The sequence below is a fragment of the Streptomyces sp. NPDC002499 genome, from assembly GCF_053595415.1.
Map to the genome: position 1 here is coordinate 1 of NZ_JBSFXO010000012.1, position 55735 is coordinate 55735.

Annotated in this window: 56 protein-coding genes, 1 rRNA gene and 1 riboswitch (1 of these 58 cut by a window edge); of the genes, 36 read left to right on the top strand and 21 right to left on the bottom strand. The window is 70.0% G+C overall.

What is annotated here, in order from left to right:
- The 11 genes from rrf to ACWD5F_RS31570 all read left to right on the top strand — a co-directional run.
- Positions 1–95 (top strand): 5S ribosomal RNA (gene rrf, locus ACWD5F_RS31520); the annotation flags it as partial.
- Between the two features lie 107 nt (positions 96–202).
- Positions 203–811: a CDP-alcohol phosphatidyltransferase family protein gene (locus tag ACWD5F_RS31525; protein ID WP_451259555.1), complete on the top strand. Its 609-nt coding sequence runs from the start codon at positions 203–205 to the stop codon at positions 809–811.
- 112 nt (positions 812–923) lie between these two features.
- On the top strand, positions 924–3419 hold the full coding sequence (locus ACWD5F_RS31530; RefSeq protein ID WP_124000478.1) for a sugar phosphate nucleotidyltransferase: 2496 nt from the start codon (positions 924–926) through the stop codon (positions 3417–3419).
- Positions 3420–3517: 98 nt separating this feature from the next.
- Positions 3518–4432, top strand: a complete 915-nt coding sequence (locus ACWD5F_RS31535; protein WP_451259558.1) for a DUF881 domain-containing protein — start codon at positions 3518–3520, stop codon at positions 4430–4432.
- Positions 4429–4761 (top strand): small basic family protein, encoded by a 333-nt coding sequence (locus tag ACWD5F_RS31540; protein WP_003988855.1) that lies wholly within the window; start codon positions 4429–4431, stop codon positions 4759–4761. Before ACWD5F_RS31535 ends, ACWD5F_RS31540 begins: the two co-directional genes overlap by 4 nt.
- 5 nt (positions 4762–4766) lie before the next feature.
- Complete coding sequence (locus ACWD5F_RS31545) at positions 4767–5630, top strand: DUF881 domain-containing protein (protein ID WP_451259560.1); 864 nt, start codon at positions 4767–4769, stop codon at positions 5628–5630.
- A gap of 61 nt (positions 5631–5691) precedes the next feature.
- Positions 5692–6597 (top strand): FHA domain-containing protein, encoded by a 906-nt coding sequence (locus ACWD5F_RS31550; RefSeq protein WP_124000481.1) that lies wholly within the window; start codon positions 5692–5694, stop codon positions 6595–6597.
- A gap of 19 nt (positions 6598–6616) precedes the next feature.
- Complete coding sequence (ftsR, locus tag ACWD5F_RS31555; RefSeq protein WP_401725643.1) at positions 6617–7354, top strand: transcriptional regulator FtsR; 738 nt, start codon at positions 6617–6619, stop codon at positions 7352–7354.
- An 84-nt stretch (positions 7355–7438) separates the two neighbouring features.
- On the top strand, positions 7439–7912 hold the full coding sequence (locus ACWD5F_RS31560) for a bifunctional nuclease family protein (protein WP_004002801.1): 474 nt from the start codon (positions 7439–7441) through the stop codon (positions 7910–7912).
- Between the two features lie 215 nt (positions 7913–8127).
- Positions 8128–8811, top strand: a complete 684-nt coding sequence (locus tag ACWD5F_RS31565) for a MerR family transcriptional regulator (RefSeq protein WP_401725645.1) — start codon at positions 8128–8130, stop codon at positions 8809–8811.
- Positions 8812–8878: 67 nt separating this feature from the next.
- The gene (locus tag ACWD5F_RS31570; protein WP_451259562.1) at positions 8879–10303 is read left to right on the top strand and encodes a DNA polymerase IV; all 1425 of its coding nucleotides are present in this window, start codon (positions 8879–8881) and stop codon (positions 10301–10303) included.
- A gap of 289 nt (positions 10304–10592) precedes the next feature.
- On the opposite strand, the gene ACWD5F_RS31575 is transcribed toward ACWD5F_RS31570, so the two are convergent.
- A complete protein-coding gene (locus tag ACWD5F_RS31575) occupies positions 10593–10970 on the bottom strand; it encodes a PRC-barrel domain-containing protein (RefSeq protein WP_451259564.1) in 378 nt (125 codons plus the stop codon).
- Positions 10971–11083: 113 nt separating this feature from the next.
- Positions 11084–11179, top strand: a riboswitch (glycine riboswitch).
- Between the two features lie 176 nt (positions 11180–11355).
- On the opposite strand from ACWD5F_RS31575, the gene gcvP reads away from it, so the two are divergent.
- A complete protein-coding gene (gcvP, locus tag ACWD5F_RS31580) occupies positions 11356–14241 on the top strand; it encodes an aminomethyl-transferring glycine dehydrogenase (RefSeq protein WP_451259566.1) in 2886 nt (961 codons plus the stop codon).
- Between the two features lie 65 nt (positions 14242–14306).
- Here gcvP and ACWD5F_RS31585 read toward each other — a convergent pair whose 3' ends face one another.
- The 5 genes from ACWD5F_RS31585 to ACWD5F_RS31605 form a co-directional block, all read right to left on the bottom strand.
- Entirely contained in the window at positions 14307–14726 is a 420-nt protein-coding gene (locus tag ACWD5F_RS31585) for a TOBE domain-containing protein (RefSeq protein WP_451259568.1), read from the bottom strand.
- Positions 14727–14763: 37 nt separating this feature from the next.
- The gene (locus tag ACWD5F_RS31590; protein WP_451259570.1) at positions 14764–15948 is read right to left on the bottom strand and encodes an ABC transporter ATP-binding protein; all 1185 of its coding nucleotides are present in this window, start codon (positions 15946–15948) and stop codon (positions 14764–14766) included.
- Between the two features lie 91 nt (positions 15949–16039).
- Entirely contained in the window at positions 16040–16900 is an 861-nt protein-coding gene (gene modB / locus ACWD5F_RS31595; RefSeq protein ID WP_451259572.1) for a molybdate ABC transporter permease subunit, read from the bottom strand.
- Positions 16897–17724, bottom strand: a complete 828-nt coding sequence (gene modA, locus ACWD5F_RS31600) for a molybdate ABC transporter substrate-binding protein (protein WP_401725665.1) — start codon at positions 17722–17724, stop codon at positions 16897–16899. Before modA ends, modB begins: the two co-directional genes overlap by 4 nt.
- A gap of 180 nt (positions 17725–17904) precedes the next feature.
- Entirely contained in the window at positions 17905–18300 is a 396-nt protein-coding gene (locus ACWD5F_RS31605) for a TOBE domain-containing protein (protein ID WP_124000491.1), read from the bottom strand.
- A gap of 108 nt (positions 18301–18408) precedes the next feature.
- On the opposite strand from ACWD5F_RS31605, the gene ACWD5F_RS31610 reads away from it, so the two are divergent.
- Entirely contained in the window at positions 18409–18984 is a 576-nt protein-coding gene (locus ACWD5F_RS31610) for a DUF1707 SHOCT-like domain-containing protein (RefSeq protein WP_451260111.1), read from the top strand.
- Between the two features lie 31 nt (positions 18985–19015).
- On the opposite strand, the gene ACWD5F_RS31615 is transcribed toward ACWD5F_RS31610, so the two are convergent.
- On the bottom strand, positions 19016–20965 hold the full coding sequence (locus tag ACWD5F_RS31615) for an APC family permease (protein WP_451259575.1): 1950 nt from the start codon (positions 20963–20965) through the stop codon (positions 19016–19018).
- Positions 20966–21334: 369 nt separating this feature from the next.
- Between ACWD5F_RS31615 and ACWD5F_RS31620 the strand changes: the two genes are divergently transcribed.
- The 4 genes from ACWD5F_RS31620 (at position 21335) to ACWD5F_RS31635 (ending at position 25584) form a co-directional block, all read left to right on the top strand.
- The gene (locus ACWD5F_RS31620; protein WP_451260112.1) at positions 21335–22630 is read left to right on the top strand and encodes an extracellular solute-binding protein; all 1296 of its coding nucleotides are present in this window, start codon (positions 21335–21337) and stop codon (positions 22628–22630) included.
- A gap of 35 nt (positions 22631–22665) precedes the next feature.
- Positions 22666–23664, top strand: coding sequence for a carbohydrate ABC transporter permease (locus tag ACWD5F_RS31625; RefSeq protein ID WP_451259577.1), 999 nt, complete (start codon positions 22666–22668; stop codon positions 23662–23664).
- A 65-nt stretch (positions 23665–23729) separates the two neighbouring features.
- Positions 23730–24494: a carbohydrate ABC transporter permease gene (locus tag ACWD5F_RS31630; RefSeq protein WP_401726175.1), complete on the top strand. Its 765-nt coding sequence runs from the start codon at positions 23730–23732 to the stop codon at positions 24492–24494.
- 55 nt (positions 24495–24549) lie between these two features.
- Positions 24550–25584 (top strand): endo-1,4-beta-xylanase, encoded by a 1035-nt coding sequence (locus ACWD5F_RS31635; protein ID WP_451259579.1) that lies wholly within the window; start codon positions 24550–24552, stop codon positions 25582–25584.
- A 124-nt stretch (positions 25585–25708) separates the two neighbouring features.
- Here ACWD5F_RS31635 and ACWD5F_RS31640 read toward each other — a convergent pair whose 3' ends face one another.
- The gene (locus ACWD5F_RS31640) at positions 25709–25915 is read right to left on the bottom strand and encodes a DUF5999 family protein (protein ID WP_124000496.1); all 207 of its coding nucleotides are present in this window, start codon (positions 25913–25915) and stop codon (positions 25709–25711) included.
- 388 nt (positions 25916–26303) lie between these two features.
- Complete coding sequence (locus ACWD5F_RS31645; protein WP_451259581.1) at positions 26304–26888, bottom strand: hypothetical protein; 585 nt, start codon at positions 26886–26888, stop codon at positions 26304–26306.
- Between the two features lie 551 nt (positions 26889–27439).
- Here ACWD5F_RS31645 and ACWD5F_RS31650 point away from each other — a divergent pair.
- Entirely contained in the window at positions 27440–28954 is a 1515-nt protein-coding gene (locus ACWD5F_RS31650; protein WP_401725681.1) for a glutamate-cysteine ligase family protein, read from the top strand.
- Positions 28955–28962: 8 nt separating this feature from the next.
- Here ACWD5F_RS31650 and ACWD5F_RS31655 read toward each other — a convergent pair whose 3' ends face one another.
- Entirely contained in the window at positions 28963–30732 is a 1770-nt protein-coding gene (locus ACWD5F_RS31655; protein WP_451259583.1) for a substrate-binding and VWA domain-containing protein, read from the bottom strand.
- A 186-nt stretch (positions 30733–30918) separates the two neighbouring features.
- Between ACWD5F_RS31655 and ACWD5F_RS31660 the strand changes: the two genes are divergently transcribed.
- On the top strand, positions 30919–31719 hold the full coding sequence (locus ACWD5F_RS31660; RefSeq protein WP_451259585.1) for a CPBP family intramembrane glutamic endopeptidase: 801 nt from the start codon (positions 30919–30921) through the stop codon (positions 31717–31719).
- 51 nt (positions 31720–31770) lie between these two features.
- Here the strand turns inward: ACWD5F_RS31660 and ACWD5F_RS31665 are convergent, their stop codons facing one another.
- Positions 31771–32580 (bottom strand): PhzF family phenazine biosynthesis protein, encoded by an 810-nt coding sequence (locus ACWD5F_RS31665; RefSeq protein ID WP_451259587.1) that lies wholly within the window; start codon positions 32578–32580, stop codon positions 31771–31773.
- Positions 32581–32757: 177 nt separating this feature from the next.
- On the opposite strand from ACWD5F_RS31665, the gene ACWD5F_RS31670 reads away from it, so the two are divergent.
- Complete coding sequence (locus ACWD5F_RS31670; protein ID WP_451259589.1) at positions 32758–33543, top strand: cyclase family protein; 786 nt, start codon at positions 32758–32760, stop codon at positions 33541–33543.
- The gene (locus ACWD5F_RS31675) at positions 33540–35219 is read left to right on the top strand and encodes a thiamine pyrophosphate-binding protein (protein WP_451259591.1); all 1680 of its coding nucleotides are present in this window, start codon (positions 33540–33542) and stop codon (positions 35217–35219) included. Before ACWD5F_RS31670 ends, ACWD5F_RS31675 begins: the two co-directional genes overlap by 4 nt.
- A gap of 32 nt (positions 35220–35251) precedes the next feature.
- Here ACWD5F_RS31675 and ACWD5F_RS31680 read toward each other — a convergent pair whose 3' ends face one another.
- The gene (locus ACWD5F_RS31680) at positions 35252–36136 is read right to left on the bottom strand and encodes a helix-turn-helix transcriptional regulator (RefSeq protein WP_451259593.1); all 885 of its coding nucleotides are present in this window, start codon (positions 36134–36136) and stop codon (positions 35252–35254) included.
- 142 nt (positions 36137–36278) lie between these two features.
- On the opposite strand from ACWD5F_RS31680, the gene ACWD5F_RS31685 reads away from it, so the two are divergent.
- Positions 36279–37295: an aldo/keto reductase gene (locus ACWD5F_RS31685; protein ID WP_451259595.1), complete on the top strand. Its 1017-nt coding sequence runs from the start codon at positions 36279–36281 to the stop codon at positions 37293–37295.
- Positions 37296–37324: 29 nt separating this feature from the next.
- On the opposite strand, the gene ACWD5F_RS31690 is transcribed toward ACWD5F_RS31685, so the two are convergent.
- Entirely contained in the window at positions 37325–38215 is an 891-nt protein-coding gene (locus ACWD5F_RS31690; RefSeq protein WP_451259597.1) for an aminoglycoside phosphotransferase family protein, read from the bottom strand.
- 126 nt (positions 38216–38341) lie between these two features.
- On the opposite strand from ACWD5F_RS31690, the gene ACWD5F_RS31695 reads away from it, so the two are divergent.
- A complete protein-coding gene (locus ACWD5F_RS31695) occupies positions 38342–38983 on the top strand; it encodes a PadR family transcriptional regulator (protein WP_451259599.1) in 642 nt (213 codons plus the stop codon).
- Positions 38984–39135: 152 nt separating this feature from the next.
- On the opposite strand, the gene ACWD5F_RS31700 is transcribed toward ACWD5F_RS31695, so the two are convergent.
- Together ACWD5F_RS31700 and ACWD5F_RS31705 are read right to left on the bottom strand one after the other, a co-directional pair.
- On the bottom strand, positions 39136–39564 hold the full coding sequence (locus ACWD5F_RS31700) for a type II toxin-antitoxin system Rv0910 family toxin (RefSeq protein WP_401725708.1): 429 nt from the start codon (positions 39562–39564) through the stop codon (positions 39136–39138).
- 88 nt (positions 39565–39652) lie between these two features.
- The gene (locus ACWD5F_RS31705) at positions 39653–39841 is read right to left on the bottom strand and encodes a hypothetical protein (protein WP_451259601.1); all 189 of its coding nucleotides are present in this window, start codon (positions 39839–39841) and stop codon (positions 39653–39655) included.
- 198 nt (positions 39842–40039) lie between these two features.
- Here ACWD5F_RS31705 and ACWD5F_RS31710 point away from each other — a divergent pair, with 198 nt between their 5' ends.
- Complete coding sequence (locus ACWD5F_RS31710) at positions 40040–40585, top strand: Clp protease N-terminal domain-containing protein (RefSeq protein WP_451259603.1); 546 nt, start codon at positions 40040–40042, stop codon at positions 40583–40585.
- A 105-nt stretch (positions 40586–40690) separates the two neighbouring features.
- On the top strand, positions 40691–41689 hold the full coding sequence (locus ACWD5F_RS31715; RefSeq protein WP_451259605.1) for an EamA family transporter: 999 nt from the start codon (positions 40691–40693) through the stop codon (positions 41687–41689).
- Between the two features lie 120 nt (positions 41690–41809).
- Here ACWD5F_RS31715 and ACWD5F_RS31720 read toward each other — a convergent pair whose 3' ends face one another.
- Positions 41810–42502, bottom strand: a complete 693-nt coding sequence (locus ACWD5F_RS31720) for a pyridoxamine 5'-phosphate oxidase family protein (protein WP_451259607.1) — start codon at positions 42500–42502, stop codon at positions 41810–41812.
- 64 nt (positions 42503–42566) lie between these two features.
- Between ACWD5F_RS31720 and ACWD5F_RS31725 the strand changes: the two genes are divergently transcribed.
- Positions 42567–43907, top strand: coding sequence for an aminotransferase class I/II-fold pyridoxal phosphate-dependent enzyme (locus ACWD5F_RS31725; RefSeq protein WP_451259609.1), 1341 nt, complete (start codon positions 42567–42569; stop codon positions 43905–43907).
- Between the two features lie 27 nt (positions 43908–43934).
- Here ACWD5F_RS31725 and ACWD5F_RS31730 read toward each other — a convergent pair whose 3' ends face one another.
- The gene (locus tag ACWD5F_RS31730) at positions 43935–44975 is read right to left on the bottom strand and encodes a DMT family transporter (RefSeq protein WP_451259611.1); all 1041 of its coding nucleotides are present in this window, start codon (positions 44973–44975) and stop codon (positions 43935–43937) included.
- Between the two features lie 74 nt (positions 44976–45049).
- Between ACWD5F_RS31730 and ACWD5F_RS31735 the strand changes: the two genes are divergently transcribed.
- Positions 45050–45952, top strand: a complete 903-nt coding sequence (locus ACWD5F_RS31735) for a LysR family transcriptional regulator (protein WP_451259613.1) — start codon at positions 45050–45052, stop codon at positions 45950–45952.
- Between the two features lie 43 nt (positions 45953–45995).
- Here the strand turns inward: ACWD5F_RS31735 and ACWD5F_RS31740 are convergent, their stop codons facing one another.
- Positions 45996–46463 carry a pyridoxamine 5'-phosphate oxidase family protein gene (locus ACWD5F_RS31740; RefSeq protein ID WP_401725730.1) on the bottom strand — a complete coding sequence of 156 codons (468 nt, stop codon included), beginning with the start codon at positions 46461–46463 and terminating at the stop codon, positions 45996–45998.
- Between the two features lie 160 nt (positions 46464–46623).
- On the opposite strand from ACWD5F_RS31740, the gene ACWD5F_RS31745 reads away from it, so the two are divergent.
- On the top strand, positions 46624–47280 hold the full coding sequence (locus tag ACWD5F_RS31745) for a cysteine hydrolase (protein WP_451259615.1): 657 nt from the start codon (positions 46624–46626) through the stop codon (positions 47278–47280).
- Here ACWD5F_RS31745 and ACWD5F_RS31750 read toward each other — a convergent pair.
- Positions 47267–47758: a Rieske (2Fe-2S) protein gene (locus ACWD5F_RS31750; RefSeq protein WP_451259617.1), complete on the bottom strand. Its 492-nt coding sequence runs from the start codon at positions 47756–47758 to the stop codon at positions 47267–47269. The genes ACWD5F_RS31745 and ACWD5F_RS31750 overlap by 14 nt on opposite strands.
- A 203-nt stretch (positions 47759–47961) precedes the next feature.
- Here ACWD5F_RS31750 and ACWD5F_RS31755 point away from each other — a divergent pair, with 203 nt between their 5' ends.
- From ACWD5F_RS31755 to ACWD5F_RS31785, 7 genes are all read left to right on the top strand, one after another.
- Entirely contained in the window at positions 47962–48741 is a 780-nt protein-coding gene (locus ACWD5F_RS31755; RefSeq protein WP_451259619.1) for a HipA family kinase, read from the top strand.
- Positions 48738–49187, top strand: a complete 450-nt coding sequence (locus ACWD5F_RS31760) for a DUF3037 domain-containing protein (RefSeq protein WP_451259621.1) — start codon at positions 48738–48740, stop codon at positions 49185–49187. Before ACWD5F_RS31755 ends, ACWD5F_RS31760 begins: the two co-directional genes overlap by 4 nt.
- A 147-nt stretch (positions 49188–49334) precedes the next feature.
- Positions 49335–50096 (top strand): 3-oxoacyl-ACP reductase FabG, encoded by a 762-nt coding sequence (gene fabG / locus ACWD5F_RS31765; RefSeq protein ID WP_124000521.1) that lies wholly within the window; start codon positions 49335–49337, stop codon positions 50094–50096.
- A gap of 11 nt (positions 50097–50107) precedes the next feature.
- Positions 50108–50878 carry an SDR family oxidoreductase gene (locus ACWD5F_RS31770; protein ID WP_451259623.1) on the top strand — a complete coding sequence of 257 codons (771 nt, stop codon included), beginning with the start codon at positions 50108–50110 and terminating at the stop codon, positions 50876–50878.
- 201 nt (positions 50879–51079) lie between these two features.
- The gene (locus tag ACWD5F_RS31775) at positions 51080–52663 is read left to right on the top strand and encodes an ABC transporter substrate-binding protein (RefSeq protein ID WP_451259625.1); all 1584 of its coding nucleotides are present in this window, start codon (positions 51080–51082) and stop codon (positions 52661–52663) included.
- 118 nt (positions 52664–52781) lie between these two features.
- Positions 52782–53465: a uracil-DNA glycosylase gene (ung, locus tag ACWD5F_RS31780; protein ID WP_401725748.1), complete on the top strand. Its 684-nt coding sequence runs from the start codon at positions 52782–52784 to the stop codon at positions 53463–53465.
- Between the two features lie 136 nt (positions 53466–53601).
- A complete protein-coding gene (locus ACWD5F_RS31785; RefSeq protein WP_451260113.1) occupies positions 53602–54219 on the top strand; it encodes a hypothetical protein in 618 nt (205 codons plus the stop codon).
- Between the two features lie 28 nt (positions 54220–54247).
- On the opposite strand, the gene ACWD5F_RS31790 is transcribed toward ACWD5F_RS31785, so the two are convergent.
- Positions 54248–54715: a hypothetical protein gene (locus ACWD5F_RS31790; protein WP_451259627.1), complete on the bottom strand. Its 468-nt coding sequence runs from the start codon at positions 54713–54715 to the stop codon at positions 54248–54250.
- A gap of 151 nt (positions 54716–54866) precedes the next feature.
- On the bottom strand, positions 54867–55382 hold the full coding sequence (locus ACWD5F_RS31795; protein ID WP_451259629.1) for a DinB family protein: 516 nt from the start codon (positions 55380–55382) through the stop codon (positions 54867–54869).
- 108 nt (positions 55383–55490) lie between these two features.
- Here ACWD5F_RS31795 and ACWD5F_RS31800 point away from each other — a divergent pair, with 108 nt between their 5' ends.
- A protein-coding gene (locus ACWD5F_RS31800) for a Gfo/Idh/MocA family protein (RefSeq protein ID WP_451259631.1) crosses the window boundary here: on the top strand, positions 55491–55735 show its 5' portion. The gene runs 661 nt beyond the window's last position; the window shows 245 of its 906 coding nt (coding positions 1–245); it begins with the start codon at positions 55491–55493; the stop codon falls past the right edge of the window.

Below are 55735 nucleotides of genomic sequence, written 5' to 3' on the forward strand. Positions count from 1 at the left end.
AAACGCCCGGTTACATTCCGAACCCGGAAGCTAAGCCTTACAGCGCCGATGGTACTGCAGGGGGGACCCTGTGGGAGAGTAGGACACCGCCGAACTCCTTTTATAGCTCCGGTTCTTGGGCACTAGCCCAAGAACCGGAGCTTTTTTGTGTTGAGGTAGGGTCAGGGGGCATCGTTGGAACGTTCCCACAGGAGGCCCCCGGGTGGAGGTCCAGGAGACCCGTGTCCAGACGGAACGGGTGCTCACCATCCCCAACATCCTCAGCATGGCGCGGCTCGCCGGTGTGCCGCTCTTCCTGTGGCTGATCCTGAGGCCCGAGTTCGGTGGTCCGCAGAGCGACGCCTGGGCCCTGCTGGTCCTGATGCTGAGCGGGATCAGCGACTATCTGGACGGCAAGCTGGCACGGCGTTGGAACCAGATCAGCAGCCTTGGCCGGCTGCTCGATCCCGCGGCCGACCGGCTCTACATTCTCTCGACTCTGGTCGGTCTCACCTGGCGTGAGATTCTGCCAATCTGGTTGACCGCCGCACTGCTGGCGCGCGAGTTGGTTCTCCTGGTGATGGTGGGCGTCCTCAGGCGGCACGGCTATCCGCCGCCGCAGGTGAACTTCCTGGGGAAGGCCGCCACCTTCAACCTGATGTACGCCTTCCCGTTGCTCCTGCTCAGTGACGGAAGTGGATGGATCTCGTCACTCGGTGCTATTTTCGGATGGGCGTTCGCAGGATGGGGTACAACGCTGTATTGGTGGGCAGGAGTCCTCTACGTGGTACAAGTCCGCCGTCTGATCCGTGCGGACACCATGGCCGACTGACCCCGTCGTTTGGTGCTGCTCGTCGCTCGATGGCCCCCGGCGGAAAAGTGCGGGACAATCTGACGGGTGAAGTCGGCTAGACCGTCGTCTCTTCGAGGAGGACGCTTCCGACATGAAGGCCGTCGTGATGGCCGGAGGTGAAGGCACACGCCTTCGCCCCATGACCTCAAGCATGCCCAAGCCACTCCTGCCAGTGGTCAACCGCCCGATCATGGAGCATGTGCTGAGGCTGCTCAAAAGGCACGGGCTGAACGAGACCGTCGTGACTGTCCAGTTCCTGGCGTCCCTGGTCAAGAACTACTTCGGTGACGGCGAAGAGCTCGGAATGGAGCTCTCCTATGCCAACGAGGAGAAGCCACTCGGTACCGCCGGAAGCGTCAAGAACGCGGAAGAAGCGTTGAAGGACGACGCCTTCGTCGTCATCTCCGGTGATGCCCTGACCGACTTCGACCTCACCGAGCTCATCAATTTCCACAAGGAAAAGGGTGCGCTCGTCACCGTGTGTCTGACTCGCGTGCCGAATCCACTGGAATTCGGAATCACGATCGTCGACGAAGAAGGCAAGGTCGAGCGCTTCCTGGAGAAGCCGACCTGGGGACAGGTCTTCTCCGACACCGTGAACACGGGCATCTACGTGATGGAGCCCGAAGTCTTCGACTATGTCGAGCCCGATGTCTCCGTCGACTGGTCCGGCGATGTCTTCCCGCAGTTGATGAAGGAAGGCAAGCCGATCTACGGCTATATCGCCGAGGGCTACTGGGAGGACGTGGGCACGCACGAGAGCTATGTGAAGGCCCAGGCCGATGTCCTTGAGGGCAAGGTCGACGTCGAGATCGACGGGTTCGAACTCTCCCCGGGCGTCTGGGTGGCCGAGGGTGCCGAGGTGCATCCCGATGCCGTTCTCCGCGGGCCGCTCTACATCGGTGACTACGCCAAGGTCGAGGCCGGTGCCGAAATCCGTGAGCACAGCGTCGTCGGCTCCAACGTCGTCGTGAAATCCGGGGCCTTTCTGCACAAGGCCGTCGTGCACGACAACGTCTACGTCGGGCAGCACAGCAATCTGCGTGGCTGTGTCATCGGAAAGAACACCGACATCATGCGGGCCGCGCGGATCGAGGACGGCGCGGTCATCGGTGACGAGTGCCTGATCGGCGAAGAATCGATCATTCAGGGGAATGTACGAGTCTACCCGTTCAAGACCATTGAGGCCGGCGCCTTCGTCAACACCTCCGTCATCTGGGAGTCCAGAGGACAGGCGCATCTCTTCGGGGCGCGCGGTGTCTCCGGAATCCTGAACGTGGAGATCACGCCCGAACTCGCCGTGCGTCTCGCCGGCGCCTACGCGACGACGTTGAAGAAGGGTTCGACCGTCACCACAGCACGCGATCACTCACGTGGTGCTCGTGCGCTCAAGCGGGCGGTCATTTCCGCGCTGCAGGCCAGCGCCATCGACGTACGCGACCTGGAGAACGTACCGCTGCCCGTGGCTCGGCAGCAGACCGCTCGGGGTAGCGCCGGCGGGATCATGATCCGGACCACTCCTGGAGTGCCGGATTCCGTGGACATCATGTTCTTCGACGGGCGGGGAGCCGACCTGTCGCAGGGCAGTCAGCGGAAGCTGGATCGGGTGTTCGCGCGGCAGGAGTACCGGCGCGCGTTCCCCGGTGAGATCGGGGACCTGTACTTTCCGGGCAGCGTCTTCGACTCGTACACGGGTTCGTTGCTGCGGAACGTCGACACCACCGGGGTCGCCGATTCCGGGCTGAAGGTCGTGGTCGACGCGTCGAACGGCAGCGCCGGGCTTGTACTGCCCAGCCTGCTCGGCAAGTTGGGTGTCGACTCGCTGACCATCAACCCAGGTCTGGATGAGTCCAGGCCCACGGAGACCGGTGATGTGCGGCGGTCGGGGCTGGTGCGGCTCGGTGAGATCGTCGCGTCCTCGCGGGCCGCGTTCGGGGTGCGCTTCGACCCCGTCGGTGAGCGGCTTTCGCTGGTCGACGAGAAGGGCCGGATCGTCGAGGACGACCGCGCGCTGCTCGTCATGCTCGACCTGGTGGCCGCGGAGCGGCGCAGTGGGCGGGTGGCGCTGCCGGTCACCACGACGAGGATCGCCGAGCAGGTGGGGGCGTACCACGGCACTCAGGTGGAGTGGACGACGACCTCGCCCGACGACCTGACCCGGGTGGGTCGTGACGAGACGACCATCTTCGGCGGCGACGGCAAGGGCGGCTTCATCGTCCCGGAGTTCAGCAGCGTCTTCGACGGTACGGCGGCTTTCGTACGGTTGATCGGGCTGGTGGCTCGGACGCAGCTCACGCTCAGCCAGATCGACGCGCGGATTCCGCGGGCGCATGTCCTGAAGCGGGATCTGGCGACTCCGTGGGCGGTCAAGGGACTTGTGATGCGCCGGGTCGTCGAGGCGGCCGGAGAGCGCTTCGTGGACACCACCGACGGCGTGCGTGTGGTGGAGACCGACGGGCGCTGGGTGATGGTGCTGCCGGACCCGGCCGAGGCGGTCACCCACCTGTGGGCCGAGGGGCCGGACGACGCGTCCGCCCAGGCCCTGCTCGACGAGTGGTCGGCGGTCGTGGACAGCGCCGGTCGCTGAAAGACGAAGCACGCGTGCGTGCCGGACAAGTGTCCTCAAGGGGGCCTGTCCGGCACGCCGGTGGGGCCATTCGGAGGTAGTGGCCACGACGTGCGACGATGTGCGGCATGCCGCAGCAGCCCCCCATTCGGAGGACACCCACGCGCCCTTCCCGGCCGGACGCGTCCATGTCGCTGCTCACCAACGTCATGGATCACAGCCTCGACGACGGCTATGCCGAGGCGGCCGACCGGAAGAAGGCCGCGGGGGCCGGCGGTATGCCCAAGACCCTCCGCGCCAGGCTCGGTCTCGCCGCCGGGCTGGTGCTCGCGGCGCTCGTCGTCACCGTGGGTGCGGCGCAGGCGCGCGTGGCGGCTCCCGTCGTCGCCAAGGAGCGCGAGGAACTGATCGACCGTATCGACCGTGAGACCGACGCGGCCGACAAGCTGGAGGGCTCCGTCGACAAGCTGCGCGACGACGTGGGCGACCGGCAGCGCGAGGCTCTCAAGAAGAGCGGCGGCGAGGACCAGTCGGAGCTCGTGGGCATCCTGTCGGGGGCCGTCGCCGTCCACGGCCCGGGTGTGAAGCTCGTCGTGAACGACGCCAAGGAAGCGACCACCGGTGGTGACGGCAACCCGCGGGAGACCAACGGTTTCTCCGACACCGGTCGGGTGCGCGACCGGGACATGCAGCGCGTGATCAACGGGCTGTGGGAGTCCGGGGCCGAGGCCGTCTCCATCAACGGACAGCGGCTGACGGCACTGTCGGCGATCAGGGCCGCGGGTGACGCGATACTGGTCGACAACAAGCCATTGGTTCCGCCGTATACGGTGCTCGCCGTGGGGGACGGAAAGCGGTTGAGCACCAGGTTCCAGAACAGTGCCGACGGGCTGTATCTGCATGCCCTTCAGGAGAACTACGGCATCAGGACCGCCATCTCCACCGAGGACGACGTCCGGTTGGCCGCCGCACCGAGCGTGATCGTACGTACCGCACAGCCGAACACCGAGAAAAATGAGAAGGGCACATCGTGATCGCCGTACTGGGCCTCGTCGTGGGAGTCGTGGCCGGCCTCTTGGTCCGGCCCGAGGTTCCGGCGGTCGTCGAGCCTTATCTGCCGATCGCCGTCGTGGCGGCGCTGGACGCCGTCTTCGGCGGTCTGCGGGCCATGCTCGACGGCATCTTCGACGACAAGGTCTTCGTGGTGTCGTTCCTGTCCAACGTGGTCGTGGCAGCGCTGATCGTGTTCCTGGGCGACAAGTTGGGCGTGGGAGCCCAGCTGTCGACCGGTGTCGTCGTCGTCCTGGGGATCCGCATCTTCTCGAACGCCGCGGCGATCCGTCGGCACGTCTTCCGGGCGTGAGGCCGATGAGCGAGAACGAAGAGACACCCGAGACAACGCCTGAGCACAGGTTGCGCAAGGAACTGCCCGAAGAGGTGCCCGCGACGGCCTCCGAGGCCGCGGAGTCCTCGAAGGCCGCGGAGACGCCCCCCGAGCCGGCGCCCGGCCTCACCGGGCGGCAGCGACTGGCGAAGGGCGTCTGGCCGCCGCGCGTCACCCGGGCCCAACTCATCGTCGCCGTCCTGCTGTTCGGGCTCGGCTTCGGGTTGGCCGTGCAGGTCGCCTCGAACAGCGACAGCGACAGTGCCCTGCGCGGAGCACGCCAGGAGGATCTCGTTCGCATCCTGGATGAACTGGACGACCGTACACAGCGTCTTGAGGACGAGAAGCAAGGACTGGAGAAGCAGCGCGACGAGCTGGAGAACAGCTCCGACCAGGCCGAGGAGGCCCGCAAGCAGACCGTCGAGAAAGAGGGGCAACTCGGCATTCTGGCGGGCACCGTGGCCGCGCAGGGTCCTGGCATCACGATGACCATCGACGACACGAAGGGAACGGTCGAGGCGGACATGCTGCTCGACGCGATCCAGGAGCTGCGCGCGGCCGGCGCGGAGGCGATCCAGGTGAACGGCGTACGAGTCGTCGCGGGCACCTACCTCACGGACTCCGACAAGAGCGTGAGCGTCGACGGGAACAAGATCAACGCGCCCTATCGTTTCAAGGTCATCGGCAAGCCGGAGGACCTGGAGCCGGCGCTCAACATCCCTGGAGGCGTGGTGCAGACTCTCGAGAAGGAGCAGGCCACCGTTACCGTCGAGCGGTCGACCAAGATCGTCGTGGACGCCTTGCGAGCGGCGAAGCAGCCTGACTACGCTCGGTCGTCCTCTCAGTGAACCGGCGGTGCATGGCGGCCGTCCGGCAGGGGCATGAGGTTGCGGGGGGTCGGCGCACCGAATGGGTGGTGCGTGGTGGAAACTGTCTGGTGGATACGGACGTTGTGAGGATGTCCGGGTCGGCCGGTGTATGCAATCAGGGTTCGTCCTGCCCCACGGGCGGGTCTGTTTCGGTCAAGGGGAATCGCCCGTGAAGTTGTTTGCGAAGTTGTTCGGCAAGAGCGCGCGAGAGGGTAGCGACAATGCGAACGCGACCGCTCGTCATCGCGCACAGCCAGACGCGGAAGGCGAGCGTCCGCTGTTCCGGGACCAGGTGGGCGGTCAGGGTGGTGACGTTCCCGGAGGTCAGGGCGCGCCGTCTGTTGACCCTGCGCAGTCCGGCGGCATAGGTTTCGGGCAGCCGTCAACCTCAAGTACGGGTGGAGGGTTTTCCCCTATGTCGGCCCTGGTGTGTACGAGGTGCGGCAACCGCAACGCGGAGAACAGTCGCTTCTGTTCCAACTGCGGCGCGCCGTTGCGGGGCGGTGCCGAGCGGCCGTCCGAGACGACTTCGACGATCTCCATCTCCGGTCTTGAGGCGTACGACGCCGAGGTGACCGGACAGACCCAGATCCCGGCGCTCTCTCCCGAGGCACAGGCCGCGGTGGACGCGCTGCCGCTGGGTTCCGCGCTCCTCGTGGTGCGCAGGGGGCCCAACTCGGGCAGTCGCTTCCTGCTGGACGGCGACCTGACCACGGCCGGGCGTCACCCGCAGAGCGACATCTTCCTGGACGACGTGACGGTCTCGCGTCGGCACGTGGAGTTCCGCCGCGCCGCGGACGGTTCGTTCACGGTGGCCGACGTGGGCAGTCTGAACGGCACGTACGTCAACCGCGAGCGGATCGACTCGGTCGCGCTGAACAACGGCGACGAGGTGCAGATCGGCAAGTACCGGCTGGTGTTCTACGCGAGCCAGCGAGGCTACTGACCCTCCACGGAGAAGGTCCATGCTTCATACACCGAGCGGCGGGGCCGGACACGGCGCCGCCGCCGCGGACAGTGGACTGATGAGCATCGGCACGGTGCTGAACGTGCTGCGCGACGAGTTCCCCGAAGTCACCATCTCCAAGATCCGTTTCCTGGAGTCGGAGGGGCTCATCGAGCCGCAGCGGACCCCCTCGGGGTATCGCAAGTTCAGCCCCGGTGACGTCGAGCGCCTCGGTCACGTCCTGAGGATGCAGCGGGACCACTATCTGCCGCTCAAGGTCATCCGGGAGCACCTGGACGCCATGGAGCGCGGTGAGGCCGTACTGCTGCCCGCGGTGGGGCGTCAGCGGGACGGCGAGACCGCCCTGGAGGTCCCCGAGGGCCCCACGGCGGCTCGGATCGGCCGGGACGAGCTGCTGGCGGCGGCCGGCATCGGGGAGCAGGAGCTCGAGGAGTGGGAGTCGTACGGGCTCGTCGGGCCGTTGCCGGACGGGGCGTACGACGCGGAGGCGGCCACCGTGGCCGTGCTCGTCGTGGAGCTGGGCCGGTTCGGGATCGAGCCGCGCCACCTTCGGGTGATGAAGGCGGCGGCCGATCGCGAGGCCGGGCTCGTGGACCAGGTGGTCGCCCCGCTGAAACGCCATCGCAATCCGCAGACCAGGGCCCACGCGGAGGCCCGTACGAAGGAGCTGGCGGCGCTCACCGTACGGCTGCACGCCGCGCTCGTGCAGACCGCGCTGGGCGTGCGCCTGCCCTGAGCCGGGCGCCACGCGGCGGCCGGATCATCCCCCCGTTCCCTGCCCGACTACCCAAACGTCCCGGGCACGTCCTAGGGTTGCTGTGTGAACGAGCTCGATGTCGTAGGTGTCCGGGTCGAAATGCCCTCCAACCAACCGATCGTGCTCCTGCGTGAAGTGGGAGGCGACCGTTACCTCCCCATCTGGATCGGGCCGGGCGAGGCTACGGCGATCGCCTTCGCCCAGCAGGGCATGGCCCCCGCACGACCGCTGACCCACGACCTGTTCAAGGACGTGCTGGAGGCCGTCGGCCAGGAGCTCACCGAAGTGCGCATCACCGACCTGCGCGAGGGCGTCTTCTACGCCGAACTGGTCTTCGCCAGCGGGGTCGAGGTGAGCGCGCGCCCGTCCGACGCCATAGCGCTGGCGCTGCGCACGGGCACGCCGATCTACGGCAGCGACGGGGTGCTGGACGACGCCGGCATCGCGATCCCGGACGAGCAGGAGGACGAGGTGGAGAAGTTCCGCGAGTTCCTCGACCAGATCTCACCCGAGGATTTCGGCACCAGCAGCCAGTGAGGCGCGGGGCGCGGAGAAAATGCCGGCATTTGCCGGAGGCCACTGCGAGCGTCCTGGGCCTTGCTCCGGGCACATTCGGCTAGCCTTTCCCCGCGGTTGGGTGCGGGAAACCACTCCTAGGGTGATTATCACCCGGCGTGCCGAGTGTGGCGATCGTTGACGCACCCCTGGTGACTGCCTACCGTCGTGAAGGCAGGTCAAGGACGGAGGTCGGCGTGAGAAGCAGCGGCGACGGTACGGCTGGGGGTGCCCCGGGACACGGTCTCGGGGAGAGCGGTCCGTACCCTCCCCCAAGCTCTCAACTGCGTTCGGGTTGGGGGGATCCCCATCACAGCAGCGCGCCCGGTCACGTCCCGCAGCGGCCGGCGGCCGTGCCGAGCAGCGGAGGGGCGGCGTCCATGGCGTCCGAGCAGATCGGCTACCGAGGTCCTACGGCCTGTGCGGCCGCCGGGATCACCTACCGCCAACTGGACTACTGGGCGCGCACCGGGCTCGTGGAGCCGAGCGTGCGGCCCGCGCACGGATCGGGCACGCAGCGGCTGTACAGCTTCCGGGACGTAGTCGTCCTGAAGATCGTCAAGCGGTTCCTGGACACCGGTGTGTCCCTTCAGAACATCCGCACCGCGGTCCAGCATCTGCGCGCGTGCGGGTTCCGCGATCTGGAGCGCATGACGCTGATGAGCGACGGCGCCACGGTCTACGAGTGCACCTCGCCGGACGAGGTCCACGCGCTGCTCCAGGGCGGCCAGGGCATCTTCGGGATCGCCGTCGGAGTGGTGTGGCGGGACGTCGAGAGCGCGCTCTCGCAGCTGCACGGCGAGCGCGTCGACACGGGCGAGACGCTGGTCGGCAACAATCCCGCGGACGAGCTGGCGCGGCGCCGGAACCGGGCCGTCTGAGCGGCTCGGGGCGGCACCCGGCGGTCGTACGGGTGCGTTGTCAGTGGCGTAGTGCAGCATCGGAGATGTGAGAAACGCGCCCACGATCCTGCATCTCGACATGGATGCCTTCTACGCCTCGGCGGAGCAGGCGTCCAAGCCGAGTCTGCGCGGGAAAGCCGTCGTGGTGGGCGGGCTCGGGCCGCGTGGGGTGGTCGCGACCGCCTCGTACGAGGCCCGGGTGTTCGGGGTCAGGTCGGCGATGCCGATGGCCCAGGCGCGGCGGCTCGCGCCGAACGCCGCGTATCTGGTGCCGCGCTTCGGGTTCTACCGGGCGATCAGTGAACAGGTGATGGGGCTCCTGCACCTGTTGTCGCCGCTGGTGGAGCCGCTGAGCCTGGACGAGGCGTTCGTGGACCTGGAGACCGACGGGGCGGCCTGGGACAGGGCGTCGGCGCGGCTGGTCGGGGAGAAGCTGCGCGCGGACATACGGGCGGTCACGGGGCTGACCGGGTCCGTGGGCCTGGCCGCGTCCAAGATGCTCGCCAAGATCGCCTCCGAGGAGGCCAAGCCGGACGGGCTGGTGCTCATCGAGCCGGGGACCGAGCGGGCGATGCTCGGGCCGATGCCGGTGCGGATCCTGCCGGGGGTGGGGCCGGCGACGGGGGACCATCTGCGGCGGGCCGGGATCACCACGGTCGATGATCTGGCCGAGGCCGGGGAGGACGAGTTGGTGCGGCTGTTGGGGAAGGCGCACGGGCACGGGCTCTACGCGATGGCGTTGGCGCGTGATGATCGGCCTGTCGTCGCTGAGCGGGAGACCAAGTCGGTGTCGGTCGAGGACACGTATGACGTGGACATTCATGACCGGGTGCGGGTGGGGTTGGAGGTGCAGCGGCTGGCGGATCGGTGTGTGGGGCGGTTGCGGTCGGCGGGGTTGTCCGGGCGGACCATCGTGTTGAAGGTGCGGCGGTACGACTTCTCGACGTTGACTCGGTCCGAGACCTTGCGGGGGCCTACGGATGATCCTGGGGTGGTGCGGGAGGCTGCCTTGCGGTTGTTGGAGGCCGTGGATACGACGGGTGGGGTGCGGTTGTTGGGGGTGGGGGTGAGTGGGCTTGCCGACTTCACGCAGGAGGATCTTTTTGCGCAGGCGGCGGAAGCGGGGACGGGGGCGGCGGTTGTTGGGGGTGGGATGGGTGCGGAGTACTCGGATGTGGAGGTTGAGGTGGGGGAGCGGGTGGGGGCGGATGCGGAGGCGGTTGAGGAGCAGGTGATTGTTGCTGCTGAGCGGCGGTGGCCTTCGGGGCATGATGTGCGGCATGCCGAATTTGGGCATGGGTGGGTGCAGGGGAGTGGGCTTGGGCGGGTGACTGTGCGGTTTGAGACGCCGGGGTCTGAGCCGGGGCGGGTGCGGACGTTTCGGGTCGATGACCTGGAGTTGGAGCCGGCGGATCCGTTGCCGTTGGTTTCGGGAGGTCCCGGGGTTTCCGTGGACGGCGTTCGGATGTGACTGTCAGTCGGAGCTGAGGCGGGTGGGTCGCGCGGCCCGGCGCTGGCGGGGTGCCGCCTGCGCCCACCCGTGCCGCCCCAGCGGCACGACTGCCCGCAGGCTGAGCGGGTTTGAGGGCGGGGCGCCGCGCGCCGCCGCCTGGCGCGAGGCTGGTGGGTGGGGCCGTCTGGCTGTGGGGTGGGTGGCGCCTCAGCGGCACGACTGCCCGCAGGCTAGGCGGGTGGGGGTGGATGGTGGCGTGGGACTGCTCGCGGGCTGAGCAAGTAGTGGGTAGGTGTCGGCAGACGGTTCAGGCGTCTGCGTCCTCTGTGCCTGCCAGCTTGCCGAAGTCTCTGTCTGGGAACTCTGGTGGGGGTGCTGTGTCGAGGCCGTAGTGGTGGTAGAGCTGGAGTTCTTGTTGGGGGGAGAGGTGGCGGCCCACGCCGAAGTCGGGGGCGTCTTTGATGAGGGCGCGTTCGAAGGGGACGTGGAGGGTGCCTTCGACCAGTTCGCTGGGTTCCAGGGGGACGAAGGCGTCGCGGGAGAAGAGGCCGGTGCGTATGGCGGCCCACTCCGGCACGCCGGTCGCGTCGTCGAGGTAGATCTCGTCGATCGTGCCGATCTTGGTGCCGTTGCGGTCGAACGCCTTGCGGCCGATCAGGTTGCGTGGATCGATGTCGGTCTGCACGGGGCCTCCACGTGGTCGCGACGCACTCGTAAACACTACAAAAGAGCACATTGGTGATGGTGGCCACTCGAAGGCCCGTGCGGTGTGCCCGCTGGTAGGCTGGCAGCGGCTGCTGACCCCGTGCGGGAGAGTCCTCCAGACATCATCGGAGGCGCCGAAGGAGCAAATCCTCCCCGGAATCTCTCAGGCCCACGTACCGCACGGACGAGGTCACTCTGGAAAGCAGGGCGGGTGTCGAAGGCCTCCGCTCTCACCGACGGTGAAAGTCGGGCCCCTTCGGGATGCCCGGTGAAGCTCTCAGGTTGAGATGACAGAGGGGGAGGCCGTCGGGGTACCCGTGCCGTGGTGCCCCTCGAAGGTCGTGACCGACCAGGAGGCCTCCGCAATGACCGCCCATCGCACTCCGCTCTCCGAGCTCGAAGCGGGAATCCCGTTCGAGCAGCGCCACATCGGGCCCGACCAGGAGGCGCGGGCCAAGATGCTCGCGCAGGTCGGCTACGGCTCGCTGGACGAGCTCACCGCCGCCGCGGTGCCGGATGTGATCAAGAACGCCGATGACCTGGACCTGCCCGGTGCGCGCACCGAGGCCGAGGTGCTGGCCGAGCTGCGGTCGCTCGCCGATCAGAACCAGGTTCTCGACTCCATGGTCGGCCTCGGGTACTACGGGACCTTCACGCCGCCCGTCATCCTGCGCAACGTGATGGAGAACCCGGCCTGGTACACGGCCTACACGCCGTACCAGCCGGAGATCTCACAGGGTCGGCTGGAAGCTCTGCTCAACTTCCAGACCATGGTTGCCGACTTGACCGGGCTGCCGACCTCCGGTGCCTCGCTGCTCGACGAGGGCACGGCCGCCGCCGAGGCCGTGGCGCTGTCCCGGCGGATGGGCAAGAACAAGAAGGGTCTGTTCCTGGTCGACGCGGACGCGTTGCCGCAGACCATCGCCGTGATCCAGACGCGGGCCGAGCCGGCCGGCGTGGAGGTCGTGGTCGCCGACCTCGCCGACGGCATCCCGGCCGAGGTCGCGGAGCGGGAGATCAACGGCGTTCTCGTCCAGTACCCCGGAGCCTCCGGTGTCGTACGGGACATCAAGCCGTTGATCGAGCAGGCGCACGGGCTCGGTGCGCTCGTCACCGTCGCCGCCGATCTGCTGGCGCTGACGCTGCTGAAGTCGCCCGGTGAGCTGGGGGCGGACATCGCCGTCGGTACGACGCAGCGGTTCGGTGTGCCGATGGGCTTCGGCGGGCCGCACGCGGGCTACATGGCCGTGCACGAGAGGTTCGCGCGCAGCCTGCCCGGGCGGCTCGTGGGTGTGTCCGTGGACGCCGACGGGCACAAGGCCTACCGGCTTGCGCTGCAGACGCGTGAGCAGCACATCCGGCGGGAGAAGGCCACCAGCAACATCTGTACCGCGCAGGTGCTGCTCGCCGTCATGGCCGGTATGTACGCCGTCTACCACGGGCCCGAGGGGCTGCGGGTGATCGCGCGGCGCACCCACCGGTACGCGACGATCTTGGCCGAGGGGCTCAGGGCCGGCGGGGTCGAGGTCGTGCACGGCACCTACTTCGACACGCTCACCGTGCGCGTGGAAGGGCGGGCCGCCGAGGTCGTCGCCGCCGCGCGGGACAACGGGGTCAACCTGTACCCGGTCGACGCCGATCACGTGTCGATCGCCTGTGACGAGACGACCGCGCGGGCCCAACTGCGTGCCGTGTGGGCCGCGTTCGGGGTCGCGGGGGACGTGGACGCGCTGGACGCGGTCGCCGGGGAGACGATTCCGCAGGCGCTGTTGCGGAGCGACGAGTTCCTGGTCCACCCCGTCTTCCAGGAGCACCGTTCCGAGACGGCGATGCTGCGCTACCTGCGCAAGCTGGCCGACCGTGACTACGCGCTCGACCGCGGCATGATCCCGCTGGGCTCCTGCACGATGAAGCTCAACGCCACCACGGAGATGGAGCCGGTCACCTGGCCCGAGTTCGGGCAGCTGCACCCCTTCGCGCCCGCCGAGCAGGCGCAGGGCTATCTGACGCTCATCCGTGAGCTGGAGGAGCGGCTCGCCGAGGTCACCGGGTACGACAAGGTGTCGCTGCAGCCCAACGCCGGGTCGCAGGGGGAGCTGGCCGGTCTGCTCGCCGTACGCGGATATCACCGTGCCAACGGGGACGAGCAGCGGACCGTGTGTCTGATTCCGTCGTCCGCGCACGGCACCAACGCCGCGAGTGCCGTGATGGCGGGCATGAAGGTCGTCGTCGTGAAGACCGCCGGGGACGGCGAGATCGACGTCGAGGATCTGCGGGCGAAGATCGAGCAGTACCGGGACGAGCTGTCGGTGCTGATGATCACGTACCCGTCCACGCACGGTGTGTTCGAGGAGCATGTCGCGGACATCTGTGCGCAGGTCCACGAGGTCGGTGGGCAGGTGTACGTCGATGGCGCCAACCTCAACGCCCTTGTGGGGCTTGCCAAGCCGGGGCACTTCGGCGGGGACGTCTCGCACCTGAATCTGCACAAGACGTTCTGCATTCCGCACGGTGGCGGCGGTCCGGGTGTCGGGCCGGTCGGTGTGCGCGAGCACCTCGCGCCGTACCTGCCGAACCACCCGTTGCAGCCGGCGGCCGGGCCCGAGACGGGTGTGGGGCCGATCTCGGCCGCGCCCTGGGGGTCGGCCGGCATTCTGCCGATCTCGTGGGCGTACGTCCGGCTCATGGGCGGCGAGGGGCTGAAGCGGGCCACGCAGGTGGCGGTGCTCAGCGCCAACTACATCGCCAAGCGCCTGGAGCCGCACTTCCCCGTGCTCTACACCGGGCCCGGCGGGCTGGTCGCGCACGAGTGCATCATCGATCTGCGGCCGCTGACCAAGGCGACCGGCGTGAGCGTCGACGATGTCGCCAAGCGGCTGATCGACTACGGGTTCCACGCGCCGACGATGTCCTTCCCGGTGGCCGGCACGCTGATGATCGAGCCGACGGAGTCCGAGGACCTGATCGAACTGGATCGGTTCTGCGAGGCGATGATCGCCATTCGCGCGGAGATCGAGAAGGTGGGGGCGGGGGAGTGGCCCGCCGACGACAACCCGCTGCGGAACGCTCCGCACACGGCGCGCGCGCTGGGCGGTGCGTGGGAGCACGCGTACACGCGCGAGGAGGCCGTGTTCCCGGGCGGGGTCTCGGTGGCCGACAAGTACTGGCCGCCGGTGCGGCGGATCGACCAGGCCTTCGGTGACCGCAACCTGGTGTGCTCCTGCCCGCCGTTGGACGCGTACGAGGACTGACAGCGCTGATCGGACGGAAGGGCTCCTGCCGGATGGATGTCGGCGGGAGCCCTTCTGTTTCCGCGTCAGGTCGTCGACAGGGAGACTTCCGTCGACTTGATCAACGCGACGGCCGGGTCGCCGGTCTTGAGGGCGAGGTCGTCCACGGCTTCGCGGGTGATGGCGGCGGTCAGGGCGCCGCCCTCGACGTCGAGCTTGACCGAGGCCATCGCCTCGCCGGTGGTGATCTCCGTGATCGTGCCGGGGAGTTGGTTGCGGATCGACAAGCCCTTGACCGGGCCGGTGGAGAGGGAGACCTCGGTCGATTTCACCAGGGCGCGGACGGGGGTGCCCGGGGCGAGGGAGAGGTCGGTGACGGCTTCGCGGGTGATCGCTGCGGTGAGGTTCTGGCCGCCGGTGAGGCGGATGCCAACGGTCGCCATCACCTCGCCGGGGGTGACGGTGGTGACGGTGCCGGGGAGCTGGTTGCGGATGCTGAGGGTCATGGCCATCACCGTAGGCCTTGTGGGGCCTTGTGGGGCTTTATGCCGGGTACGCGTGCGTCTGCGTCGCCTTGACCGTCGCCCAGACCGAGGCGCCGGGGTGCAGGTCGAGTTCGGCCGCGGCGACCGTGGTGAGGTCGGCGGCGAGGGGGAGTTCACCGGTGAGGTCCGCGCGGATCTGGTCGCCGTGGGTCTCCAGGCCGGCGACCTCGCAGTGCCAGAGGTTGCGGGCGCTGGTGGAGGTGGGGCGGGTGCGGTGGAGGGTGACGGCGCTGGGTGGGAAGGCGACGAAGGCCTCGCCGGTGAGGTGTTCCGCGGTGGTGATCTCCGGGCCCGTGGTGAGGGTGACCGTGTGGCCTTCGGCCTCGCCCTTGTAGAGGTTGAGGCCTACGAGTTGGGCGATGTAGTCCGTGCGGGGGTGGCGGGCGATGTCTGTGGGGGTGCCTTCCTGGACTACGCGGCCGTCCTCGATTACCACCAAGCGGTCGGCCAGGACCATGGCGTCCAAGGGGTCGTGGGTGACGAGGACCGCTACTGCCTCGAAGTCGGCCAGGTGGTGGCGGAGTTGGGTGCGGATGTCGAGGCGGGTGCGGGCGTCCAGGGCGGCGAGGGGTTCGTCCAGGAGGAGTAGGCGGGGGTTGGTGGCGAGGGCTCTTGCGAGGGCTACGCGTTGGGCCTGGCCGCCGGAGAGGTGGCGGGGTTTGGTGGTGGTGTGGGCCTTCAGACCCATGCGGGTCAGCCAGGTTGCTGCTTGGGCTCTGGCTTCTTTTTTTGTTGCGCCGTGGCAGCGGGGGCCGAAGGCGACGTTGTCCAGGGCCGTGAGGTGGGGGAAGAGGAGGTAGTCCTGGAATACGACGCCTACGGGGCGGGATTCGGGGGGTGTGCGGTGTAGGGGGGTGCCGTCGAGGTGGAGGTGGCCGGAGGTGAGGGGGGTGAGGCCGGCGAGGGTGCGTAGGGCGGTTGTTTTGCCTGCGCCGTTTGGGCCTAGGAGGGCTACTACGTCGCCGGGGGCGGCGGTGAGTTTGATGTCCAGGCGGAAGGTGTTGAGGTCTACGACGAGGTGGGCGTGCAGGCCGGGGGGCTGGTGCGGGTGCGTGGAGGGTGCCCGGCCTTCGGCCGGGAAAGAGTTCCCACCCGCACCACCCGTGCTGGTTTCGTTGTTGGGTGCGGGTGGCCCCTGTGGGGGCTTCGCGCCGTCGGCGGCTGCGGGAGGAGTGTTCGTCATCAGGCGGTCATCCAGCGGGTGTTCGTAGACGAGCCGTCATTCCAGTGAGCCTTCGCCTTCGACAGGCCGTCGCCGCTCCAACCCATCCCCCTCACGCCGGGCTCACCCACCGCTCCCGAAGTGCCGCCAGGACTGTGATCGAGACGGCGAGGAGGACCAGGCTCAGGGCGATGGCGGCTTCTGGGTTGTTCTGGAGGGCCAAGTAGACCGCCAGGGGCATCGTTTGGGTGCGGCCGGGGAAGTTGCCGGCGAAAGTGATCGTCGCTCCGAATTCGCCCAGCGCTCGGGCCCAGGCCAGGACCGCGCCGGCCGCGATGCCCGGGGCGATCAAGGGGAGGGTTACTCGGCGGAACGCCGTGAAGCGGGAGGCGCCCAAAGTCGTCGCCGCCTCCTCGTAGCGGGGGTCCGCCGCGCGCAACGTGCCTTCCACGCTGATCACCAGGAACGGCATCGCCACGAAAGTCTCCGCCACGATGACGCCCGTCGTCGTGAACGGGAGCGTGATGCCGAACCAGGAGTCGAGCCACTGGCCGACGATGCCGTTGCGGCCGAGGGCCAGGAGGAGGGCTACGCCGCCGACGACGGGGGGCAGGACCAGGGGGAGGGTCACCAAGGCTCGTACCAAGCCGCGGCCCGGGAACTCCGTGCGGGCCAGCAGCCAGGCCAGGGGGACGCCGATCACCAGGCTTGCCGCCGTCGCCGCTGTGGCGCAGAGGAGGGACAGGCGGAGTGCCTGCCATACCTCCGTGCTCGTGAGTTGGGTGGGGAGGGTGCTCCACGGGGCTCGGACCAGCAACGCGACCAGGGGGAGCAGGAGGAAGGCCAGGCCCAGGAGGGCGGGCAAGAGCAACGGGAGGGGGACGCCTCTGTTCATGCCCTTGCGGACACGCCTTCGCCGCGGGCCGGACTCCAGGGTCTCGGCCGCGGCGTCGGGCGTGTCGCTCGGGGTCACGGCTTGAGGAATCCGGCCTCGGTCAGCACCTTCTGGCCCTCGGCGGACTGCACCAGGGCGATGAAGGCCTTGGCCGCCGCCGCGTTGGGCGCGTCCTTGAGGAGGGTGATCGGGTAGTCGTTGATGGCGTCGGCCGACTCGGGGAAGTCCACGCCCTCCACCTTGTCACCCGCCGCCTTCACGTCCGTCTTGTAGACGACCGCGGCGTCGGCCTCCTTCAGGACCACCTTGTTGAGGGCGGACTTGACGTCCTCCTCGTAGGAGACCGGGGTGAGCTTCAACTTGCTGGCGTCCAGGGCCTTCTGGGCGGCCGCGCCGCAGGGCACCGTCTTGTCGCACAGGACGACCTTGAGGCCCGACTTGGTGAGGTCCTTGAGGGAGGCGACCTTGTCGGGGTTGCCCGGCAGGGTGGCGATCTCCAGCTGGTTGCGGACGAAGGTGGCGGGCGTGCCGACCCCGTCGCCCTTGTCCGTCACGATCGCCATCGTCTTGGGGCTGGCCGAGGCGAACACGTCGGCCGGGGCACCGCCCGTGATGCTCGCGGCGAGCGAGTCGCTGCCGCCGAAGCTGAAGGTGACCTTGGTGCCCGGGTGCTGCTTCTCGAACTCCTTGCCCAGGGCCGAGAAGCTCTCCTGCAGCGAGGCGGCGGCGAACACGGTGACCGTGCCGGACAGCTTCGGCGACGAGGACGTCGACGCCGAGGAGTCGGACTTGGCGGAGTCGGAGTCCGAGTCGGAGGAGCACGCGCTCAGGGCCAGCAGTGCGGCGGCTCCGGCACCTGCCACTTGCAGGGTCCGGCGGGTCCTGCGCGCGGAACGGGTCATCACGGGTCCACTCCCTCTGTCTTCTCGTGGAGGAACCCGTCGGGTGCCTCCCGTGCGCCGATCATACTGGCGCATTTGCGAGGCGTAAGTCTCCTGTCGCATCGCATGAGCTGGAGCGATGTCGGTGTGGGGTGGCATGTGCGTTCGTACGGGAACGATGTGCCGGGTGGGTCCGCTGTGTCACGTACGGTCGATGTGGACGTTTGTCGACTTGACCCGGGCCGTGGCCTCCATGCCCACCTCCAGGCCGAGGTCCTCGACGGCCTCGCGGGTCAGCAGCGAGACGAGGCGGTGCGGGCCGGCCTGGATCTCCACCTGGGCCGCCACGTCCCCGAGCTTGATCGCGGTGACGATCCCGGGGAAGGCGTTGCGCACGGAGGTGTGGGACGGGGCCTCCTCCTCGCCGTCCGCCTTCGCGAGTTCGACCGAGAAGGCCGCCAGGTCGCGCCCCTCGATGAGCCGGCGTCCGCTGTCGTCGCGGTGGGTGGTCACCCGGCCGGCGTCCGCCCAGCGGCGCGCGGTGTCGGGGCTCACGCCGAGCAGCCGCGCTGCCTGGCCGATTGTGTAGGACTGCATGCGGATCACGATAGGGCCGTGAACGCGCTTTGGCGGACGTGGGGTTGAGCGTCAGGTGTATCGCGATATAGCGTTAGTGGGGTGACTGTGATCGGAGCGGGTGAGGGTATGGGGGACGAGCTGCGGGCCTCGCACATGGACCGGGACCGGGTCGTGGACGTGCTGCGCGTCGCCGCCGGCGACGGTCGGCTGACCTCGGAGGAGCTCGACGAGCGCGTGGAGGCCGCCCTGACCGCCCGCACGCTGGGCGAGCTCGCCGTCCTGACGACGGATCTGCCGGCCGAGGCCCGGGCGGTCGTGCCCGAGGTGAAGGACGTCGTACGCATCGAGCAGCAGGGCGGATCCGTCCGGCGTGGGGACCGGTGGCTGGTTCCCCGGATGCTGGAGATCGAGTCCGCCTGGGGCGACGTGACGCTCGACTTCACCCAGGCCGTGATCACGCACGAGACCCTGCGCGTAGACCTCGACATGCGGGGCGGCACGCTGCGGCTGGTGACCCGGCCGGGGGTCGTGGTGGACACCGATTCCCTGGTGACCGAGTTCGCCAAGATCAAGGTGCGCGCGGCGGGGGACGCGGAGACTCCGGTCGAACTGCGGGTCGAGATCGGCGGGCGCAAGAGCTATGGCCGGGTGGTGGTAAGGCCGCAGCGGCGTGGGTTCGCCAGGCGGACTCCGGGGCCCTGACCGGCGTAGCGGAGCGGCATGAGGGGAGCCCTCAGCCCGTGTGCACCCGCGGTCGCCGGTCGCGGTTCGGTTCCGCCTCGCGGAGGACCTCTCGGGTGACCGGGGCGACCTCGCCCTGGCCGAAGAGGAAGAAGCGCAGGAAGTTGGCGAAGGGGCTGCCCTCGGTCCACTCGAAGTAGATGTGCGGGGTGCAGCCGGTCTCGTCGCGGACGTGCAGGAGCAGGGCGGCCAGGGCGTTGGAGACGGACGACGACTCCAGGGTCAGGACCCGGTAGCGGTTGTGCAGGACCTCGCCGCGGACCGTCAGGCCCGACTCGAACTCGGACGGGTCCGTCACCGTGACCTCGACGAAGACGAAGTCCTCCTGCTCCGGCATGTCGTTGTCGTTGCGGATCTGCTCGATCTTGTCGCGGTACTCGGCCTTGTCGCGCTGGTCGGGCTCGTTGGCGATGAAGCGGATCTTGCGGCTGGCCATGTCCCGGATGAATCGTTCCGCCATCACGTCCAGCTCGACATGGGTGACGCGCAGTTCGAAGGCGCGGGCCAGTCGGGACAGCAGGGAGACGAGGATGATGCCGGCGATGAAGCAGGCGCCGATCTTGACGCCGTCGGGCCGCTCGATGACGTTCACGACGGTGACGTAGAGCATGACCGCCGAGACGGCCGCGAAGGCGATGGTCCAGTTGCGCTGGCCGGCGCGGCGGGCGGCGATGGTCACGGCGATCGCCGCCGAGGACATCAGGACCAGTACGCCGGTGGCGTAGGCGCCGCCCTGGGCGTCGACGCTCGCGTCGAAGATCCAGGTGACCAGGAAGGCGACCAGGGTGAAGACGATGACCATGGGCCGCACGGCGCGGGCCCAGTGCGGTGCCATGCCGTAGCGGGGCAGATAGCGCGGCATCAGGTTGAGCAGGCCCGCCATCGCGGAGGCGCCGGCGAACCAGAGGATGGCGATGGTCGAGACGTCGTAGACCGTGCCGAAGGCGTTGCCCAGGTACTCGTGGGCCAGGAAGGCGAGGGCGCGCCCGTTGGCCTGGCCGCCGGCCTCGAACTCCTTCTCCGGGATCAGCACCGTGGTGATGAAGCTGGTCGCGATCAGGAAGACGCTCATGATCAGGGCGGCGGCCGTGAGGAGCTTCTTCGTGTCGCGGATGCGGCCCTTGGGGTTCTCCTCGGTGTCCTCCGGGTCGCCCTGGACGTGCGGCATGACCGCGACGCCGGTCTCGAAGCCGGACAGGCCGAGCGCGAGCTTGGGGAAGACCACCAGGGACACACCGATCATGGCGAAGACGTTGCCGTGCTCGGCGGTCAGGGCGCTGGACCAGTCGGTGACCACGTGACCGGCCGTGGCGACGTGCCAGATGCCGACGATCACCACGACGACGTTCAGCCCGAGATAGATCACGACGAGCGCGACCGCGACGCCGATCGCCTCCAGGAAGCCCTTGAGGAACACCGCGCCGAGCAGGGCGACCAGGACGAGGGTGATCAGCATCCGGTGGTCGTGCAGGGCGTCGGTGAGGTGCGGGTTCTCCACCAGGTGGGTGGAGGCGTCCGCCGCCGAGAGCGTGATGGTGATCAGGAAGTCGGTCGCGGCGAAGCCCAGCAGGGTCAGGACGAACAGCTTGCCCTTCCAGAAGGACAGCAGCCGCTCCAGCATGGCGATCGAGCCCTCGCCGTGCGGGCTCTCCTCGGCCACGCGCCGGTAGACGGGCAGGGCGCCGGCGAGCGTGACGACGACCAGCACGATGGTCGCCACCGGAGAGAGCAGACCGGCGGCCAGGGCGGCGATGCCGGGCTGGTACCCGAGCGTGGAGAAGTAGTCGACGCCGGTCAGGCACATCACGCGGTACCAGCGTTGTCCCTGATGGGCGGGGGTGGCCTCGGCGGCCGGACGTTGGCGGCCGGCCTTCCCCATGTCGGACAGTCCCTCCAGCATCCACTCGCGCAGGCGACTGGGAGGGTGCTCGGTGGTGGCCATGGGGGTGCTCCTGATGCGTCTCAGCGTGTGGGTTCTGGCCATCACGCGGACGGCCGAACCAGCGTAAGCGGAGAGTGACGTCAGGGCCCGTGCAGGACCGGGGCACAGGCGTCAAGCTTCCGTTAAGACTGGCTGCGCCGCGGGCCGAGCCGTCTGAGCTGCCGAAACATTCGCCACGTCGCGCGAATATTACGAAGCGCTGCCACCAGATCCAGGGCGCATATGGATTCCCCATGTCCAAGGGGTTGCCACCCTTTGGGAGCTGTCTCTAGGGTGCGGCAACAACGCATCTTTCTGGATCTTCTTCGAAACTTTCGGTCACGATGGACGGTCGTGGACGCGCCGTCCCGTACCCCCAAGGAGCGCATGATGGGCGACCGGGCACTGTCCCGCCGCGGCTTTCTCGCGGCCTCCGCCGCGGCCGGTCTGGGCGTGACGGCACTGAGCGGATGCGGCGGGGACTCGGACGGAGGGTCGTCCTCGGGGACGACCACCGTCGAGTGGTGGAACATCTCCACCACCCAGCCGACCAAGAGCGTCTGGGCCGCCCTGGCCAAGAAGTTCGAGGCGCAGAACCCCAAGGTGAAGCTGAAGATCGTCCAGCTGGAGAACGACGCCTACAAGTCGAAGATGACGGCCCTCACCGCCTCGGGGAAGCTCCCGGACGTCTTCCACACCTGGGGCGGCGGTGTCCTCAAGCAGCAGATCGACGCCGGGCTCGTCGAGGACCTCACCGACCGGACCAAGCCGTGGGCCGACGGCCTGCTGCCGGTGGCGAAGCAGCCGTATCTCATTGACGACAAGGTGTACGGGATCCCGTTCGACATCGGCATGATCGGGTTCTGGTACAACAAGGCGCTGTTCAAGCAGGCCGGCATCGGCGAACCCCCCACCACCTGGGGCGGTTTCCTCGACGCCGTGAACAAGCTCAAGGCCAAGAACATCACCCCCCTCGCCCTCGCGGGCAAGGAGACGTGGACCGGCATGTACTACTGGGCCTACCTCGCCATGCGCACCGCCGGCATCGACGCCCTGCAAAAGGCCGACGAGGACAAGGACTTCACCGGAGCCGGGTTCGTCGAGGCCGGGCAGCACTTCAAGGACCTCATCCAACTCCAGCCGTTCCAGAAGGGGTTCCTCGGGGCCGCGTACTCCACACCGACCGGCCAGGCCGCCACTGTCGGTAACGGCAAGGCGGCCATGGAACTCATGGGCCAGTGGGCCCCGGTGGTCGAGGCGGACGCCGGCAAGGGGCTCGGCGCGAACCTCGGGTTCTTCCCGTTCCCCGCGGTCGAGGGCGGAAAGGGCGTCATCACCGAGGTGTTCGGCGGAGGCGGCGGACATGCCCTGCGCAAGGGCGCCCCACAGGCGGCCGTCGACTTCCTGAAGTTCTTCGCCTCCGAGGCCACCGACCTCGAACTCGTCAAGAAGACCGGCGCCCTGCCCGTGGTGCAGGCCGCCGCGAGCGCCCTCTCCGACCCCAACACCAAGGCCGTACAAGCCCAGTTGACGAGCGCGACCGGCTTCCAGCTCTACCTCGACCAGGCCTACGCCCCCGCCGTCGGCCAAGAGGTCAACGACAGCGTCGGCGCGCTCATCGCCGGCTCCAAGTCCCCCGAGCAGGTCGCGCAGTCGATCACCAAGGTCGCGAAGGAAGAGCAGTAGCCGACGATGACCTCCACACCCCTCCCGGACCGCCGATGACCTCCACTTTCCTCCGGGACAAGCGGACCGGTCCCGATCTCGCCCTCCCGCCCCCGACCAAGGCCTCGGCCCGGGGGCGGGCCCGGCGGCGCACGCTGAACTGGCTCACCGCGGTCGGCTTCCAACTGCCCGCGCTGGTCCTGTTCGTGGGCCTGGTGCTGCTGCCGATGCTGTTCGCGGTGTACGCGGCCTTCTTCCGCTGGGGCGGCTTCGGCATGCCCTCCGACTACACCGGCGCGGACAACTTCACCCGGCTCTTCCAGGACCCGGTCTTCCTGGGCGACCTGTGGCGCTGCCTGGTCCTGGTGGTCCTGTCGCTCGTGCTCCAGCTGCCGTTCGCGCTCGCCATGGCGGTGCTGCTCAACCAGCGGCTGCGCGGACGGGCCGTGTACCGGATGCTGTTCTTCGCGCCGTACGTCCTGTCCGAGGCCATCACCGGCGTGCTGTTCAGCATGGTCTTCGCGCCGGACGCAGGGCTCGCCGACCATGTCCTCGGCGGGATCGGCCTGGATGGTCTGGGCGGGGAGTGGTTCGCCGACCCTTCCTACGTCATGGCGACCCTCTTCCTGGTCATGACGTGGAAGTACTTCGGCTTCCACATGATGCTCTACCTGGCCGGACTCCAGTCCATCCCGGCCGAGTTGACCGAGGCGGCGCTGATCGACGGCGCCAACGCGTGGCAGCGGTTCCGCAACGTCACCCTGCCGCTGCTCGCGCCCACCCTGCGCATCAGCGTCTTCCTGTCCGTCATCGGGTCGATCCAACTCTTCGACCTGGTCTGGGTGGTGACCCAGGGCGGCCCCGACCACCACTCCGAGACGATGGCCGTGACCATGTTCCAGTACGGCTTCAAGCGCTACCAGGTCGGCTACGCCAGCGCGATCAGCGTGGTCATGTTCGGCATCTGTCTCGTCTTCGCCCTCGCCTACCAGCGGTTCGTGCTCCGCCGCGACCTCGAAGGGGCGACCACCACGATGAGGGGAGACGGCAAGTGACCCGCAAAGCAGGCGCGGTACGGACCCTGCCGCTGCACGTGATCCTCCTCGCCGTCGGCGCGGTGATGGTCGTCCCCCTGGTCTACGCGGCCCTGTCCGGCTTCAAGTCCACCGACGAGCTCTCCCGCAACCCCTTCGGACTGCCCGAGCACTGGCTGACCGGCAACTACACCGACATCCTCGGCTCGGGCGACTTCTGGCGGCTGGTCGGCAACAGCACGCTGATCGCGGTGGGTACGACCGTGCTGGTGGTCGCCGTGTCGGCGCTCGCCGCGTTCTCCTTCGCCCGATTCGCCTTCCGTGGGCGGGAGGTGCTGTTCACCGTGTTCACGATGGGGCTGATGTTCCCCTTCGCGGTGGCGGTCCTGCCGCTGTTCCTGCTGCTGCGCTCGCTCGGTCTGCTCGACAACCCGCTCGGTGTGATCCTCCCGCAGGCCGCCTTCGCGCTGCCGATGACGATCATCATCCTGCGCGCCTTCTTCCGGCAGATCCCGGGCGAGTTGGAGGAGGCGGCCACGCTCGACGGGTGCAGCGCCTTCGGGTTCTTCTGGCGGATCCTGCTGCCCATGGCGCGGCCCGCGCTCGGCACGGTCTCGGTGCTGGCCGTCGTCACCAGCTGGAACAACTTCTTCCTGCCGCTGCTGGTGTTCACCGACGCCAAGTGGTGGACCCTGCCGATCGGCGTCCAGCAGTTCCAGGGCCAGTACTCGGCGGAGTACGCCCGCGTCTTCGCCTATCTGGTCCTCGCGATGGTCCCCGCCCTCGCCTTCTACTCGGTCGCCGAGCGCCAGCTCGTCGGCGGCCTCACCGCCGGCGCGACGAAGGGATGACCCGCGCCGACGGACGTACGGCTCACCCACACCCCCGCACGTGAGGAGTCGCACCATGCGCAAGAACCGGCTCAGACTGGCCGTAGCCCTCACGGCCGCGCTGATCGCGGTCACGGCCCCGGGCGTTCAGGCTCACGAGAAGCCTCCCACCCTCGCCGACCTGGCCCAGCGCCACGGCCGCTACTTCGGCAGCGCCACCGACAACCCCGAACTCACCGACACCGCCTACAAGGCCGTGCTCGGCCGCGAGTTCGACATGATCACCCCCGGCAACGGCATGAAGTGGTACGCCACCGAACCCCGACAGGGCGTCTTCGACTGGACCAACGGGGACGAGATCGTCGACCTCGCCCGCAGCAGGCACCAGCGGGTCCGCGCCCACACCCTGGTCTGGCACAGCCAGTTGCCGAGCTGGCTCACCGACCGCGAGTGGAGCGCCGACGAGCTGCGGGCCGTGCTGAAGAAGCACATTCAGACGGAGGTACGGCACTACCGCGGCAAGGTCTACGCGTGGGACGTCGTCAACGAGGCGTTCAACGAGGACGGCACCTACCGCGAGACCCTCTGGTACAAGACGCTCGGGCCGGGTTACATCGCGGACGCGCTGCGCTGGGCCCACCAGGCGGACCCGCACGCCAAGTTGTACCTCAACGACTACAATATCGAGGCGGTCGGCCCGAAGAGCGATGCCTACTACGCCCTCGCCAAGGAGCTGAAGGCCCGGCACGTCCCGCTCGACGGCATCGGTCTCCAAGCCCATCTCGCGCTCCAGTACGGCTATCCCGCCACCCTGGAGGACAACCTCCGCCGCTTCTCCCGGCTCGGTCTCGACACCGCGCTCACCGAGGTCGACGTACGGATGATCCTCCCCGCGACCGACGCGAAGCTCGCCCAACAGGCCGACTGGTACCGGGATCTCACCGAGGCGTGCCTCGCGGTGCGCCGGTGTGTCGGAATCACTGTTTGGGATTTCACAGACAAGTACTCGTGGATCCCGGCGTTCTTCCCCGGTGAGGGCGCGGCGCTGCCGTGGGACGAGCAACTTCAGCCCAAGCCCGCGTACTTCGCGATCAGGGACGCGTTGAGGTAGCACCCACGCGCACGCGTCGCTACCCGGAGTGATCGACCCCGGACATGCGTCGGGGCCGGCTCGCAGTGTTCCTGCGACCGGCCCCTCAAGTCTCCGGGCGATGCGCCATACCGCCCGGTGGCGCTCAGGCGGCGGTCATCACCGGGTTGGTGCCCTCAGGGCGGTGCGGGGCGATGATCTGCCCGTCCGGCAGGAGCTCACCGGTGTCCTCGAAGAGCAGGACACCGTTGCACAGCAGGCTCCAGCCCTGTTCCGGGTGGTGCGCCATGAGGCGGGCGGACTCCCGGTCGGCTGAGTCGGCTGAGGGGCACGGTGACTGGTGCTGGCACATTGGTGGGATCTTTCGCTGTGTCGTGAGGTGTGTGGTGGCTGTCGTGTCTGTCTCGCGGCTGGATGTCTCGTCCATGGCCGCCCCCCGTTGTGATAAGTCGGTCAGAACCCAGTGTTGCCCCACGGGCGTCAATCCGCAGGGATTTAGCGGCACCGCTTCCTCACAGGTTGATGACGCATCACCCGGCCGGACGGTTCATTCCAACTGCACTGTCATTTCGGATGGTTCCGGGTGGCCGGATGGGGCTAGTCCGTCCAGGTCAGACGGTACTTCAGGCTCGTACGAGCGATGAATTGCTCGTACGAGCAGAATGTGGTCCGGAAATGCGACGTACCCCGCTACCGGGAATTCCGGGGCGGGGTACGGGCGCCGTCGCGAAAGAGGAACGTCAGGCGGGCGAGCCCAGGAGAGGTGCGGGAGTCACCCGATGGGTCAGCACCGGGAGCAGTTCGGCGACCCGGTGCGGACGGTGGGCCGCGATACCGGGCGGGGCGGGCGCCAGCGGGACGAGCAGGTCGGTGGCCGCGGGGTGGCCGGTGGCGCCGTCCGCGCCGCAGTCGCCGTGCAGCCACAGGGTGAGCATGTACAGGGCGGGCACGGAGAGCAGGCGGGGCTGGTAGTGCTGGCTCATCGTGTCGGCCTGGCGCAGGGCGCGCTCGGTGGCGGCGATGTAGGGCCCCTCGAAGAAGTGCGAGAAGGCCCAGCCGTCCGCGGTCAGCCGGGTCTCGGCCGCGGCCACCGCGCGATCGCCGCAGCGGATCAGAAACCGCCACCCGGCCAGCCGGGTGGCGGACGCGCCTGCCGGGGTGATGTCGTCCAACACGTGTACGGGCAGAGGGAGTTCGGGTGTGGCGGGCCCCTGGGAGCACAGCAGGGCAGGGGTCCTGGCCTCGCGGACCGCGGTGGGCGAGGCGAGTGCGGTGAGAACGGTGCGAAGGGCGGGCGCGGGAGCCGGGGGGACATGCAGCGGCATGGTGGGTCGCCTCTCATTCGACAGGCACGGTGGCGCGAGGGCGGGGGCGGACGGCGCTGTCTGCTCGCGGGGGCAGAGGGGCGAGGCCGGGTCTGGGAACGAGGAGTGTGGGTGAGGCCTGCCGCACGTCACCTCGACGGCAGGTTCCAGGACCGCGGGCGCCACCCCTCTGCCTTGTTCGCGGAGTTTATACGAGGTGTGTTCTGACGATGTTTCGTCTAGCCGCTTCCGGTGTACCCGGCAAGAGTGCATTCGGCCGGAGATTCGCGGGAAACCTCCCGTTTCCGATCGAGCCCTACGGCGGTGACCTCGGAAAATGCGGGAGAAGCGGTCGGCCCATTCTCGTCGGCGTTTTTCACGAGTCTGTCGGGAACTCGAAACTGCGGGCTGCCCCATGCCCGGTGAATGTGCCGCCGGTCACATCTGGCCAGAGTAGCGGGCGGCGGGCCGGTACGGGGACGTTATCGATCGGCTCGGCTGGGCATCATCCCACGTGACCCGGCACGCCGGCGGCCGATCTTCGGCCCGTCCGTGAGAGGAGGGATGCTCCGATGGGGGAGAAGGTCGTCGCAGGTGGGTTCGATCTGTCCGATCGGCAGCGTTACCGCGCCAAGCTCCGACGGTGTCTGACGGGGCTGGAGCGATTGCTGGAACAGAAGCTGTTCGACCGACCCCAGAACCTCATGGGGGTCGAGATCGAATTGAATCTGGCCGGCCCGGACGGCATGCCGAGAATGCTCAATGCGCAGGTGCTCGAACGGATCGCGAGCCGAGATTTCCAAACAGAACTCGCCATGTTCAATCTGGAAGTCAACATAGCCCCACACAGGCTGGGCGGCCGGGTATTCGACCAGCTCGCCGAGGAACTCCGTACGTCACTGGCATATGCTCACCGTAAAGCGGGGGAACTCGACGCCGGAATCATCATGATCGGTATTCTGCCGACCCTCGACCGGGACGATCTGATCTCCTCCAATCTCTCCGACGTCGACCGCTACACCCTGCTCAACGACCAGATCGTGGCCGCCCGGGGCGAGGACTTCGTCCTCGACATCGACGGCGTGGAACGCCTCACCTGCACCTCGAAGTCCATCGCCCCGGAGGCGGCCTGCACCTCCGTGCAACTGCACCTCCAGGTCACTCCCGGCCGCTTCGCCGACGTGTGGAACGCCGCACAGGCCGTCGCCGCCGTGCAGGTCGCCGTCGGCGCCAACTCGCCCTTCCTGTTCGGCCGTGAGCTGTGGCGCGAGTCCCGGCCGCCGCTCTTCCAGCAGTCCACCGACACCCGGCCGCCCGAACTGCAGGCCCAGGGGGTGCGCCCGCGCACGTGGTTCGGGGAGCGGTGGATCGACTCCGCCTACGACCTCTTCGAGGAGAACCTGCGCTTCTTCCCCGCGCTGCTGCCGATCCACGACGACGAGGAGCCCCTCGACGTCCTCGACGCCGGCGGTATCCCGAGCCTGGCCGAACTCGTCCTGCACAACGGCACGGTGTACCGCTGGAACCGCCCGGTCTACGGCATCGCGGACGGCGTCCCGCACCTGCGCGTCGAGAACCGCGTACTGCCCGCGGGCCCCACCGTCACCGACATCATCGCCAACGCGGCCTTCTACTACGGCGTCGTCCGCGCCCTCGCCGAGGAGTCCCGGCCGGTGTGGAGCAGGCTGCCCTTCGAGGCCGCCGCCGCCAACTTCGACGAGGCGTGCCGGCACGGCATCGACGCCCGCCTGGAGTGGCCCCGCGGCCGCTACGGCGGCACCGCGCAGATCGACGCGGTGACCCTCGTACGCGACGAACTGCTGCCGCTGGCCGAGGTCGGGCTGGACGCGTGGGGAGTGGAGCCGGCCGACCGGGATCTGTATCTGGGGGTCATCGAGGAGCGCTGCCGGCGCCGGGTCAACGGCGCGTCCTGGCAGGCGGCGACCTTCCACGAGGCGCTGGAGGCGGGGCTCGCGCGGGATGCCGCGTTCGCCGCGACGACCCGGCGCTACAGCGAGCTCATGCATCAGGGAGAGCCCGTGCACACCTGGCCGGTGGGTCTTCCGGAGCCCGTGCCGCTGGGGTGAGGGGCAGGTCAGTCGCCGGTGTCGCCCTGGGCGCCCGCCGCCACGATCGCCTTGAGGATGACCGTGTGGATCTGGGCCGGGTTGCTGACCGACTGGCCCGAGCCTCCGGTGGCCTCGGCGATCTCCTGGGCCTCCTCCTTGTCGGCGTCGGGGCCCACGGCGATCACGATGAGCGGCACCGGGCGCTCGGGGTTGGTGAGCTTCTGCAACTCCGCGATCAGGCTGGTGCGGGAGATGCTGCCGGGGTCCTGGTTGACGCCGTCGGTGAGGATGACCAGGGCGTTGAACTTCCCGGGGGAGTACGACTCGGTGGCCGCCCTGTACGCGGCGAGCGTGGTGTCGTAGAGACCCGTGGCCCCGTCCGGGACCGGCTTCAGGGCGCTGAACGCGGCCGACAGCTTGTCGCGCTGGGTGCCCGCGGCCTTCTGGTCGCCGAGCCGCTCGGTCGGCACCAGGATGCGGTAGTCCTTCTTGCCGTCCAGCTTGGTGGAGAACTCCCACAGGCCGATCTCGTCCTCCGGGGTGAAGGTGGCGAGGGCCTGGAGCAGCGACGCCTTGGTCACGTCCATGCGCGACTGGCCGGTCTTCGGCACCGGCTCCGACATCGACGAGGAGGCGTCCACGACCGTGGTGATCCGCGCGCTCTGCACGGTGATCGTCCAGGTGCCGAGCGCCTCCTGGAGCGCCGCGTCCTCGGCCGGCTGCGGCGCGGCCTGCGCGTACGGCTGCGGGCTGGTACCGCCGGCCTTGGCGACCACGGTCGCCGGCGCCTGGTCGTCGTCCGTGCGGAAGCCGTACTTCTCCAGCAGCCGCAACTGCTCTGGCTGGCGCAGGTAGTTCATGAACCGCAGCGCGGCCCGGCTCTGGTCCGTGGTGAGCTGGTCGACCATCGCGTACGGGTAGTCGAGCCGGGGCGAGCCGTCCTTCGGGTAGAACATGTCCAGGCTGCCGTCGGTGTCGTTCGACGTGTTGTACGCGTACGCCGCCTGCTCGGTGAGGATCAGCGCCTGGTTGCGCTTGGGGTTGCCCTGTTCGGTGCCCGAGGAGTCCCGGGGCAGCGTGTCCAGGACCTGGCCGTCGGTGTCCGAGGTGCGCTGCGACAGCGTCTTCATCATCGCCGCCGCCTGGGTGTCGCCGTCCTTGAGACCCGAGGCGGCCGTCCCGATCTGGGTCAGCGCGAGCAGCCCGGTCGCACTGCGCGAGGGGTCGGCCGCGCCCAGCTTGAGCGAGTCGCTCTGCAGGGTGGCACCGGCCAGTTCGATCCAGCTGTACGTCTTCTTCGGCCACCCCAGCGACTTGGCCGCGGCCGGCACCATGGCCACGCCGACCGGGGTGGAGGCCACGGCGCCCGACGGGGTCACGTCGGTCGCGCCGCTGTCGGCGGTGATCCGCTGGATCCAGAGGTCGGCGTCCGGCACCCACACCTGCTCGTCGATCTTCTTGCCGGCGCCCAGCGTGTCGGCGACCTTGTACGACTCGCGGGCGTTCACCGTGACGGCGACACAGCGGCCGTCGGAGGTGATGTCCTCGGTGCGGGCCCGCTTCGCGGCGGCCGTCAGGGCGGGGGCGATGTCGGGGGAGGCGGCGAGCGAGATCCGTACCGGGTCGTCCTGGCAGGAGGTGCCGAAGGAGAGCAGGCCGCTCTTGGCGGCGGCCGCGGTGCCGCCGGCGACGGTGAGGACGAGGGCCGTGGCGACGGCCACCGTGCGACGGCGGGCGCGGGGGCGGGGGTCGCTGACGCCCGCCCCATACTGAGTGGGCAAGCTGTGACGTCCCATGACGGTGGTGCCCCTCCCTGTTGAACCTCGTGCCGGATTACAGCCGTACGGCATGGAACGGGGGAGGCACGCCCGTACGGCGTCCGTCCCCCCGACGGCCTGTCACGCACGATCTTCGTATGTTCTTTCGAGACCCTAGCGGGGCGAAGATAGGCGTGAGGCGGGATTGAACAACTGGAGGCAGGTGTGCAGGCAGAGGCGGGTCCGGTGGCCGATTCTTTTCCTCAGGAGCGGCCCACGCGACGGATTCTGCGGGACGAGACACTGCTCGTTCTGGGGCTTTCGCTCGGTGCGAGTGGAGTGTCCGCCCTGATCAGTTTTGTCGGATCGGTCACGAAACCAGGAGGTCTCAAGGACCAGGCGGCGACGCTCAACGCGTCGGCCGCGCCGGGCCGGCCCTGGCTCGATCTCGCCTGGCAGCTGTTCGGGATCACCTCGGCCCTGGTGCCGGTCCTGCTCGTCGCGCACTTCCTGCTGCGGGAGGGGCAGAGCCTGCGCACGCTCGGCTTCGACCGCACCCGGCCGTGGCCCGACCTCGGCCGGGGCGCGGGGGTCGCCGCGGTGATCGGCAGCACCGGAATCGCCTTCTATCTGGCGGCCCGCGGGCTCGGCTTCAACCTCACGGTGGTGCCGGAGGCGCTGCCCGACGTGTGGTGGAAGTACCCGGTGCTGATTCTGTCGGCGATGCAGAACGCGATCCTCGAAGAGGTGATCGTCGTCGGGTATCTGCTGCGCCGGCTGGGGCAGTTGGGCTGGACGCCCGGGGCCGCGCTGGTGGCCAGTTCCGTACTGCGCGGTAGCTACCACCTCTACCAGGGCATCGGCGGCTTCCTCGGCAACATGGTGATGGGCCTGGTGTTCGTCTTCCTGTACCGCCGGTGGGGTCGGGTGGGTCCCCTGGTGGTGGCGCATTCCCTGCTCGACATCGGGGCGTTCGTGGGCTACGCGCTGCTGGCGGGGAAGGTGGGGTGGCTGCCGACGGCGTGACCGTCGGCAGCGGGTCCCGGTGGGCGTCTCGGGCGGGGTTCTCGAAAGCCTCTAGACGAGCAGCTCGCCCTCGATGACGACGACCGCGCGACCGTTCAGGAGCGTGCGGTCGCCGCGCAGTCGGGTGCGGACGCGGCCGGAGCGGGGCGAGGCCTGGAGACCGGTCAGGTCGGGGCGGCCCAGACGCTCGGACCAGAAGGGCGCGAGGGCCGTGTGGGCGCTGCCGGTGACCGGGTCCTCGTCGATGCCGATGCGCGGGAAGAAGCAGCGGGAGACGAAGTCGTAGCCGCGGGCAGGGTCCTCGGCGCGCGCGGTGGCGATGATCCCGCGCTCGGAGAAGGCGGCCAGGGCCCGATGGTCCGGCGCGAGAGCGCGCACCGTCTTCTCGTCCGCCAGCTCCAGCACCAGGTCGCCGACGTTCGGGCCGGTGTCGAAGGCGACGAGCGGCTCGGCGCCCAGCGCCTCGGCGACACCGGCCGGGACCTCGACCGGAGTGAGCGGGGCCGTCGGGAAGTCCAGGGTGATCGAGCCGTCCGCCTCCGGCGTCGCGCCCAGGACACCACTGCGGGTGGCGAACCGCACCGGGCCCTCGTGGGCACCGGTGACGTGCAGGACGTGCGCCGTGGCGAGCGTCGCGTGACCGCACATGTCGACCTCGGTGGCCGGCGTGAACCACCGCAGCGCCCAGTCGGCGGCGCCGCCCTCGGGCAGCGGATGCGCGAACGCGGTCTCGGCGTGGTTCACCTCCAGGGCCACCCGCTGGAGCCGTTCGTCGTCCGGGAACGCGTCGAGGAGCAGGACCCCGGCCGGGTTGCCGGTGAAGGGACGGTCGGTGAAGGCATCGACGATTCGGATAGGCATGCGCCCGACGGTAGGAGGCCGGGGGACGGGACGGCCAAGGCCAATTCGGGGATGCTGGACCGATTTTGGGGCGGGCGGCGCAGGTGGCGGGTCGTGTTCGGCTCTACCGTGGAGGCGCAGGCGCGCGTCAGCGTGTCGTGCGCGGTCGTGAGTTCAGCACCGTCCCAGGAGGCCGTCATGTCCCAGCCGTCCGTTCTCGCCGCGCTGCTCGCCGGGTTGCGCGGGGGTTCGATCGAGGTCGTCGATCTCACGTCGCCGCTGTCGTCGTCCACACCGGTGATCCAGTTGCCGCCGGAGTTCGGGCAGACCCAGGTGTTCGAGCTGGAGGAGATCAGCCGGTACGACGACCGGGGCCCGGCCTGGTACTGGAACAACTTCCGCAGCGGCGAGCACACCGGGACCCACTTCGACGCGCCGGTCCACTGGGTCACCGGGAAGGACCTCACGGACGTGGCGTCGGTGCCGACGGGCCGGCTGATCGCGCCGGCGGCCGTGCTGGACTTCTCCGAGCAGGCGGCCAAGGACCCCGACTTCCTCGTCGAGGTGGACCACATCAAGTCCTGGGAGGCGGAGCACGGGCCGCTGCCCGACGGGGGCTGGCTGCTGCTGCGCACCGGCTGGGACGCCCGTTCGCAGTCGCAGGAGGCGTTCCTCAACGCCGACGAGAACGGCCCGCACACGCCCGGTCTGTCGCCGGAGTGCGCGCGCTGGGTGGCCGAGGAGGCGCCGGTCATCGGCCTGGGCGTGGAGACGGTGGGCACGGACGCGGGCCGGGCGCATTCGTTCGAACCGGCGTTCCCCTGCCACTCGTATCTCCTGGGCAGTGACAAGTACGGGTTGACCCAGTTGCAGAACCTCGGCGCGCTGCCGCCCACCGGTGCCGTCGTCCTCGCCGGGCCGCTGCCCATCGTCAGCGGATCCGGTGCCCCCGCGCGCGTGCTCGCCCTGGTGGAGCGGTCGTGAAGGTCGCCGAGGCCGTCGGGCGGGCGCTGACCGCGGCCGGGGTCGGCCACGTCTTCGGCGTGGTCGGTTCGGGCAACTTCCACCTCACCAACGCCATGGTCGCGGCGGGCGCCCGGTTCGTCGCCGCCCGGCACGAGGGCGGCGCCGCCACCATGGCCGACGCGTACGCCCGCACGAGCGGCACCGTCGCCGCCGTGAGCGTGCACCAGGGGCCCGGGCTGACCAACGCCGTCACCGGCATCGCCGAGGCCGCCAAGAGCCGTACACCGCTCCTTGTGCTGGCCGCCGAGGCGACGCAGCCGACCTCCAACTTCCGGATCGACCAGGCGGTGATCGCGCACTCGGTCGGCGCCGTCACCGCGCGCCTGACGACGGCCCACGACGCGGTCGCACAGGCCCTCGCCGCACTGCACCGGGCCCGGCACGAGCGGCGCACGGTCCTGCTGGACCTGCCCCTGGAGGTGCAGGCCCTGGACGTGCCGGACGAAGTGGCGCGGACCCTGGGTGGGGCGCGGGGCGTGGACGCGGTAAGGGCCTTCGCCCCCGAGCCCGAACCGGTGCCCGTCGAGCCCTCGGCGGCCGAACTGGCGGAGCTGGTACGGCTGTTGGACCGCTCGAGCCGCCCGGTCTTCGTGGCCGGGCGAGGCGCGCGCACGCCGGACGGCCGGGACGCCCTCGCGGCGCTCGCCGACCGGTACGGCGCTCTGCTGGCCACCTCCGCGGTCGCCCGGGGACTCTTCCAGGGCGACGACTGGTCCCTCGACGTGTCCGGCGGCTTCGCCTCACCCCTGGTCGCGGAACTGATCCGGGGCGCCGACCTGATCGTCGGCTGGGGCTGCGCCCTGAACATGTGGACCATGCGGTACGGCGGCCTCATCGGCGCCGGCGCCGGTGTCGTACAGATCGACGACGATCCGGCCGCGCTCGGCGTGCACCGCGAGATCGACCTCGGTGTCACCGGTGACGTGGCACGGACCGCGCGGCGGGCGCTGGAGTCGGGCGGCGGCGAACGGCGCGAGGGGTACCGGACGCCCGAGGTCGGGACCGCCCTGGCCGCGCGGGCACGGTGGCGGGACGTGCCGTACGAGGACGAGGGCACCCGGGAGCGGATCGATCCGCGGACGCTGAGCATCGCGCTGGACGACCTGCTCCCGGCCGAGCGGGTCGTCGGCGTGGACTCCGGGAACTTCATGGGCTATCCCAGCGCGTACCTGTCGGTGCCGGACCACGAGGGGTTCTGCTTCACGCAGGCCTTCCAGTCGATCGGCCTGGGTCTCGCGACCACGATCGGCGCGGCCCTGGCCCGCCCGGACCGGCTGCCGGTGGCCGCCCTCGGCGACGGCGGGTTCCTCATGAGCGCCGTGGAACTCGACACCGTGCGCCGGCTCGGACTGCCGATGGTGGTGGTCGTCTACAACGACGACGCCTACGGGGCGGAGGTCCACCACTTCGGGCCCGAGGGCCACCCGCTGGACACGGTCACCTTCCCGGAGACGGACCTCGCCGCGATCGCGCGCGGCTACGGCTTCGAGGCGGTCACCGTCCGTACCAGGGCCGACCTCAAGACGGTCGAGGACTGGCTCTCCGGGCCCCGCACGGCGCCGCTGCTCATCGATGCCAAGGTGACCCGCGAGCACGGCGCCTGGTGGCTGGAGGAGGCGTTCCGGGGCCACTGAGCCGGCCCGCCGAGTCGGTCGTCGGCCGAGCTTCAGGGGCGCGGGGCGTCCGATTGTGCGGCCGGTGCCGGGTGTTGAGAGGACCGGGACCAACTGGCCAGCAGCTTCAGGCGTTCCGCGGAGGCGGACCCTGGTTCGACGGTGGCGAGGCCCAGGATCTGCTCGGGATCGTCGGTGGGGGCGAACGCCTCGTAGCCCAGGACGAGTTCACCGACGACGGGGTGGTGGTACTGCTTGGTGCCGTGGGTGCGCTGGAACACGTCGTGGTCGGCCCACCAGTGGCGGAAGTCCGCGTCCTGGACGGAGAGTTCGCCGACGAGTTCGGCCAGGGCGGGGTCGTGCGGATGACGTCCCGCGTACAGGCGGAGTGAGGCGACGATGCCGCGCGCGGCGCCTTCCCAGTCGACGTACAGGGTCCGGAAGTGGTCGTCGAGGAAGACCAAGCGGGCCATGTTGCGGCTCCGGGCGGGCAGGGCGTCGAAGTCCGTGTACAGGGCGCGGGCGAGGTCGTTGGCGGCCAGGACGTCCATGCGGCGGCCGTGGACGAGGGCGGGGACGTCGGTGAGGCTGTCGAGCAGCAGGCGCAGACCGGGGCGCACGCGCTGCGGGGGCAGCGGGCGAGGACGGGCGCGGGACGGCTTGGCGATCCGGAACAGGTGGGCGCGCTCCAGATCGTCGAGGCGCAGGGCGCGGGCGATCGCGTCCAGGACGGACGCGGAGACGTTGAGGTGGCGGCCGCGCTCCAGGCGGACGTAGTAGTCGACGCTGACGCCGGCGAGCTGGGCGACCTCCTCGCGCCGCAGGCCGGGAACGCGGCGGGTGCCGGGCAGGGGCGCCAGGCCCGCCTCCTCGGGGGTGATCTTCGCGCGGCGGGAGCGGAGGAAGTCCCGCAGCTCGCTGTTCGGTTCCTGGGCCATGCCACCACCGTAGACCGGTTGACCTGGGAAGTGGCTGCCCCAAAGGGGGTCTGCCGGACCCCCGGTCGGAGCGGGTCTCCCGGCCCGGCCACGAGTGGTGCTCCTCTGGTGGAAGGCAAGCACGCACCTGGAGGAACCCCTCATGAAACGCAGGATTCTCGGCGGCACCGGCATGTCGGTGAGCGAGTACGCGCTCGGCGCGATGATGTTCGGCGCGATGGGCAACACCGACCACGACGAGTCGGTCCGCATGATCCACACGGCACTGGACGCCGGGATCAACCTCGTCGACACCGCCGACGTGTACTCCGGCGGCGAGTCGGAGGTGATCGTGGGCAAGGCACTGAAGGGCCGCCGCGACGACATCGTCCTCGCCACCAAGTTCGGGCTGCCGATGGGCGAGGACCCCAACCGGCGCGGTGGCTCGGCCCGTTGGATCCGGCGCGCGCTGGAGGACAGCCTGCGCCGCCTGGACACCGACCACGTCGACCTCTACCAGATGCACCGCCCCGACCCGCACACCGACGTCGACGAGACCCTCGGCGCCCTGTCGGACCTGGTCCGGGCCGGGAAGATCCGTGCCGTCGGCGGCTCGTTCTTCTCCCCCGAGGAGATCGTGCAGGCCCAGTGGACGGCCGAGCGCCGGGGCCACCAGCGGTTCCGTACCGAGCAGCCGCCGTACTCGATCCTCACCCGCGGTGTGGAGAGCCGGGTGCTGCCCACCGCCCAGCGCCACGGCATGGGCGTGCTGACCTTCGGCCCGCTCAACTCCGGCTGGCTCTCGGGGCGTTCGGATCCCACCGCCGGGCATCGCAACGCCGGTCTCGGGGCGAAGATGTTCGATCTCGACCAGCCGGGCGTGCGGGCCAAGGCCGACGCCGTGCGCGACCTGACCGCGCTGGCCGCCGAGGCCGGCCTGTCGCTGCCGCATCTGGCCATCGCGTTCGTCCGGGCCCATCCGGCGGTCACCGCGGTACTCATCGGCCCGCGCCGCCCCGAGCAGCTGGCCGACCTCCTCGCCGGGGCCGACGTGGAACTCGGCGACGACGTCCTCGACCGCATCGACGAGATCGTCCCGCCCGGTGTCGACGTGAACCCCGGCGACTTCTACATCGACCCGACCCCGCCGATCACCGACAAACGGCTGCGGCGCCGCTGAGGCACGCTCGCCATCACGCCATCACGCCATCACTTCGGCGACTCCAGGAGGCGGTCGAGTGTCCGGCGCCCCAGGCTGCTCATCGCCGGATTGGTGTCGACGTAGTACCAGACAAGGCCCATCGCCTGCTCGAACGCCCAGGCCTTGCCGCGTTCCCACTCCAGGTCGTTGCAGGCGAGTGACCGCCGGAGCACTTCGCGCGGGCCCGGCCGCAGCAGGTGCCAGGCGCTGACCAGGTCCAGCGCGGGGTCGGCCGGGCCGAAGCCGCCGGTGTCGAGTACGCCGCTGAGCCGGTCTCCCGCGACCAGCACATTGCCGGGGATCAGGTCACCGTGGCTCATCACGTCGGCACTCGTGCGGGGCAGCTCCCGGAAGTGGCTCCACATCCGGCGCAGCCGGGGTACGTCGAGCATCCCCTCGCTCTCCGCGAAGCACTTCGCCATCCAGTCGTCGTGATCGGCGAGGACACCGCCGCGGTTGTCGCCGTCGAAGAGCCGCCCCCGTGTGTCGGCGTCGCGGAGGGCCGAGATGAAGGCCGCGAGGTCCTCGGCGAAGGCGTTCGATCCGCTCGGGTCGGCATCAGCCGCCAGCGTTCCCCGCAGCCATGTCTGGACCGACCACGGCATGGGGTAACCCGCTCCGGACTTTCCCAGGGCGACGGGTTCCGGGACGGGGAACGGGGACACCTGTGCCAGCTCCGCGCTCGCCCGGGCTTCCCCTTCCAACACCGCCAGGGTCTCGGCGGCATCGGCGAGACGGAGTGGGAAACGCGCCGAGAGGTCGTTCCCGATGCGGAAGATGGCGTTGACCGTCCCGGTCGACGGCAGCAGTCGGATCGCCTCGTCGCTCCACTCAGGGAACTGTTCCTGGATCAAGGTCGCGACGACCTCGGTGGTCACGTCCACTTGGTCAGCGTGCATGAACAGCCAGTATTCATACGCCGCGGTCCGGAGCCACCGAGATTTCGGGAGGGGCTTGCCAGGCGATCGGTTCCGATATATCGTTGACGCATCGCGACAGATCAACGATGGAATGGAGTGATTGCGATGCGTTCCCATGGACATGAGCATGGACACGGTGGCCCCGGCTCTCGCGGCCGAGGCGGTTTCGAGGGTCGGCGTGGTGCCTTCGGGCCCTTCGGGCCGGGGGGTCCGGGTGGACCCGGTCCCGGTCCCGGCTTCGGTTTCGGTGGACCCGGGTTCGGTCCCGGGCCCTGGGGGCCGAGGGGTCGGGGCGGACCGCGCGGACGGGCACGGCGAGGCGACGTACGCGCGTCGATCCTGGCTCTGCTCAAGGACCGTGCGATGCACGGTTACGAGATGATCCAGGAGATCGCCGAGCGCAGTGGCGGGGCGTGGAAGCCCAGCCCCGGTTCGGTGTACCCCACCCTCCAGTTGCTGGAGGACGAGGGCCTGATCACGAGTGAGTCCGAGGGCGGCAAGAAGCTGTTCTCGCTCACCGAGGCCGGTCGCACCGCGGCCGACGAGGGCCCGGACGCGCCCTGGGAGGAAGCCTCCCGCGGCGTCGACTGGGAGGCCCTCGGCGAGATCCGGCAGGCCGGTTTCGGTCTGATGGAGGCCTTCGGTCAGGTCTGGAAGACCGGCAGCAAGGAGCAGCGCGAGAAGGCGCTGAGCGTCATCAACGACGCCCGCAAGAAGCTGTACCTGATCCTCGCCGACGAAGACTGACGAGGGCTGACGAGGACTGACGAGAAGCGGTACGCACTGGCGAGAACCGGTACGTGCCGACGGCCTCCCCGCCGTGAGAAAGGCGCCCCGTGGAGCGATCCGCGGGGCGCCTTCGCGTGTCCGATGCCGGTCGGGGCGGTGGCTCGTGCCGCTCAGGCGACCAGCCCGTCCAGCTTCCGCAGCGACTCGTCGAGCGCGGCCGTCGCCGAGTCCTTGAGCTTGCCCGCCATCAGGGAGACGGCGGCACCGGTGAACTCGCCGTCGATGCGCACCGTCGTGGCGTCGCCGTCCGGGACGAGCGTGTAGCGCGTCACCACGGTCACCTGCATCGGCCCCTTGCCGCGAATGGCGAACACCCGGGCCGGCTCCAGCTCCTCGATGGTCCAGTCGACCTCCGCCGGGAAGCCCATCAGCTTCATGTTCTCCTGGAAGGTCCCGCCCACGGCGAGCGTCTCGGGGCCGCCCTTGGGGAAGTTGGTGTGGGTCGCGTTCCACTCGCCGTACGCGGACCAGTCGGTGAGTTGTGCCCACACCTTCTCGGCGGGGGCACCGATGCGTGCCTCCGCGCTGACTTCGGCCATGCGACCACCCCTTCGGTTCGGGCTCCTGTGCGCGGAACGTAGCCGCAGGGGTCGCAATATTCAATACTGATGAACCGTCAGAAATACTTCAGCCGACCCGTCGTATCAGCGCCGCGTCGAACAGGTCCCACGCGCGCGGGAGCCTGCTCTCGTCGTGGCAGTGCCAGGCGTCCCAGAACAGGTCGGCGGGCAGTGCGTCCTCCGGGGCGTACACCCGGTACACGTACTGCTTGCCGTCGACGGCCGGCAGCGCGACCAGCCAGCACCTGCTCTCCACGTCCCTGTGGGACGAGCGACCCGGGCGCCGCGGTTGCGCACCGGGCGCACCGCACAGTGGTGCGCGCCCCCGGGTGGGGAACGGCCTGATCTCATCCGTAAGAAGGAGATTTCGGCCGCCCGAGTCCACTCTGCGTGGGACGGGAAGATGCTTCCGTCCGGGGATGACCGAATGCCCTGGGACTGATGGGGTGGGGATGTGCAACCCCGGATCCCTCGGCAGTCGGTCGGCGAGCAGGCCCTCGGCCCTCGCGCGGACACCGCTGCCACGCTCAGCGCGGAGCTGGCGGCGGTCGTCACCGCTGCCCGCCGCCGCGCGGTGCGGGACGGGGACCGCCAGATCGACACGGCCCATCTGCTGCACTCCCTCCTCGAGTACGACCCCGACGTGCGCGCCGTCTTCGACGACGGCCCCGAGATCGCCCGGCTGCTCGGCTACCTCGTGCAGCGCAGCATCGGCTACGGCCTGCGCTGGCAGGGCAGTGTCGAGGACTCCGGCGCGGTACCCGTGGTGAAGGAGAGCGAGGGGTTGTCGCCGCTGGCCGCCGGGGCGATGGGGTACGCCTGTGACCGCGCCGCCGGCCGCGGCGACGAACCCGCCTGCGGGGTCGACCTGCTCGCGGCGCTCGTGGCGGACCCGCAGGCACGCGCCGTCGAGGTGCTCGACCGGGCCGGGATCGACCGGCACGAGGTGACCGCCCGGGTCGAGGACTTCCTGTCGCAGTCCGGCTCGTCCAGCCGGTGACGGCGGTTCGCATCGTCCGGCCGATGACGGCCTTCGGCTCGTCCAGCCGGTGAGACAGGAGTCATCGGGGGTGACGCTCCTGTCGTGCCCTGTCATCATGTCCGGGTGCAGACGTCGAAGAGCAGTGCGGGCAGTCCCGGCAAGGGCGTCGGGCTCGGTCTCGCGATCGGATCGGCGATCGCCTTCGGGGGATCCGGGGTCGCGGCCAAGCCGTTGATCGAGGCGGGCCTCGACCCGCTCCACGTGGTGTGGCTACGGGTGGCGGGCGCCGCGCTCGTGATGCTGCCGGTCGCCGTGCGCCACCGCGCGCTGGTGCGCCGCCGCCCCGCGCTGCTCGCCGGCTTCGGACTGCTCGCCGTGGCCGGCGTCCAGGCCTGCTACTTCGGCGCGATATCCCGGATACCCGTCGGGGTCGCGCTGCTGGTCGAGTACCTCGCGCCCGCCCTCGTCCTCGGCTGGGTGCGGTTCGTGCAGCGACGGCCGGTGACGCGTGCCGCGGCGCTCGGTGTGGTCCTCGCGGTGGGCGGTCTCGCCTGTGTCGTCGAGGTCTGGTCGGGCCTGAGCTTCGACGCGATCGGCCTGCTGCTCGCCCTCGCGGCCGCCTGCTGCCAGGTCGGCTACTTCGTCCTGTCCGACCAGGGCAGCGACGCCGGCGAGGACGCGCCCGACCCGCTGGGCGTGATCGCGTTCGGTCTGCTGATCGGCGCCCTGGTCCTGACCGTCGTGGCCCGGCCCTGGACCATGGACTGGTCCCTGCTCGGCGGTTCCGCCGACATGAACGGCACGTCCGTCTCGGCCGCCGTCCTGCTGGTCTGGATCGTGCTGATCGCGACCGTCCTCGCCTACGTCACCGGAGTGGTCTCCGTGCGCCGGCTCTCCCCGCAGGTCGCGGGCGTCGTCGCGTGTCTCGAAGCGGTCATCGCGACCGTGCTGGCCTGGGTGCTGCTGGGCGAGCACCTGTCCGCTCCGCAGATCATCGGCGGCGCGATCGTCCTCCTCGGCGCGTTCATCGCCCAGTCGACCGCCCCGGCCAAGGGCTCCCCGGACCCGGTGGCGAGCGGCGGCCCGGAACGGGAGCTGTCCGCGAAGGGGACGGCCACCTGAGTGGCCGAGAGGGCGATGGGGACGGCCATCTGAGCGGTCGAGGGGACGGTGGGGGCGATCGCCTGAGCGGCCGGGAGAGGGAGTCGGCCACCTGAGTGGCCGAGAGGGCGGTCGGGCCGGTCAGTCGGCGGGCGTCACCAAGTAGTCGGGCAGCTCGATGCCAGGGGTCAAGTCCCCGTCGGGCACCGGGGTTTCGTAGCCCTTGCGGAGCGGGACCACGCCTGCCCAGTGGGGGAGCGACATGTCCTCGGGCTCGTCGCTGACCCCGCCGGTGCGGAGCTTGGCGGAGACCTCGTTCAGGTCGAGGCGGATCACGGCGGTGGCGGCCAGCTCTTTCTTGTTCGCGGGCCGGGAGTCCGCCGCGCGGCCCGGGACGACGTGGTCGACGAGGGAGTCGAGGGCCGCGCGCTTCTCCTCCGGGTCCGTCACGTCGTGGGCGATGCCGTGCACGACCACGGACCGGTAGTTGATCGAGTGGTGGAAGGCGGAGCGGGCCAGGATCAGCGCGTCCACGTGCGTCACCGTCAGGCAGACGGCCAGCCCCGGGTCGGCCTTGCCGGTCATCCGCAGCGGGCGCGAGCCGGTCGAACCGTGCACGTAGAGCAGGTCGCCGACCCGGCCGTACAGCGTGGGCAGCACCACGGGCGCGCCGTCGCGGACGAAGCCGAGGTGGCAGACGTAACCCTCGTCGAGTATCGAGTGCACCAGCTCCTTGTCGTACGACGCCCGCTCCGCGGAGCGGGTGGGGACGGTGCGGTCGGTCGGCGTGTAGGCGGCGGGCTGAGACGTCGTCGGCTGGGCGGTCCCCGGCATGGCGTTCTCCGTAGGTGTTCGTGGCGTGTTGCGTCCGATATTGCACTAGTGCATAATCTGCTTTGTGCTAGAAGGATATCGGATCGAAGGGCGACGCGCAGCGGAGATTGCGGCCAGCGTCGAGCGAGCGGTGGGCGCCGGGGCGCTGGAACCGGGTCAAGTGCTGCCGCCCATGCGGGAGTTGGCGGTCGAGCTGGGGGTGAATCCCAATACCGTCGCGTCCGCGTACCGGGTCCTGCGGGAGCGCGGGGTGATCGAGACCGCCGGGCGCCGGGGCAGCCGGGTGCGGTCGAAGCCGGCCACCACCGGGCGGGAGTACGTCCGCACGGACGTGCCCGAAGGGGTGCGTGACGTGGCGAACGGCAACCCGGACCCGGCGCTGCTGCCGCCCCTGGGCGAGGCCTTCGCGGCGGCGGCAGCGCAGGGGGACCGGGAACCGGTGCTGTACGGCGACGCCCTCGTGGAACCGGCGCTGGCGCGGATCGCGCGCGCCGAACTGGACGCCGACGGGGTACCGGAGGGACCCGTGGCCGTCGCCTCGGGCTCGCTCGACGTCATCGAGCGCGTGCTCGCGGCGCATCTCAAGCCGGGGGACACCGTCGCCGTCGAGGACCCCGGCTGGGGCGGCCTGCTCGATCTGGTCCCGGCGCTCGGGCTGCGGTTCGTCCCGGTCGGCGTCGACGACGAAGGGCCGCTCCCCGACGACGTACGGCGGGCTCTGGACGCCGGGGCGCACGCCCTGATCGTCACGGACCGCGCGCAGAACCCGACCGGCGCCGCGGTGACCGCCACGCGCGCGCGTGCGTTGCGTGCCGTGCTCCGGGAGCATCCGGAGGTCCTGCTGATCGAGGACGACCACGGACTCGGCATCGTCGATCTGCCCCTGCACCCGCTGGCCGGCATCACCCGCCACTGGGCCTTCGTGCGCTCGGTGGCCAAGGCCTACGGGCCCGATCTGCGGCTCGCCGTGCTCACCGGGGACTCCGTCACCGTCGACCGGGTGAGCGGGCGGCACCGGCTCGGTCCCGGCTGGGTCAGCCGGATCCTCCAGCGGGCCGTGGTACGGCTCTGGTCCGACGGCGCGCTCGACACGGCGGCGGTGGCGAAGACCTACCGGCGACGCCGGGACCTGCTGATCGACGCGCTCGCGGCACGCGGGGTGGCGGCCCACGGGTGCAGCGGGCTCAACGTCTGGATCCCGGTACCGGACGAGACCGGCGCGGTGTCCCGGCTCCTGCACGCCGGCTGGGCGGTGGCTCCGGGCGCCCGCTTCCGTCTGAACGCGCCGCCCGGTATCCGGGTCACCGTCTCCACCCTGACCGACTCGGAGACGGCTCCGCTGGCGGACGCGATCGCGTCGGCGGTGGGACCGGCGGAGGGGGCTGTGGGGCGGAGGTATGTGTAGCGGGAGCGGAGGCGGAGGCGGAGGTGCCTAGGCCTTCGAAGTGGCCACGGACTCAACGGACTTGGCCGTGACTCCGGCCTCGCTCGCCGGCCCGGCGGCAGGCCCTCCCTCTCCGGCCTGCTCAACCCTCCGCCCACGCCCCCGCGGCCTCGCCTGCGTGAGCGCCGCCCCCGCCAGCACGACCACCGCGCCGACCGGCGTCGACCAGGTCAGGGACTCGCCGAGGATCGTGACGCCGGCGGCCGTGGCGATGACCGGGATGAAGTACGTGACCATCTGCGCGGTGGTGGGGCCGACTTCGGCGACCAGGCCGTACTGGATGAGGACGGCGAGGCCCGTGCCGAGGGCGCCCAGGGCGGCGATGGCGAGGAGGGGGCCGGGGGAGAAGTGGTCCGGGAGCGAGGTGAACAGGGGCGTGACGACGGCCAGTTGAAGCGTCGCCAGCAGCAACTGGGCGCCCGTCAGGGAGAGATGCGAGTGGCCGGTACCGGCGAGGGTGCGGCGGACGTAGATCCAGCCGATCGGGTAACTGAGCGAGGCCAGCAGGGCCATCGCCGTGCCCGTGGCGTCCAGCCCGTGGAAGCCCTGCCAGGCGCCGAGGACGGTCAGGACGCCGAGGAAGCCGATGCCGAGCCCCGCCACACGGACGCGGGTCGGCCGGTCCTCGGAGAGTGCGACCAGGGACAGGGCCATGCCCCACAGCGGGGAGGTCGCGTTGCAGATGCCGGCGAGCGTGGAGGGGATCGTCAGCTCGGAGTAGGCGAAGAGGGAGAACGGCAGGGCGTTCAACAGGAAGGCGGCGACCGTCAGATGGAGCCATGTCCGTCGGCCGCGCGGCAGACGCTCCCGCTTCACGGCCATCGCCGCCGCCAGCACCGCCGTACCGAACACCAGGCGCCCCAGGGTCACTTGGAACGGGGCGTACCCCTCCGTGCCGACCTTGATGAGGAGGAAGCTGAAGCCCCAGATCAGGGAGAGGACGCCGAAGCGGAGGCGCCAGTCGGTGCGGGGTGCGATGGCGGGTCCGGTGGCGGTCGCGGTGGGCGTGGCGGTCGTGGCGGTGTTCATGGCCGTAACGATGCCGCAGCCGATCTCGTAGCACCATCGAGATTTCGGCACCGGTATCTCGTAGGATCACTTACATGTTGAATCTGGAGCGCCTGCGTACCCTCGACGCCCTGGCCCGGCACGGCTCGGTCAGTGGGGCCGCCGACGCGCTGCATGTCACCACCTCCGCGGTCTCGCAGCAGATGTCCAAGCTGGAGCGGGAGGTGAGCCAGCAGCTGCTCGCCAAGAACGGGCGGGGGGTGCGGCTCACCGACGCCGGGCGGCTGCTCGCCGAGCACGCGGCACGGATCCTGTCGCAGGTCGAGCTGGCCCAGTCCGATCTGGAGGCGCAACGCGGGCAGGTGGTCGGCGAGTTGAGGGTCTCGGCGTTCCCCACGGCCGCGCGCGGGCTGTTCCCCGTCGCGCTCGCCGACCTGCGCGCCGAACATCCGGCGCTGCGGGTGCGCTCCACCGAGCTGGAGCCGGAGGCCGGTATCGCCGGAGTGGTCCGCGGCGACCTCGACCTCGCGGTCGTCCTCGACTGGTACAACAAGCCGATGCCGCTGCCCGACGGCCTGGTGAAGGCGCCCGTCCTTGACGACCCGGCCGACCTGGCGATGCCGGCCGGGCACCGGCTCGCCGGACGGGACGAGGTGGACCTCGGGGAGCTGGCCGAGGACGAGTGGATCACCTGGGGCGAGGGCGAGTTCTGCCACGAGTGGCTGATGTTCACGCTGCGCTCGCGCGGGATCGAGCCGATCGTCGCGCACCGCGCCGCCGAGACCCACACCCAACTGGGCCTCGTCCAGGCCGGATTGGGTGTCTGTATCGCCCCGTTGCTCGGCCGCCACCCGATGCCGGCCGGTGTCGTCACCGTCCCGCTCGTCCAGCGGGTGCGCCGGCATGTGTACGTCGTCTGGCGTGCGGACGCCGACCGCCGCCCCTCGATCAGGGCGGCGGTACGGGCGTTGCAGGACGCGGCGCGGAAGGTGGGCTGACGCGGACGCTGACGTCCGGACCGGCCCGGCGCCGCGAACCCCCTTACCGCCCGCCCAGCTTGCGGAAGTCCCAGGACACGATCTTGTCCGGCGTCAGCCGTACCCAGGCGTGCCTGCCGTCGTGCGGCATCTCCTCCAGGTTGAAGTTCTTGCGGGCGAACAGCGTTTCAGGGACGTCGAGTTCGGCGCGCAGCTCCCCGGTGCGAGGGGCCTCGCCCACGAACTCCACGGCACCGGACAGCTCGACCCCGCGCAGCTCGTCGTACTCCTCGCCGGTGTCGACCACGATCGCGACCCGGGGATCGCGGCGCAGGTCGGTCCACCGCTTGCTGCGCACCACGGAGTACAGCCACATCGAGGTGCCGTCCCAGGCGAACCACAACGTGCTGACGTGCGGCGCACCGCCCGTCGACACCGTGGCCACCCGGCAGTTGCGCTGGGTGGTGAGGAACTCGTCGAGTTCACCCGGTGTCATCATGATCTTCCGGCCTCGACGCTGAGTGACGGTCATGCGGCCCCCTCTTCTCTCACGTCGTGTCAGAGGAACTCCAGTGATCCTCTGACATCACGTCAGAAAAGGATGAGTCGTCTTCCGTCCCTGCGCAATGGTGGCTAGTCTCGCCCGCTCAACACCGCTCGCTCCAGACCGCCCGCCGCGTCGAGGGGGAACCGTGCCGTCGCACGAACAGCTCAGTGAACTGCTCGACCCGGCGACCACGGTGGTGCTCACCGTCGAGTGCCAGCAGGGGGTCGTCGGACCGGACAGCGCCCTGCCCCAACTCGCCCACGAGGCAAGGTCGTCGGGCGCCCTCGCCAACGTCGCCCGGCTGGTGGCCGCCGCCCACGAGTGCGACGTCCAGGTGATCCACGCGGTCGCCGAGCGCCGCCCGGACGGCCGTGGCGCCAACCACAACGCACGGCTCTTCCGGGCCGCCGAACGGCTCCCCGTCCAACAGCTGTCCGGCACCACGGCGGTCCGGGTGGCCGCCCCGATCGAGGTCGCCGAACAGGACTTCGTCGTACGACGGTTGCACGGGCTGTCTCCGATCCAGGGCACCGACGTCGACGCGCTGTTGCGCAACCTCGGCTGCCGCACGCTGGTGGTGAGCGGGGTCTCGGCCAACGTGGCGATCCCCAACACCGTCTTCGACGCCGTGAACCGCGGCTACACCGTCGTCGTGCCCGCCGACGCCATCGCGGGAGTGCCCTCCGACTACACCCCCGCGATGATCCGCCACACCCTCGCATTGGTCGCTACGGTCGCGACCACGGACGAGGTGCTCGGCTGTCTCCTCGGGCCCCGGCGCGCGCGGGTCAGGCCAGCGTGATCGAGTCCCCGGTCACGGTGATCGTCTGCTCGGGCAGCGGCTGTGTGGCGGGTCCCTTCTTCACGCTGCCGTCCGCCACCGAGAACTCGCTCTTGTGGCACGGACAGACGATGACGTCACCGGTGATCTGGGTGACCGCGCAGCCCTGATGGGTGCATTTGGACGAGAAGGCCTTGTAGGTGCCGGCCGTCGGCTGGGTCACCACCACGGCCGGGTCCTTGAAGATCTTGCCGCCGCCCTCGGGTATGTCGGCCGTCTTCGCCAGGGCGGCGCCACCCGCGCCGGACGAGGCGCTGCTGGACGAGTCCGAGCCGCCGCTCGCGTTGTCCCCGGCCTGGGTGTTCGAGGAGTCGGAGGAGGACGAGTCGTCGCTCGATCCGCACGCGGTGAGCGCGGCGGCGAGACCCGCCGCGCCCACCGCCGCCACGACGGTGCGTCGGGTGGGGGTCGGGGCGGTGTGGAGCGATTCGCTGGTCATGCGGACGTTCCCTTCCATGGCATGTTTCGTCGATCTGTACAGGGGTACGGGCGTCGGTCACCCGTTGTTCATGGGTGTCGCGATCCTGGCGCGGGCGGACCCAGAGGTGGGTAAAGCCGCGCTGTCGCTTTGCTGTCGGTGTCGGCGTGCCGCGCCGCGGGGGCCGTCCCCGGAGCCGGTCAACACCCCAGTAACCTGGGGCGATGCTCAAGGAAGTCACCGCCACCCGCTACATCGCGCCGCTGCGTGAGGGCGGCTCACTGCCGGGGCTCGTCGAGGCCGACGATCTCGGGACGTACGTCATGAAGTTCAGCGGCGCCGGACAGGGCCGCAAGACGCTGGTCGCCGAGGTGGTCTGCGGTGAACTCGCCCGGAGGCTGGGCTTCCGGATGCCCCGCCTGGTGACGGTCGACCTCGATCCGGTGCTGGGCCTCGGCGAGCCCGAGCAGCAGGTGCAGGAGCTGCTGCGGTCCAGCGGCGGCACCAACCTCGGCATGGACTTCCTGTCCGGCGCCCTCGGCTTCGACCCGCTCGCCTTCACGATCGGCCCCGAGGAGGCGGGCCGGATCGTCTGGTTCGACGCGCTGATCAACAACGTCGACCGCTCCTGGCGCAACCCCAACCTGCTGATGAAGCGCGGCGAGCTGTGGCTCATCGACCACGGCGCCACCATGATCTGGCACCACAACTGGCCCGGCGTCGAGAAGTCCGCCGCCCGCCCCTACGACGCCTCGGACCACGCCCTCGCCCGCTTCGCGCCGGACGTCACCGCGGCCGCCGCCGCACTCGCGCCGCTGGTCACCGAGGAACTCCTCGCCGAGGTGACCGCCGAGATCCCCGACGCCTGGCTGACCGGCGAACCCGGCTTCGACACCCCGGACGACCTGCGACGGGCGTATGCGCGACCCCTGCTCACCCGCGCGGCCGACATCCACGCGCGCGTGACCGGCATCCCCGGCACCGGCATCGAGGAGGGCAAGTGAGCGAGACCAGCATCTACATGGCCGGACACGTCACCGAGCGCCACATCACGCGGGCCGGCCAGGGCGGCGGCCGGGACGTCTTCGAGTACGCCCTGCTGCGCGTCGTACCCCGTGTCGAGCGCGGCGAGTGCATCAACGCCGGCGTGCTCGTGTACTGCCGCGCGAAGGCCTACGTGGGCGCCCGCACGCACCTCGACGAGGCCCGGCTGCTCGCACTCGACCCGGACGCCGACGTCGCCGGGATCCGGGCCGCCCTGGAGGCCGTGGAGCGCGTCTGCGGGGGCGGTGAGGCGGCGGGGCAGGCCGCGGGCGACGACCCCGGGCAGCGGTTCCGCTGGCTCGCCGCGCCCCGCTCCACGGTCGTGCAGCCGGGGCCGGTGCACACCGGTCTCACCGTCGATCCGGCGGCCGACACGGAGCGGTTGCTCGACCTGCTGGTGAGGTAATGGATCACACCTGCCTCGTGTGCCGTTGACACCGAGTGCCAGGGCTTCTAGCGTCACGTACGCCGAAGGTACTAAGCGGTCGCTCACCGAAGCGCGACCCGGGGCACCCCGGCCGGCGTACTTTCCCCAGGGCGAGGAGAACCAGCAATGTCCACCACTGAGCAGCGGGTCGCCGTTGTGACGGGCGGCGCGCGCGGCATCGGCGCCGCCACCGCCGTACGACTGGCCGCCGAGGGCCGCGCGGTCGCCGTGATCGACCTCGACGAGGCCGCCTGCAAGGACACCGTGGAGCAGATCACCGCGGCCGGTGGCCGGGCGATCGCGGTCGGCGCCGACGTCTCGGACGAGGCGCAGGTCGAGGCCGCGATCGCGCGCGTGGTCGACGAGCTGGGCGCCCCGACGATCCTGATCAACAACGCGGGCGTGCTGCGCGACAACCTGCTGTTCAAGATGAGCGTCGCCGACTGGGACACGGTCCTGGGCGTGCACCTGCGCGGTTCGTTCCTGATGGCCAAGGCCGTCCAGAAGCACATGGTCGACGCGGGCTTCGGCCGGATCGTCAACCTCTCCTCCTCCTCGGCGCTGGGCAACCGCGGCCAGGCCAACTACTCGGCCGCCAAGGCGGGCATGCAGGGCTTCACCAAGACCCTCGCCATCGAGCTCGGCAAGTTCGGCATCACCGCCAACGCCGTCGCCCCCGGCTTCATCGCCACCGAGATGACCAAGGCCACCGCCGAACGCGTCAAGATGGGCTTCGAGGAGTTCAAGGCCGCCGCCGCCACCCAGATCCCGGTGGCCCGCGTCGGCGAGCCCGAGGACATTGCCAACGCCATCGCCTTCTTCACGAACGAGGCCGCCGGCTTCGTCTCCGGCCAGGTCCTGTACGTCGCCGGCGGACCGCTCGACTAGGGAACGCGGACATGACTGAACAGCCTGAACTGCCCGAACTCTCCGGCAAGGTCGCCGTGATCACCGGCGCCAGCCGCGGTATCGGCTACGGCGTCGCCGAGGCGCTCCTCGCCCGCGGCGACCGCGTCTGCATCACCGGCCGCAACGAGGACGCCCTCAAGGAGGCCGTCGAGGCGCTCGGCGCCGACCGCGTCATCGGCGTGGCCGGCAAGGCCCACGACGAGGCCCACCAGGCCGTCGTCGTCGAGCGCACGCTGGAAGCCTTCGGCCGCATCGACTTCCTGGTCAACAACGCCGGTACGAACCCGGTGTTCGGCCCGATCGCCGACCTCGACCTGAACGTCGCGCGCAAGGTCTTCGAGACCAACGTCATCTCGGCGCTCGGCTTCGCCCAGAAGACGTGGCACGCCTGGCAGAAGGACAACGGCGGCGCGATCGTCAACATCGCGTCCCTCGCCGGGATCTCCGCCTCGCCGTTCATCGGCGCGTACGGCGTCAGCAAGGCCGCGATGGTCAACCTGACGCTCCAGCTGGCGCACGAGTTCGCGCCCGGTGTGCGGGTCAACTCCATCGCCCCGGCGGTGGTGAAGACCAAGTTCGCCGCCGCCCTGTACGAGGGCCGTGAGGCGGAGGCCGCCGCCTCCTACCCGCTGGCCCGGCTCGGTGTGCCCTCCGACATCGGCGGCGCCGCCGCGTTCCTCACCTCGGACCAGAGCGACTGGATCACCGGGCAGACCCTCGTCGTCGACGGCGGCATCTTCCTCAACGCCGGCGTCGGCTGACACCGGTTCTCACCAAAGCTCTCGAAGCGGGCGTCGCCGGACACGGGCGGCGCCCGCTTCCGTGTACATGGAAGGCACAGACCTTTGACAACGTCGTCATAAACCCGCTGATCAAGTGCCCTTTCGCGAACCCGGTTGTGGCGGCCGGAGGCTGCGGTATGGTCTGCCGACCCTTGGCACGGCGGATCGAGGAGCGAGCACGTGTTCAACCGGAATCGCCCCCTACGACGGGTGGCGGCCCTAGCGTCCATATCGTCCCTGGTGACCGGGTGCGGCGTGCTCTCGTCGGACTCCTCGGACGACGCGGGACCCATCGAGGTCGGGACGACCAGCGCCCCCAGCACCCTGGATCCGGCCGCCTCCTGGGACAGTTCCTGGGAACTTTTCCGCAACATCTATCAAACGTTGCTCAGTTACCCCACCGGCGCGACCACCCCGCAGCCCGACGCGGCCGACAACTGCCGCTTCACGGACACCTCCAACACCACGTACCGCTGCGAACTGCGCTCCGGGCTGAAGTTCGCCAACGGGCACGCGCTGGACGCGAGAGCGGTCAAGTACTCGATCGACCGGATCGGGAAGATCAACGTCAACGGCGGGCCCGCCGGTCTGCTCGGCAGCCTCGACCGGGTGCAGGCGCTCGGCGACAGGGAAGTCGTCTTCCACCTCAACAAGCCCGACGCCACCTTCCCGTTCGTGCTCGCCACGCCCGCCATGTCGATCGTCGACCCCGCCAAGTACCCGGACAACGCCCTGCGCAAGGGCCACGGGGTCGACGGGTCGGGGCCGTACGCGCTGGCGGGCTACGAGGACGGCAAGAAGGCCGAACTCACCAAGAACGACAATTACAAGGGCTACGCCGACCGCAAGAACGACGCCGTGACCATCAATTACTACCGGGACTCGGCCCCCATGGTCGCCGCGCTCCGGGACGGCGAACTCGACCTGGCCTTCCGGGGCTTGGACCCCGACGACGTCGTCGGACTCCAGCGGCACGACTCGGACGGGCAGCTCCAGCTCGTCGAGGGCTCCGGCACCGAGATCAACTACCTGGTCTTCAATCCCAAGGACCCGTGGGCCGGCCGGGCCGTCGTCCGCAAGGCGATCGCCCAGCTCGTCGACCGCGCCGCGATCGCGCACAAGGTCTACCGGGACACCGTCGAGCCGCTGTACTCCATGGTCCCCAAGGGCCTGACCGGACACACCACCGGCTTCTTCGACGACTACGGCGACCCCAGCGCCGCCAAGGCCCGCACGATGCTCACCGACGCCGGCATCACCGAGCGCGTGCCGCTCACCCTCTGGTACACGACCGACCGCTACGGCTCCTCCACCAAGCTGGAGTTCCAGGAGCTCAAGCGGCAGCTGGAGGGCTCGGGACTGTTCACCGTCACCCTGAAGAGCCGGCCCTGGAAGACGTATGTGACCGGCTACCAGAAGGGCGAGTACCCGGTGTTCGGGCGCGGCTGGTTCCCCGACTTCCCGGACGCCGACAACTTCATCGCGCCCTTCGTCGGTGAGCAGAACGCGCTCGGCACGCCCTATCCGGCGCCCGAGATCACCGGCGAACTGCTGCCGCGCTCGCGTGGCGTGAGCGACCGGGCCGACGTGGTCGGGGAGTTCGAGGAGGCACAGCGGATCCTCGTGGACGACGCCCGGCTGCTGCCGCTGTGGCAGGGCAAGCAGTACGTGGCCGCGAGCGAGGACATCTCCGGTGCCGAGCAGGCCCTGGACCCGTCGACGATCATGCTGATGTGGACGCTGTACCGCAAGACCAGCTGGTAGCGCGGGGTTGTGCGGTGAGCGGGCCGATTGTCAGTGCCCGCCTGTAGGTTCTGAGACCTGGCGGTGACCGCGCATCGGTGACCGCCCACCGTTCACCGCACACCGTAAGGAAGTTGACGTGACCGACACCGCCATGCTGCCCGAGTCCTGGCGCGGAGTCCTGGGCGACGAGCTGCAGCAGCCCTACTTCAAGGAGCTCACGGAGTTCGTCGAGGAGGAGCGCGCGCAGGGTCCCGTCTACCCGCCGCGCGAGGAGGTCTTCGCCGCCCTCGACGCCACGCCGTACGACCAGGTGAAGGTCCTGATCCTCGGTCAGGACCCGTACCACGGCGAGGGCCAGGGCCACGGGCTGTGCTTCTCGGTCCGCCCCGGCGTGAAGGTCCCGCCGTCCCTGCGGAACATCTACAAGGAGATGCACCAGGAGCTGGGCACGCCGATCCCGGACAACGGCTACCTGATGCCGTGGGCCCAGCAGGGCGTCCTGCTGCTCAACGCGGTGCTCACGGTCCGCTCCGGTGAGGCCAACTCGCACAAGGGCAAGGGCTGGGAGAAGTTCACCGACGCGGTGATCCGCGCGGTCGCCGACCGGCCCGACCCGGCGGTCTTCGTCCTGTGGGGCAACTACGCACAGAAGAAGCTCCCGCTGATCGACGAGAGCCGGCACGTGGTGGTCAAGGGCGCGCACCCCTCCCCGCTGTCCGCGAAGAAGTTCTTCGGCTCCCGCCCCTTCACGCAGATCGACGAGGCGGTGGCGAAGCAGGGCCACGACCCGATCGACTGGACCGTCCCGAACCTGGGCTGACCACCGCCGGGCCGGTTCCCACGGAACCGGCCCGGTGCCGCCTGACCGGGAATGTCAGTGCCTGCGGCTAGCGTCGGTGCGGACAAGCGACCGGCCGACGGACCAGCGCCCGGCCGACGAGTGGGCGGAGTACGTGGTGGCCAAGGGACAGGAGCAGACGGCGCCCGATGCCGTGATGACACGGATCGGGCAGGTCGTCATGCTGCATCACGCCGGCGACCGCGAGGAGGCCAGGGACCGCTTCCTCCAGCTGTGGGCGGAGATCGGCGAGCACGGCGACCCCCTGCACCGCTGCACGCTGGCCCACTACATGGCCGACACCCAGGACGACCCCGCCGACGAACTGGCCTGGGACCTGCGGGCGTTGACGGCCGCCGAGGAACTCACGGACGAGCGGCTCGCGGAACACGAAGAGGCGCACCCGGACGGAGGGTTCGTCGACGGCGCCGGCGGCGGCACGAAGCCCAGCGCGCGCGAGGGCGCGCTCGCGGTGCGCGCGCTGTACCCCTCGCTGCATCTGAACCTGGCGGCCGACTACGTGAAACTCGGCCGCGGCGGCGCCGCCCGCACCCATCTGCGCCGGGCCCGAGGCGCCGCGGGGGTACTCGCGGACGACCCGTACGGCGACGGCGTACGGGCGGCCATCAGCAGACTGGAGCTGCGGCTGGCGGAGGAGGGGTCCGGCGGGGACGGGAGCTGGGGACCGCCGCGCACCGGGGAAGGCGGCTGGGGACCGCCGCGACAGCGGCCCTGACCCGCGTCCACCTCACTCCCGCCCGCCCTCACCTCCCGTACGACTGCTTGCAGATCAGCGACTCCGGGCTGTCCGCCTTCCAGCCGCCGTACTTCCGGCCCAGCGCGCACACGTCCGCCGTGTTCTTCGGGACCTGCTTGGTCACGTCGGGGATCTCGACACCCGGCTGCGGCTTCGCGTGGTGCGGGTGACGCGGCTTCGGATGCGCCTGCCGCGGGTGGGTGTGCGGATGCGGATGCGGGTGCGAGCGGGGGACCGGCGGCTGCTGGGCCGCGGACGGCGCGGACCGCTTCTCGGTGCGGGGCGCGGGTCCGGTCGGGTCCGAGCGGCGGGACGGGCCGATCATCTCCAGCGCCTCACGGGCCGGCGCCTGCACGACCTGCGGCTCCGCCCGGCCGTCGGGGCGTGGTGCGGACGGCTGGGTCGGTGCCGCGGGCGGGCCGGACGCGGGCGGGCGCTGGACGGTCACACAGCCGGAGAGGGCCGAGACAGCCACGGTGACCAAGAGCGTTGCGGTGGTCGTCGTTCGATGCACCCGCGCAACAATGGCGTCTTCGACGTCCCGGGCGACAGCGGACGAGCACAGGTTGGCCCGCACGAGTGATCTCCGCCCCCGTACGGAGGGGCCGTGCGCGGCCGGGGTGACGTCAGTCGCCGGTGGCGCCGTCGAGGCGCTCGCGGAGCAGGTCGGCGTGGCCGTTGTGCCGCGCGTACTCCTCGATCATGTGGGTGTGGAGCCAGCGCAGGTTGAACCGCTCGCCGGTGCGCCGATGCTTGCCCTCGGTGAGGTCGTCCAGGCCGAAGCGGGCCGCGTTGCGCCGGGCCGCCTCGATCTCGGCCTCCCAGGTGGCGAGGGCCTCGGCCCAGGTGTCCGCGTCGGAGACGTGGAAGTCGCCGTCGGGGTCCTCGTCGGTGGAGTAGATCGCGCCCGTGTCCTCGTTCGCGAGCACCCGGCGGTACCAGCTGCGCTCCACCTCCGCCATGTGCCGCACCAGCCCCATCAGGGTCAGCTCGGAGGGCGCCGCGGAGGCGGTCCTGAGCTGGGCGTCGGTCAGGCCCTCGCACTTCCAGGCCAGGGTCTGCCGGTGGTAGTCCAGCCAGCCCTCCAGCATGGTGCGTTCGTCGGCGGTGGTCGGGGGTTCGTGGCGCTCGATGCTCGTCATGGCCGCCATCCTCACCCGGCGCGAGCCCGCGGACCAACGGTTTTGCGCCGCCGCCGTATGCTTCCGGGCAGGTAGAGGCAGGCGCAGGCAAGCGACAGGGGAGCCCAAGTGAAGGTCGGCTGCATCGGACTCGGTGACATCGCGCAGAAGGCCTACCTGCCCGTCCTGGGCGCACTCGCCGACGTCGAGCTGCATGTGCAGACCCGGACACCCGCGACCCTCGCCCGGGTCGCCGACGGCCTCCACCTCCCGGCCGGGCAGCGGCACACGACCCTCGACGCGCTCCTCGCCCAGGACCTCGACGCCGCCTTCGTGCACGCGCCCACCGCCGTGCACCCGGACATCGTGACCCG

What these genes read in the sequence shown, in the direction of transcription:
- ACWD5F_RS31590 (WP_451259570.1), bottom strand. Translation starts at nt 15,948, where the DNA reads ATGACGAACACTCCTCCCGCAGCCGCCGACGGCGCGAAGCCCCCACAG.
- ACWD5F_RS31535 (WP_451259558.1), top strand. Translation starts at nt 3,518, where the DNA reads ATGTGCGGCATGCCGCAGCAGCCCCCCATTCGGAGGACACCCACGCGC.
- ACWD5F_RS31650 (WP_401725681.1), top strand. Translation starts at nt 27,440, where the DNA reads ATGGGGGAGAAGGTCGTCGCAGGTGGGTTCGATCTGTCCGATCGGCAG.
- ACWD5F_RS31545 (WP_451259560.1), top strand. Translation starts at nt 4,767, where the DNA reads ATGAGCGAGAACGAAGAGACACCCGAGACAACGCCTGAGCACAGGTTG.
- ACWD5F_RS31770 (WP_451259623.1), top strand. Translation starts at nt 50,108, where the DNA reads ATGACTGAACAGCCTGAACTGCCCGAACTCTCCGGCAAGGTCGCCGTG.
- ACWD5F_RS31730 (WP_451259611.1), bottom strand. Translation starts at nt 44,975, where the DNA reads ATGAACACCGCCACGACCGCCACGCCCACCGCGACCGCCACCGGACCC.
- ACWD5F_RS31630 (WP_401726175.1), top strand. Translation starts at nt 23,730, where the DNA reads ATGGTCGTCCCCCTGGTCTACGCGGCCCTGTCCGGCTTCAAGTCCACC.
- ACWD5F_RS31645 (WP_451259581.1), bottom strand. Translation starts at nt 26,888, where the DNA reads ATGCCGCTGCATGTCCCCCCGGCTCCCGCGCCCGCCCTTCGCACCGTT.
- ACWD5F_RS31750 (WP_451259617.1), bottom strand. Translation starts at nt 47,758, where the DNA reads ATGACCAGCGAATCGCTCCACACCGCCCCGACCCCCACCCGACGCACC.
- ACWD5F_RS31635 (WP_451259579.1), top strand. Translation starts at nt 24,550, where the DNA reads ATGCGCAAGAACCGGCTCAGACTGGCCGTAGCCCTCACGGCCGCGCTG.
- ACWD5F_RS31550 (WP_124000481.1), top strand. Translation starts at nt 5,692, where the DNA reads ATGGGTGGTGCGTGGTGGAAACTGTCTGGTGGATACGGACGTTGTGAG.
- ACWD5F_RS31685 (WP_451259595.1), top strand. Translation starts at nt 36,279, where the DNA reads ATGAAACGCAGGATTCTCGGCGGCACCGGCATGTCGGTGAGCGAGTAC.
- ACWD5F_RS31655 (WP_451259583.1), bottom strand. Translation starts at nt 30,732, where the DNA reads ATGGGACGTCACAGCTTGCCCACTCAGTATGGGGCGGGCGTCAGCGAC.
- ACWD5F_RS31615 (WP_451259575.1), bottom strand. Translation starts at nt 20,965, where the DNA reads ATGGCCACCACCGAGCACCCTCCCAGTCGCCTGCGCGAGTGGATGCTG.
- fabG (WP_124000521.1), top strand. Translation starts at nt 49,335, where the DNA reads ATGTCCACCACTGAGCAGCGGGTCGCCGTTGTGACGGGCGGCGCGCGC.
- ACWD5F_RS31680 (WP_451259593.1), bottom strand. Translation starts at nt 36,136, where the DNA reads ATGGCCCAGGAACCGAACAGCGAGCTGCGGGACTTCCTCCGCTCCCGC.
- ACWD5F_RS31690 (WP_451259597.1), bottom strand. Translation starts at nt 38,215, where the DNA reads ATGCACGCTGACCAAGTGGACGTGACCACCGAGGTCGTCGCGACCTTG.
- ACWD5F_RS31610 (WP_451260111.1), top strand. Translation starts at nt 18,409, where the DNA reads ATGGGGGACGAGCTGCGGGCCTCGCACATGGACCGGGACCGGGTCGTG.
- ACWD5F_RS31585 (WP_451259568.1), bottom strand. Translation starts at nt 14,726, where the DNA reads ATGACCCTCAGCATCCGCAACCAGCTCCCCGGCACCGTCACCACCGTC.
- ACWD5F_RS31665 (WP_451259587.1), bottom strand. Translation starts at nt 32,580, where the DNA reads ATGCCTATCCGAATCGTCGATGCCTTCACCGACCGTCCCTTCACCGGC.
- ACWD5F_RS31740 (WP_401725730.1), bottom strand. Translation starts at nt 46,463, where the DNA reads ATGACCGTCACTCAGCGTCGAGGCCGGAAGATCATGATGACACCGGGT.
- ACWD5F_RS31720 (WP_451259607.1), bottom strand. Translation starts at nt 42,502, where the DNA reads ATGCCGGGGACCGCCCAGCCGACGACGTCTCAGCCCGCCGCCTACACG.
- ACWD5F_RS31670 (WP_451259589.1), top strand. Translation starts at nt 32,758, where the DNA reads ATGTCCCAGCCGTCCGTTCTCGCCGCGCTGCTCGCCGGGTTGCGCGGG.
- modA (WP_401725665.1), bottom strand. Translation starts at nt 17,724, where the DNA reads ATGACCCGTTCCGCGCGCAGGACCCGCCGGACCCTGCAAGTGGCAGGT.
- ACWD5F_RS31640 (WP_124000496.1), bottom strand. Translation starts at nt 25,915, where the DNA reads ATGTGCCAGCACCAGTCACCGTGCCCCTCAGCCGACTCAGCCGACCGG.
- ftsR (WP_401725643.1), top strand. Translation starts at nt 6,617, where the DNA reads ATGCTTCATACACCGAGCGGCGGGGCCGGACACGGCGCCGCCGCCGCG.
- ACWD5F_RS31625 (WP_451259577.1), top strand. Translation starts at nt 22,666, where the DNA reads ATGACCTCCACTTTCCTCCGGGACAAGCGGACCGGTCCCGATCTCGCC.
- gcvP (WP_451259566.1), top strand. Translation starts at nt 11,356, where the DNA reads ATGACCGCCCATCGCACTCCGCTCTCCGAGCTCGAAGCGGGAATCCCG.
- ACWD5F_RS31605 (WP_124000491.1), bottom strand. Translation starts at nt 18,300, where the DNA reads ATGCAGTCCTACACAATCGGCCAGGCAGCGCGGCTGCTCGGCGTGAGC.
- ACWD5F_RS31530 (WP_124000478.1), top strand. Translation starts at nt 924, where the DNA reads ATGAAGGCCGTCGTGATGGCCGGAGGTGAAGGCACACGCCTTCGCCCC.
- ACWD5F_RS31695 (WP_451259599.1), top strand. Translation starts at nt 38,342, where the DNA reads ATGCGTTCCCATGGACATGAGCATGGACACGGTGGCCCCGGCTCTCGC.
- ACWD5F_RS31700 (WP_401725708.1), bottom strand. Translation starts at nt 39,564, where the DNA reads ATGGCCGAAGTCAGCGCGGAGGCACGCATCGGTGCCCCCGCCGAGAAG.
- ACWD5F_RS31735 (WP_451259613.1), top strand. Translation starts at nt 45,050, where the DNA reads ATGTTGAATCTGGAGCGCCTGCGTACCCTCGACGCCCTGGCCCGGCAC.
- ACWD5F_RS31795 (WP_451259629.1), bottom strand. Translation starts at nt 55,382, where the DNA reads ATGACGAGCATCGAGCGCCACGAACCCCCGACCACCGCCGACGAACGC.
- ACWD5F_RS31620 (WP_451260112.1), top strand. Translation starts at nt 21,335, where the DNA reads ATGGGCGACCGGGCACTGTCCCGCCGCGGCTTTCTCGCGGCCTCCGCC.
- ACWD5F_RS31755 (WP_451259619.1), top strand. Translation starts at nt 47,962, where the DNA reads ATGCTCAAGGAAGTCACCGCCACCCGCTACATCGCGCCGCTGCGTGAG.